Source organism: Actinoplanes sp. G11-F43 (genome assembly GCF_050589265.1).
Lineage (GTDB): Bacteria > Actinomycetota > Actinomycetes > Mycobacteriales > Micromonosporaceae > Actinoplanes.
Genome location: NZ_JBNZCE010000020.1, coordinates 1 through 57,671, shown reverse-complemented (window position 1 = coordinate 57,671; position 57,671 = coordinate 1). Strand labels below are relative to the sequence as shown.

Below are 57,671 nucleotides of genomic sequence, written 5' to 3'. Positions count from 1 at the left end.
ACCGCCGCCGAGAAGGATGTCGCCGAACGCATCGAGACGTGGTCGGCACGGCTCGACAAGTGGCAGCGGGACGCCGAGAAAGAGGTCCAGCGTCTCGACCTCAAACAACGCAGGGTCAGCATCGAGCAGGAACAGAAGCTCGTCGCCGAAATGAATCCGGACCGTCAGCTGGTACGCCCGCTGCTGGTCGTCACGCCGCTCACGGGAGTTCAGGCATGAGTTTTTCCGATGCGATCCTGGTCGGCGAGGGCTGGATCTCCGAGCACTACTTCACCACCGACGCCACCAAGGAGTCGTTCCAGGCCCGGGTGCTGGCCCGCCGCAAGGAGTGGGACGCGGAGACCACGCCCACCCCACGCAGCCGTTTCACCGAGGCCCGCCAGCAGCTCGAAGCCGACCTGGCCAAGCTGACCGAACTGGGCGATCTGGACGGCGACCTCAAGACCGCCGTCGCCTCCATCTACGACCGGATCCTCGGGGTCCTGGAACTCCGCGACCACGGTCTCTCCGTCACCGGCGACGGCCCGGTCCTGCGGATCTCCGCCCCCGGCATCACCGACCGCTCCCCGCTAGCTGTCGTGCTGGCCCAGCCGGTGAAGGGTGTCGAGGACGTCATCGCGAAGGACGGCCGCACCCTGGCCGAACCGGTGCGCCTGCACGAGGAGAGCGACGAACTGACCTCGGCGGCCCGCCTGGTCTCCGCCCTGTTCGTCGACGACGACGCCCCCGACCTGGTGCTGGTCCTGGCCGGCCGCTGGGCGGTCCTCACCGAGGCGGCCCGCTGGGCCGAGGGCCGCTACCTGGCCGTCGACCTCCAGCTGATCTGCGAACGCAACGACACCAAGCGCGGCGGCGAGATCGACCGCGCCCTGACCTGCCTGAGCGCGGCCTCGATCGCCCCCGACGCCGACGGCAACCTGTGGTGGACCGGCGTCCTCGAAGAGTCGATCAAACACACCGTCGGCGTCTCCAAGGACCTGCGCGACGGCGTCCGCCTCTCCATCGAGATCATCGCCAACGAGGTCGTGGCCCGCCGCCGCGCGAAAGGTTTGGAGCCGCTCCCCAGTTCCGAGGCCCAGCCGCTGGCGAAACAGTCCCTGCGATTCCTCTACCGCATTCTCTTCCTGTTGTACGCCGAAGCCTCCCCTGAGCTGAGCGTGCTCCCCGCCGGGGTCGGCGCCTACGACCAGGGTTACGGCCTCGACCGCCTCCGCGAACTCGTCCAGGTCGAGTTGGCCACCCCGCGCGCCCGCAACGGCACCCACCTCTACGAATCGCTGGGCGCCCTGTTCCGCCTGGTCGACAGGGGCCACCAGCCCGCCACTCGCCTCGATGACGACGAGGCGGTCTCGGCGGAGGGTCTCGAATTCAACCCGCTGCGCGCCGACCTGTTCAAACCGAGCGCCACCGCCCACATCGACGAGGTCGGTCTCGGTAACACAGCTCTCCAGGAGGTCCTGACCCACCTGCTGCTCAGCAAGGAGAAAAGAGGAAAGGACCGGGGCTTCATCTCGTACGGCGAACTGGGCATCAACCAGCTCGGCGCCGTCTACGAGGGCCTGATGTCGTACACCGGTTTCTTCGCCGAGACCGACCTGTACGAGGTGGCGAAAGGCGGCGACGGCAGCAAGGGCTCGTGGGTGGTCCCGGTCGAACGAGCCGACGGCATCGCCGAATCCGACTTCGTGCGGGTGGCCGACAAGGTGACCGGCGAGATGCGCCCGGTCCTGCACGAACAGGGTTCGTTCGTGTTCCGCCTGGCCGGCCGCGAACGCCAGCAGTCAGCCTCGTACTACACCCCCGAAGTCCTGACGAAGTTCACCGTGGGCCAGGCCCTCGAAGAGCTCCTGGACCAGAACGGCGAACGCACCAAGGCCGCCGACATCCTCTCGATGACCATCTGCGAGCCGGCCCTGGGTTCCGGGGCGTTCGCTATCGAGGCGGTCCGCCAGTTGGCCGAGCAGTACTTGAAACGCCGCCAGGAGGAACTCTCCTCCGAAGGCAAGCGCATCGACCCCGACGACTACCCGCGCGAGTTGCAGAAGGTCAAGGCCTATCTGGCCCTGCACAACGTCTACGGCGTCGACTTGAACGCCACAGCAGTGGAGTTGGCCGAAATCTCCCTGTGGCTGGACACCATGGTCGAGGGCCTGTCTGCCCCGTGGTTCGGCCTGCACCTACGTCGTGGCAACTCCCTGATCGGCGCCCGCCGAGCGGTCTACCGCCGAAGCCAGGTGACAGACAAGTCCTGGTTCGGCGCAGTCCCCACAGACGTCCCGTTGACCTCGCTGGTAGAGGACATCGACGCTGACCGGGTAGCCACCGACGGCATCCACCACTTCCTCCTGCCAGCCGACGGCTGGGGCTCAGCGGCAGACGCCAAGGAGGCGGCGGCCTTGGCCCCCGAGGCGGCAAAGCGCTTGAAGACTTGGCGAAGCTCCACCAAAACCAAGCCCACCAAACAAACAGTCGACGGGTACGTTGAACTTGCGAACCGCGTCGAATCCCTCTGGCAGATCGCCTACCGCCGCCTGACCATCGCCGAGCAGGAGATCCGCCGTTCCATCGCCGTGTGGGAGGCAGACGATCTACCCGCGGGCGGCGCGGTCACGCGCGAGGAGATCGAAAAGGCCCTGGCCGACGAGGAAGGCGCATACCGCCGCCTACGCCGAGCGATGGACGCGTGGACGGCCTTGTGGTTCTGGCCGCTGACGGACGCGTCGGCAAAGGTGAACGGCGAGGTGATCGCTCCACCGACAATCGCCCAGTGGATCGCCGGCCTGCAGGCTCTCCTGGGCCGCAACCCCGACCTGCGCAAACGCACCGCCCCAGGCCAAACCCTGATCTCCGCCATGGGTTGGGCCGAGCTGGGCGAAGCCGAAAAGATCGAAATCGGCTTCGCCGGAGCCAAACAACTCGAAACAGTCCTAGCCGAACACCCATGGCTGGTCGTCTGCGAACGAATCGCCCAGCGTCAGGGTTTCTTCCACTGGAACCTAGACTTCGCCACAGTCTTCGCCCGAGGCGGCTTCGACCTCCAGGCCGGCAATCCACCCTGGGTTCGCCCTCGCTCAGACGTGGACGCACTACTGGCAGAAGGCGACCCGTGGTGGCAGCTCGCGCTGAAACCAACTCAGTCCCAGGTAGCCACAAAGCGCGCCGCGACGCTGTCCCTACCAGGCATGACTGATTTGATCATTGACGGAACGGCCGAAGTGTTGTCGACGGCCTCGTACCTCGGAGCGCCGCCACAATTCCCACACCTCGCCGGGCTACAGCCCGACCTTTATCGCTGTTTCATGGAGGTGATGTGGCGACACGGGTCGAAGCGGGGCACCGTCGGAATGATCCATCTGAACTCTCACTTCACCGACGAGGGAGCCGGGCTTCTCCGATCCGAGCTGTATCTGCGCCTTCGTCGCCATTGGCATTTCGTCAACGTTTTGAGCCTTTTTGAGATCCAACACCAAAAGCACTATGGCATCACGGTTCACGCATCTCGGCAAGACAAACCCGCATTTATACAGGCAAGCTGGCTCTACCATCCCGACACGGCTACACGGTCTCTCGTACATGACGGATCCGGATCCCAGCCCGGCCTCAAGGACGACGACGGAAAATGGGATGTCCGCCCACACAATTCAAGGATCACGCATGTTAACGACGAGATCCTAAACGCCTGGCACGCCACCATGGAAGGCCCGGACGTTCCTATCCGGCAGACCCGGATGGTCTATGCCGTGAATAAATCGAATGCTGCGGTTCTTCTGAAGCTGTCGAAAGCACAGCGGATCGGCGAACTGGGGCTAAGATTCTCGCGAGGATGGGATGAAAGCATCGATCGCAAGAAGGGCTATTTCGAGTCGGAATGGGCGGTCCCCGCATCATGGGACGACGTAATCCTGCAAGGGCCGCATCTCTTCGTGGCGACGCCGCTCTACAAAAACCCGAACCCGACGCTACTTCATCACCAAGACTGGACGGCAACCGACTTTGAGCAGCTGCCGACCGATGCGATCCCCGCCACCGCGTACCAGCCCATCGGCGATCGCTACACATACGACTGCGCCTACACCGACTGGGGCGACGAGCAAGTTCCCAATCCGGCACGCGATCACTATCGAATGGCGTGGCGTGACATGGCTGCAAATCAAGGCGAACGAACGTTCATCCCGGCGCTCCTCCCTCCGGGACCGGCCCACGTTCATACTGTAAAAACAGCCGCGCTAATCACTGCACCGAAACGATTGGCGGAGATCGTCGGATTTTTCTCATCCCTGATTCACGACTATTCTATCCGAGTAGCTCCGAAATCAACCATATCCTCGTCGACGGTGAACCGACTTGCATTCGCGGAATCACCTCTAAGCCCTCAATTAGCACATCGCGCACTTCGCCTCAACTGCGTTACAAGCGCTTACGCCGATCTCTGGCAAGACTCCTTCATGATGGATTTCACCGAGGACGACTGGACCGGCGGAGCGGCACACAGGCAGCGGCAACCCCTGGGACTGGTCAAAAGGGAATGGACAGCTGGCACGCCACTACGGATCGCAGCGGATCGACGCCAGGCTCTAGTGGAGATCGACGCCTTAGTCGCACTTATCCTCAGCCTGACTGCCGACGAGCTGTGCTCAATTTATCGGACACAGTTCGCGGTGCTGCGCGGCTATGACCGCACCGTCTATTTCTATGACGCGAACGGGCGACTTGTTCCCTATTCAGTCCTTTCCACATGGCGCAAGAAGGGGGACGGGGTCACAACGGAGGAACGCACCTCGACCAATCCTGCCGGCTACACCTACACATATGAGCTGCCGTTTGTGACGTTTGATCGGGAAGCTGACATGCGACAGGCTTATGCGGTGTTCGAGCAGCGGCTTCGGGAGCGGTCGTGACTGAGCTTCTGCCTACCGTTCAAGCTGGGAACGTTCGGCACAGTCTCACCGACTACCTCACCACCACGTTTGCGCTTACCGATACTGATGCTCGGGATGGGCTGGACCAGTTCCTGTCTGACCCTGGGGACGGCATGTTTAAAGGGCCTTATGTTCGGCTCCGGCTGCCGTTTCAACCCGCTGCTGACGGATGGCGGGAGCACCTTGGGTGGCATGCGGGGTTTCCGCCCTATGGGCATCAAGCTGCTGCCTTTGCACGGCTGTCGACGCTGGGTGGGCGGCGGCCGGCGCCCACTCTCGTCACCACTGGCACCGGGTCCGGTAAGACTGAGGCGTTTCTCTATCCGATCCTTGACCACGTTCGGCGAGCACGGCTTGAAGGGGTTCGCGGGACCAAGGCGCTGATCCTCTACCCGATGAACGCTCTCGCCAACGACCAGGCGAAACGTCTCGCTCAGATGATCACGGGGCATGCGGAACTGGCGTCGATCACGGCTGCGCTCTACACCGGTGAGAAGGGCACCCCGAGGACCATGGTCAGCCAGGACGGGCTGATCACCGACAGGGGCATCATCCGGGATTCCGCGCCGGACATCCTGCTCACGAACTACAAGATGCTCGATCAACTGCTGCTGCGGCACGAGGACCAGAGCCTGTGGCAGCAGTCCGCGACCAGCTTGCAGTTCCTGGTGCTGGACGAGTTCCACACCTACGACGGCGCGCAGGGCACCGACGTCGCCATGCTGCTGCGCCGCCTCGGGCTGGCACTGAAAAGCCACTGGCGTGACGACGACCCGAACCTGACCAGCGAAGACCGCGAGCGACCATTGGGGCGGATCACCCCGGTCGCCACCTCCGCGACCCTCGGCGACAAGGGCGACCCGGGCGTGATGCTGGAGTTCGCGGAGACCGTTTTCGGGGAGTCGTTCCCGGCCGTAGCCGTGGTCACCGAGTCCCGGCAGGAACTCGCCGAGTGGGTGGGCGACGCGGACACGGTGGTGAACGAAGCCGGGTTCTCCCTGCCTGCCGATTTCCACGTCGCCGATCTCTGCGAACGGGTGCGGGCACTCGGAGCCGACCCCGACGGTGCGCTGTTGGCCCGTACCGTAATCAATTGGCTCTGGAACGGCTCTGAAACCGCCGACCCGGAACTGTTGCTGGCGTTATCGAAAGCGCACCCCCTGGTGCAGGAGCTGGCGTTCGAGACGCGGGACGCGGTCAGCATCGACGACTTGGTGCGGCGCATCGTGGGCCGGGACAGCCGGCGCACCACGTCAAGTGTCGCCGCCGGCGGTGTGGATGACGAATGGCGGCAGGCGATCTCGGCGATAGTCGCCATGCTGGGGCATGTTCGGGCGGTCGCCGGGCGGGGTGCGCTCTCCGTCGACGTGCACATGTGGGTGCGGGAACTGACCCGCATCGACCGGGCCGCTGACACGACCGCCCGATTCCGCTGGGGCGATGACGGCCCGCCGGTCGGTGGCGGTGACAGTGAGGACGTGCGCCCGTCGTTCCCGGCCGTCTACTGCCGGCATTGTGGCCGCTCCGGCTGGGGTGTGGCGCTGGCCCCGGTCGGCAGCAGCCTGGCCGTCAACGACGAGACGATCCGCCGTAACCACGCGTCGCGGGAGGGCCGGTTCCGGGCGCTGCTGTACGCGCCCGCCGAAGCCGGTGAGGGCCGGGCCGAGGGTTTGTCCTGGTTCTCGGTGCGCGGCCGGGAGCTGTTGAACGCCCCACCGCCGGATGACGATCCGGATCTGCGGGACGGCTGGATCCTGCCGGTTCTCACCACGTTCGGTAAGGACGCCGACGAGTCGGCCCGGGACGACGCCTGCCCCTCGTGTGCGCAGACGGACGGCATCCGCTTCCTGGGCAGCGCCATCGCGACTCTGCTGTCGGTGTCGCTGTCCACCCTGTTCAGTTCGGCTGCGCTGGATGTACGGGAGAAGAAGGCCCTGGTCTTCACCGACTCCGTGCAGGACGCCGCGCATCGCGCGGGTTTCGTGGAGGCCCGCTCGCACACCCTGACGTTGCGTGCGGCGCTGAACGCGGCGATCGCCCCCGGCTCGGTCACCCTGGACCGGCTGGTGGAGGAGGCGGTCCAGCGGACCAGTACCAACAAGTTCCAGCGTTACCTGCTGCTTCCCCCGGACTGTGCCGACCGGGAGTCGTTCCACGACTTCTGGAAGTCGGCCACGCTGCGTGGTGTCCCGGCCCGGGTGATGTCGCGGGTCCGCAAGCGCCTCGCACTGGATGTGGCGCTGGAGTTCGGCCTCAACTCCCGGATCGGTCGCACCCTGGAACTGACCGGCGCGGCGGCGGTCGAGGTGGAGGCCGGCACCCCTGCCCGGATGGCGGCAGCGGCCCGAGCCGTGCTGCACGGCTTCAATCTGCAGAACACCCTCTTCTCCGGCGGAGACGAGCCCGACGACAAGATGCTCGTGCAATGGGTGCGCGGCGTTCTGGACCGGATGCGGGCGCAGGGCGCGGTCGACCACCCGTGGTTCGTGACCTACCGCCAGGAGGACGGCCGCCGCTGGTCGATCTGGGGCGGCCGACCACGGGGTGAGGGCATGCCGGCGTTTCCCCGGGACCGCCCGGCTCCCGGATATCCACGGGTCGGCGGCTCGGCAGACCCGGTCAAGGACAGCAACCTCGACTCGGTGACGTCTGCGCAGTCCTGGTTCGCCAAGTGGACGGCACGGGTGCTCCCGGTCAGCGCCCCGGACGGTGGTCGGCTGGCCCGGCTGCTGCTGGACCGGCTGGTGCGGGACAACGTGCTCACCGCGACGACCAGCCAGTCCGGCGCGACCGTCTTCGCCATCCCCCCGTCGGCGGTCGTGGTCTCCCCCACCCGCCTCGACGATCTGCGGGCCGGTCGGCACATGCTGACCTGCGACACCTGCCGCTCCCTCACTCCGGGCAGCATCGCTGTGGTCGACCAGCTCGACGGCGCGCCCTGCATGGTGGTTCGCTGTGGTGGTCACCTGACGCGGGAGCGGTTGGACGACAACTTCTACCGGCGGTTGTACGCCTCGACGGACGCCCGCCGGATCGTCGCACGTGAGCACACCAGCCTGCTCGACGACGAGACCCGCCTGAAGTACGAGGAGGGTTTCAAGAGCGCCACCACGGAGCCCGATGTCCCGAACGTCCTGGTCGCCACGCCGACTCTGGAGATGGGTATCGACATCGGCGACCTGTCCGCCGTGCTCCTGTCATCCCTGCCCCGGACCGTCGCTTCCTACCTGCAGCGAGTCGGCCGGGCCGGCCGTCTGACCGGTAACGCGCTGAACCTGGCCTATCTGACCGGTCGTGGCGAGCAGTTGCCGAAACTCGGCGATCCGCTGTCGGTCATCAACGGCGAGGTCCGCCCGCCGGCCACCTATCTGCAGGCCGACGAGATCTTGCGCCGCCAGTTCACCGCCTCGCTGGTGGACGGCATGGCCCGGGATCCGCGGGCGAGGCATCCGGGCAGCGCGTCGAAGGCGATCGGTGCCAGCGAACCGGATTCGTTCCTCGGACAGGTGATCGCCCTCGCGGAGGCCGGCGGTGACGAGAGGGTAAGACGGTTCACGGACTCGCTCGGCGACCTGCCGGCTCCGGTCGTCGACGGACTTCAGTCCTGGGTACGCCCGGTCGCCGGTGCCGGAACGAGCCTGTTCGCCGCTCATGTCCACGCCGCGAGCCGTCGCTGGCAGGTCACCGTGGAGACGCTGAAGCTCCGGGAGGCCACGATCGGCAAGGTTCTGCCCGAACTGGAGGCGAAGGCGCAGTCGCCGGCCGCCACCGACGACGACAGGCGAGCGCTGCGGTCGGCGAAGGCGACCCTGTCGCTGACCCGTGGCCAGCTGTCGCATCTGCGCGGCGAGTACTGGATCGGTGTTCTGGAGGAGTACGGGCTGCTGCCCAACTACACGCTGCTCGACGACACCGTGACCCTCGATGTCGGGATCAGCTGGACCGACCCGGACACCAGCGACTTCCGCAGCGAGCACGCTCAGTTCCAGCGTGGTTCCTCGCAGGCGATCCGGGAGTTCGCGCCGGGGGCGACCTTCTACGCCCGCGGTTTCGAGATCGCCATCGACGCGATCGACCTGGGCATCGACGGAGAGTCGATCCGTCCGTGGGCGTTCTGCCCGGCCTGTGGTTTCGCCGCCGATCTGGCCGCCTCCGGTCAGGAGCAGCAGATCTCGTCCTGCCCGCGCTGCGGCGGTTCGGGGATCGCGGACACTGGTCAGCGCCTCGATGTGGTGGAGTTGTCGCATGTCTCGGCCGAGGTCCGGCGGGATGAGGTGATGATCTCCGATCGCCGGGATCAGCGGGACCGAATCGCGTTCCAGGTGATCACGGCGGCGGATGTCGACCCGGCGAACATCGGGCGGCAGTGGTTCGTCGAGGGTGCGGGACTGGGCTGCACCTATCTGCGGGCGATGGACCTGCGGTGGATCAACATCGGTGTGCCGGGGCACGGCGCGTCCCGGATCATCTCCGCCGATGAGCGGGCGGGCGCTTTGTTCCGGGTGTGCAGCGGCTGCGGCAAGCTGGACACCGACAGCGGGCGGAATCGTCCGCACGAGCACCGGGCCTGGTGCCGGTACCGCACGTCGGCCACCGAGAACACCGCGACGGTGGCTTTGTCCCGCACCCTGCGAACCCAGGGTCTGCTGGTACGCCTTCCGCACGCGATCACGCTCGGCGATGACTTCGCGGTGCCCAGCCTGGGTGCCGCACTGCTGCTCGGGTTGCGGGAGCAGATCGGCGGGAACCCGGATCACATCCGGATCGAGCACGTCGTCGACCCGACTCTCAGCGACGGCAGCGACAACCATGAGGCGCTGCTGCTGCACGACGTGGTTCCGGGTGGCACCGGTTATCTGGCCGACCTCGCCGTTCCGGCGCAGTTGCGGGAGCTGCTGACTCTCGCCTGGGAGCGGGTGCGGTCGTGTGAATGCCGCTACGAGGAACGACTGGCCTGTCACCGGTGCCTGCTGCCGTTCGCCCCGTACAACTCGATCAACCGGACGTCCCGCGCGTCCGCGGTGCGGCATCTGGCCCGATTGCTCGGGTTGGCGGAGGATGCCGAGAGCCCGGACGGACCGCCGTGGACCGTCACCGAGATCCCGCCCGTCGAGGATCCTGAGTCGCATCTGGAACAGCGGTTCCGCAAACTGCTCGTGGAGCGGCTGAAGGCGGTCGGTGCGGCCCTGACCGAGGTGCCCAAGGCCTGGGGCAACGCCCTGCGGTTCACCCTGCCGGGCACACCCCGCCAATGGACGCTGACTCCGCAGGTGAACTTGGAGAACTCCCGGCCGGATTTCGTCCTCGAGTGCAACGACACCTCGATCCCGACGGTGGCGATCTTCACCGACGGCCGTGCCTTCCACGCCGTGCCGGCCCGCAACCGGCTCGCCGACGACGCCGAGAAGCGGGAGATCCTGCGGGGTACGGGCCGGATCGTGCTCGCTGTCACGGCTCAGGACGTCGCCGACGCGGAACGGAAGACGACGAGGGATCCGGGGTGGTTCAACCCGCAGATGGTCACCAAGCTGATCAAGATGCCGCAGTTCCTGACCACGCCCAGCGCGTACGAAGGCCTCCGGTCCGGTCCTGTCGGCTGGCTGATGAACTGGGTGACGGACCCGAAACCGGCAGAGGTCCGCGTCGTCGCCAAGGCCGTTCCGATGTTCTTCTCCGGAAAGGGCGACAGGATCCGGTGCGCCGACGGCGTGTCCCTCGCGTCCGTCGGCCACGCCGCCCTGCTCTCCCAGGAGATCCCCACCGGCAGCCGGACCGTTCTCGTGCAGCGGTTCGGCGCACTCGCCGTCGCGGTCGAGGCGGCGAACAACGTCGTCGAGGTGGCGCTCGTCCTGGACGATCGTGACGCGGTGCTGGATTCCGCGCACGCGGATGTGTGGCGGCTGTGGTTGCAGCTCTCCAACGCGCTCGCGCTGCGCGACTGGCCGGCCGTCATCACCACCACCAGCCTCGTCGGTGCTCCTACCGTGCCACCGCCCACCGTGGGCGCCGGAGCGGAGGGCCTGCCCGAAGACCTGGATGCCGAATGGGCCGGCGCTTACGAATCGGCGGCACCCGGCCGGGAGCGAGCCTTCATCCGGGAACTGGCGAGTCATCACGGACTGGCCGCGCCGCACATCGGCGCGGAGGGACCACACGGCATCCCGCTCGACATCTCGTGGCCCGGTTACCGGATCGTGGTCGAGATTCAGGACATGCCCGACGAGGATCGTCATGATCTGCACGCTGCCGGTTGGCATGTCGTGAAGGCCGATTCGGACGCTGTTATCGCGGCCTTGGCCGCCACGGCGAACAATGCAGGAACCACTGACAGCGGGGAGCTGTGATGCCGACCATCATCATGACCAAGTGGCCCGTCAAACTGGACGGCTCGGTCCGGGCCAAGGCCATGTCCTTCCTGCAGAAACTGTCTGCCGACGACACCACCGCAGGGCTGCATGTGGAACCGATCAACAACTCGGTCGACCCCCGGGTTCGGACCGGCCGGGTCGACCAGTTCTGGCGGGCGGTGATGTTCCGGCTCGAAGGCCAGGGCGAGAGTCATTACGTGATCCACGGCGTATGGCCGCACGACGACGCGATCGCGGTCGCAAGCCGGGTGCGTCTCAAGGTCAACCCGATCAACGGCCTGCCGCAGATCGAGGAGACCGCCGTCCCGGTCGAGGTGACACCCCCGCCGGTCCCGAAACAGCCGGTGGAACCGCTGCTCACCAGGCTCGGCCGAACCCGTGCGGAGCTCGTGGACCGGCTCGGTGTCCCCGAGGACGTCGCCGATCTGGCGCTGGCCGCCGAGGACGACGACGCCCTGTTGGAACTGGCGCAACGGCACAACGGCTGGCTCGGTCTGTTGCTGGTCGACCTGGCCACTCCCGACTCGATCGATGAGATCGCCGACCGCCTGCAGCTGCAGGCGCCGAAGCAAACCGGTGATGACGACGAGGACCTGCTGCAGTCGTTGCGCCGGCCGGCCGCGCGGGCCCAGTTCGCGTTCATCGAGGGCCAGGAGGAGTTGCGCCGGGTCATCGAGGCCGACGACTTCCCCGCCTGGCGAATCTTCCTGCACCCCGAGCAGCGGCAGTACGTCGAGAAGCCGTACGGCGGGCCCTTCCGCCTCTCCGGCGGAGCCGGCACCGGTAAGACGGTGGTGCTGGTGCATCGCGCCCGGGCCCTCGCGACGCAGCGCAAGGACGCCCGGATCGTCCTGACCACCTTCACCACCAACCTGGCCGACTCGCTGCGGGACAATCTGGCGCTGCTGGACCCGATCGTCACCCAGTCGACCGCGATCGGGCAGCCCGGCGTCTACGTGGCCGGGGTCGACGCGCTGGCCGCGGCGGTCATCCGCTCCGCCGGGGCGGCGATCGCGAACGCCGTACTGCGGGTGCTCGGTGACACCCGGTCGGCGCCCACCTCCCGGACCTCGACCACCCGCTGGCGGGAGATCCTGGAATCATCGTCCGGTTCCCTTCCGCCGGAAATCGCCAACGAGACGTTCCTGAGCACCGAGTACTCCCTTGTCGTCCTGCCCAACCGGGTGACGAACGAGACCGAGTACCGGCGGGTCCGGCGTCCCGGCCGTGGCGTCGCGCTCGACCGCGCCAAACGCGACGCGGTGTGGGCGCTGATCGCGGCATACCGGGCGCAGAGCCGTCTGGACGGCACCCTGGACTTCGCGGAGGCCGCGGCGGTCGCCGCCGCGCACCTGGAGAGCACCGGCGGCCTGGCCGATCATGTGCTCGTCGACGAGGGCCAGGACCTGTCCCCCACGCACTGGCAGTTGCTGCGTGCCCTGGTCGCCGAAGGGCCGGACGATCTGTTCATCGCCGAGGACTCCCACCAGCGGATCTACGGCAACCGGACGGTTCTGGGCCGGTACGGCATCCGGATCGTCGGACGGTCCCGCCGGCTCACCCTCAACTACCGGACGACCGCGCAGAACCTGCGGTACGCGATGGCGATCCTCGACGGCGGGGCCTACGTCGATCTCGAGGACGAGGCGGAGGGCACCGGCTATCGGTCGGCGCGGTCCGGGCCGGAACCGATCGTGGAGGATGCCGGCTCTCTGGTCGCTGAACTCGACGCCATCGCCCGGCACGCCCGTGCCTGGCAGGAGCAGGAGACCAAGCCGGAGACCATCGCGGTGCTCGTACAGGACAAGTTCCAGCGTGAGCGGGTGGTGACCGCCCTCAACGAGCGTGGTGTCGCGGCGCGCGCGGTCGACCGGGAGGTGCCGGGCAAGGGCCGGGTGCTGGTCATGACGATGCATCGCGCGAAGGGCATGGAGTTCTCCAAGGTGGTACTCGCCGATGTCGGGTTCCAGTCGGCGGCCGAGAAGTCCCGGCTCGGCACCCTGGACGACGGGGAACGCCAGGACGCCGAACTGCGTGCCCGGTCGCTGGTCTACGTGGCTGCGACCCGTGCCCGTGACGAACTCGCCGTGGTACGCCGGAAGTAGCCGGTCTCAGCCGATGATCCGTTTTGACAGGTGCTGGCTGAGCAGCAGCATGTCCGGGTCGATCGGGCTGGCGGGATCTCCGGCCGCGTGGTCGGGGATCTCAGCCAGCACGGCGGCGTAGAGCCGTACAGGGCTGACGGTGCCCGCGGGCCGCAGGACTTCGGGAAGCGGCTCCAGCCCGGTGACGAATGGCCGCAGTCTCCGGTGCACCATCTCCGCACCGGCCGGACGGTCCTCCGGCCTCTTCGCCAGAAGATCAAGAACAAGACGTTCCAATTCAGCCGGTACGTCCGGACGTAGCGCACGCAACGGCGGTGGAGTGTCCTTGACCTGCTTCATCATCACCGAGAAGGACGTCGGCGCGTTGAAGACCCGCTCACCGGCGAGCATCTCGTGCAGTGTGCAACCCAGCGCGTACAGGTCGGTAGCCGCCTCGCTGACGCCCGCCTCCACCTGTTCCGGCGCCATGTAGGCGGGCGTTCCCAGCGATTGATGGGTGTGCGTGATGGTGGAGAAGTCGGCGAGAGTCGGCGCCACCGCGAGCCCGAAATCCAGAACCTTCACCGCGCCGTCGGGCTCCAGCATCAGATTGCTCGGCTTGAGGTCCCGGTGCACGAGCGAGGCGGCGTGCGCGGCCACCAGCACGGCGCAGACCTGCGCGGCGATCGCCGCCGCCCAGCCGATCGGCAGCGTCCCGTGCTCGGCCACCAGGTCGGCGACGCTGATGCCCTGCACACGCTGCATGACGAGGTAGGGCCGACCGTCGTGGACGCCGACGTCATAGACCGCGGGCACCCCGGGGTGTTCCAGCCGCGCGGTGATCCGGGACTCCCGGTCAAAGCGGCGCACCAGCCCTTCGTCATGAACGCCGTTCGGAAACCTGACGAACTTGACGACGACCTCTCTGTCGAGCCGAACGTCACGGCCGAGCCAGACATCGCCCATGCCACCTCGGGCCAAAGGTAGAGCTTCCAGCTCATAGCGACCGTCGACGAGCTTCACTGGCCCTCCCCATCCCGCACACCGCCAAGCCCTGATCCTCCATCAGGCAACCGGGCCGAGGCTAACGGGGTCGGCGTTCCCGCTCCATAGACGAGGCGACTTTCACCCTTGACTATAGTTGCTTTAGTTGCTTTAGTTGCTTTGACATCCACGACAACCCGAGGGAGCCCCCATGAAGAACATCGCGGTCCGGGATGAAACCTATGCACGACTCGAGTTCGCGGCTCGAGTGTTCGATGTTGATATCGCCGAGGTGGTGGCACGCCTTGTGGACAGTTCGTCCGCACAGATGAACGCCCCCACAGACGACTCGGCACCACCTGCAGCACAGCCGGACGAGATCGGAATACATGTCGTCTACCAGGGGAAACGGGTCACCGCAGTGTTCTACGAGTCAACCCGGCAGGTCCGGATCACCTCCGGGCCACTGAACGGCAACACCTACGGCTCGCCGAGCGCCGCCGCCATCGCCGTCGTCGAGATCGCCAATCCGGGCCGCACCAGTCCTCAGACGAACGGCCGCCTCTTCTGGACCATCGACTCGACCAATAAGCCCCTTCGATCGATCATGGGTCGCCGGTAACCGAAGACGGGCTCCGCAACCGGCTGGAGTCGACCACGAACGACAGCCCACCGCCCCGATGGACCGCGGTCCATCGGGGCCCGCCTTTTCGTGTCCTTCGGCTGTTGTTAATATATGCAACAGATCGTCTGTTGACATCGCCAACGCTTTTATGCAAAATCGAAGCGACGAACCTTCCCGTCCGCTCATAGTTCTCTGGCGGACGAGGTTCGTCGTTCGGATTGCCTGACGTAGGTGACGAGACATGCAAACCAGCCTGCGGGTGGCTCGGCGACGACTCGGCCGCGGCGGCATCTGGGGGTGTCATGAACGACGAAACGGCCCTGTTCCGCGAACTGGCGGACCGGGTCGCCGGGCAGCCGGCCGCCGGGCTCGTCCTGGCCGCCTTTCACAGCGACGACGCGCTGCACGCCGTATTGGCCGGCGCGGACGCCCCGAAACCACCGAACGACACGACCGAGACCGCCGACAGCGCGCCGGACGTCTTCCTCGAATCGATCCGGGTGGCCGGGTTCCGTGGAGTGGGGCCGGCCGTCACCCTCGAACTCAAGCCGCGCCCCGGCCTCACCCTCGTCATCGGCCGCAACGGGTCCGGCAAGTCCAGCTTCGCCGAGGCCGCCGAGCTCGCCCTCACCAACGACTCGATGCGCTGGTCGCAGCGCCCGGTCGTCTTCCGGGAGGGCTGGCGCAATCTGCACCACGACGGCGACACCGAGATCGCGGTCCGGCTGCGGCCCGGCGGCGACCGCCCGCCGGTGACCATCCAGCGCCACTGGGACCGCACTGCCACCAACCCGGACGACGCCGCCCTGCAACCCGACGAGCTACTGAACAAAATCGGTCTCTTCCGGCCGTTCCTCTCGGCCCGCGACCTGGAACGAGTGATCACCGCAAAACCTACGGAGCTGTACGACGCTCTCGCCCCGATCCTCGGCCTGGCCCCGCTCGCCGCCGCGGATGCTCGTCTCCAGGCCCGGCGCAAGCAGCGCGAAGATCGGGTCAAGGAGTCCAAGGCCGCCTTCGCCATCCTCCGGAAGGACCTGGCCGATGTCGACGACGACCGTGCCCGGCAGGCGCTGAAGGCCCTCGGCGCCCGTGTCACCAGCGCCGACCTGGACACACTCACCCAGCTCACGGAGACCGGACCGGACAGCGCCGACGCCGCGATCGTCGCCGCCGCGAGGCGACTGATCGACGGCGAGCTGCCGGATGTCGGGTCCGCTCTGCGGAAGCTGGCCGAGGCGCAGGAGGCTTCGGATCGGCTGGCCGGTGGCGCGTCAGCCGCCGCCGGGAACACCGCTGATCTGCTGCGGCGGGCGGTAGAACAGCACGCGGCGGAGGGCGACCAGCCGTGCCCGGTGTGCAGAACCGGTCGTCTCGACGACCCCTGGCGAGCCGCGGCGGAGGCCGAGATCGCCCGTCTGGAGGCCGCCGCCACCGAGTCACGGACGACGGCCCAGCGCCTGGATCACGCGACGAAGAGCGCAGATCAACTGCTTGATTTTGTACGCCGGGAGCTGGGTTCCGCCGCGACGGCCCTGGCCGGTGTGCTGCCTGAACCGGCGCAACGCATGTCCGAGACGGTTTCCGGCCTGCCACGAACGACCGCGGGGGTCGCGGCCGTTATCAGCGGGTGGCAGGAGCTGCTGACGGCGTACACGCAAATGGTGGAAAGCACGACCACGTGGCTGGTGCGCAGGCAGAACGTGTGGCGGGAGCCGGGTGCCGCCCTGCGCCGCTGGCTGGACGCCGCGGTGGTGGTGCGCGGTGAGGCCCCGGAACTCAGCCGGCTCGTCGCGGCGCGGGCCGCTCTGGGCAAGGCTGTCGACGCGATCCGGGCGGAGCGGCTGTCGGCGTTCGTCGGGCACTCAGAGCACATCTGGCGGCGGCTGCGGCAGGAGAGCAACGTCGAGCTGCGGCAGATGCGGATGGAGGGGACGAGTACACAGCGCCGGGTGCGGTTCCCGGTGACGGTGGACGGTTCGGAGGCGAACGCCCTCGCCGTGATGAGTCAGGGTGAGCTGCACGCGCTGGGGCTGTCGGTGTTCCTGCCGCGGGCGTGCGCGGACGCCAGCCCGTACCGGTTCGTGATCGTGGACGACCCGGTGCAGAGCATGGATCCGGCGAAGGTGGACGGGCTGGCCGAGGTGCTCGGCGAGATCGCCCGGAACCGGCAGGTGGTGGTGTTCACGCACGACGACCGGCTGCCGGAGGCGATCCGCAGGCTCGGGGTGGAGGCGACGGTCTGGGAGGTGAGCCGGCGGGCGCGTTCGCTGGTCGAGCTGCGGATGGCCGACGATCCGGCGGACCGTTATCTCGCCGACGCCTATGCGCTGGCCGCGGCGCAGACGTTGCCGGAGGAGGCGCGGCATCCGGTGGTGGCCGGGTTCTGCCGGTCCGCGATCGAGGCAGCGTCGATGGATGCCTACCGCGCGCGCCGGTACCGGGAGGGGGCCACGCACCGGCAGGTGGAGGAGAAGCTGGCGCCGGCGAACACCGTGCGGCAGCGGCTGACGCTCGCTCTGCTGGATGATCTCAAGCGTGGGGACGAGCTTTACGGTCACCTGAACGACACATACGGTAGCTGGGCGGCCGACACGCTGCGCGCGGTCGCCGAGGGCGCACACGGCGCCCGCCGGATGGCCATGCCGGCGTTGGTCCGTAACACCGACAACCTGCTGGAGAAGCTGCGATGAGCACCTATCTGGCCACCGCCGACCGGCTGCTGACCACCGCCGTGCCGGGCGCCCGGGGCACCTGGCCGCGGGCTTGCGCCTGGCTGTTGCGGCTGGAACTGGAGGCGGTGATGGACCGGTTCTGGGCGCGGGTGGGCCCGGAGATCGGCCGGACCCGCGCTCAGCGGCCCAAGCTGTTGCTGCTTTCCGCGTACGCCGGTGAGGAGTTGGCCCGCCGGGCCGGTTATCTGTGGTGGGCGCTGTCGCGGGCCGGGCACCACCACCGGTACGAGCTGGGTCTGACGGTCGGCGAACTGGTGCGGTTGCGTGCCGAACTGGTCGCGGTCGCCGAGCAGCTGATGCGGGCCGGGCACCCGTGAGCGAGTGGCAGCCGCCCCGGGAGGTGGCCACGGATCTCGTCTACCGGAGCCTGTTCACCTCCCCGGAGCCGGATCTACGAGAGCGGGCGGCGGAACTGTTCGCCGCCTGGGCCACCGGCAAGAACGTTCCGGTGGACGCGGGCACCCTGCTCGACGGCGGCTCCGCCGAGGCCGAGTCGGACGGCACCCGCCGGATCGCATCGGGCAGCGTCGGCGCTTACTCGGATCGAGCTGGTGGACAGCAGCTCGAAGCCGCGGTGTTCCGGCTGGAGGAGCACCCCGCGGACGGCAGCCGGTGGACGACCTCGCTACGGATTGCCGTTCCGCATCAGACCGGGCAGAAGGATACCGAGCAGCCCTGGGTCTGGCTGGATCTGGAGCATCGCCGGACGCCGGACACGGCTCCGGTGCGCCCGGGCAGCCCGCGCCTGATCCGGGATCTGCTCGCCGCGGTGGAGGGCGTGGACGCCTCGCTGCCGTTGACGGCCGAGGTCCTCACCATCACCGAGAGCCATGTCGGTGAGCTGTGCGGCTGGCTGTTCGACACCGGGCGCCGGGTGCCGGTGATCGTTTTCAGCCCGGATCCGCAGATGGCCGAGCAGCAGGAGCGGTTCGCGGCGAAGCTGGCGCGTGATGTCACCGGCGTGGCGGTGGTGGTGCGGTTGCGGGACGCGTCGGCGGCGGCGGCCTTCTCCCGCCGGGTCGGCCCACATCTGCACGTGTACGGCGGCGGCATGCGCACCTACCTGCCGGGGCTGGTGCCGAACGAGCCGTTCCCGCGGCGGCACCGGATCCTGTCCGCGGCGAGCATGCGCGCGCTCGGACAACGGTCGGCGAACGCCGTACGAGATCAGGTCCTGGCCCTGTCCACCCGCCGGGCGCAACCCGCGTCGTACGTCCTGGTCCGCCGGGCTCTGTCGCGGGGTTCCGCGGAGGTGGAACGCAACGCGCTGCAGGATCTGCTGCGCAAGTCCCAGCGTGAAGCCGCTGACGAGATCGCCATGCTGTACGCCGAGGTGGACGACCTGACCGCCCAACTGGCCGCGGAACAGGTGGCCCGGGAGCAGGTCGAGGATGTCCGTCTGCAGTGGGAGCTCGGCGAGATCGAGCTGAACGACCTGGAGCGGGACAACGACCGCCTGCAGGCCCGGGTCCGCTGGCTGGAATCGCAGTTGGCCACGCATCAGGTGCACGTCGCCGGCCAGGAGACACCGGACCGGATCGTCCCGCCCGGCCAGGTGGTCGAGGTCCTGGAACTGGCGGCGGCCCGGTTGCCGCACCTGGTGATCGGGCCGACGGCGGACGCGGCGGCCGGGCTGGACGTGCATCCGCAGGCGGAACGGTGGGCGCTCAAGGTGTGGCAGGCGCTCACCGCGCTGAACGCCTATGCCGCGGCGCGCGCGGCCGGCACTTGGAGGAACTCGTTCCTGGCGTGGTGTCAAGAACCGCCGTCGGGCGGCATCGCGGTGCCGGCGACCTGGGTGGCCCTGAGCGAGTCGGAGACGACCGGCACGACACCGAGGCTACGAGAGTCCCGGACGTTCCCGGTGCCGGCGGTAGTCGATCCGGCCCGGCGCGTCTTCATGCAGGCCCACGTCAAGATCCAGCAGGGCGGCTCCCCGTGCCCTCGCCTCCACTTCCACGACGACACCGGTGGCCGGACCGGCCAGGTCCACGTCGGCTACGTCGGCGACCACCTGCCGACCGCGAACTTCCGCTGATCCAGCCTGATCCGCCCGCGAGCACGAAGGGGACCACGCACCGATGACCTCGCTGAGCCACGACGAGGCTCCAGCCACCATCCGGTCCAGAACAGCCGCGCTCGCCGCCTACCTGCTGGCGGTCCGCGCACAGATGGAGAAGCCGTCGCGCACCGTGCCGACGACGGCGACCGTCTGGCAGCACCGGCTTCCCCTGCACGCGAAGTGCCGGATAGGTCCATACGGCGATGACGGCGCCTGGCTGAGCGTCGGCCGGCCGGTGCGACCACACCCGGTGGCCGTCCCGAACGGTGTGGCCGAGTCGCTCAGCGAGCGCCCCTCCGCGGAACGCGAGCCGCAGTTCCACGCGCCGTACGGCGTCACTCCAGAGCAGGCCGAACGACTCAAGGCCGACTTCGCGGACTGGCGCGAACGTACCTGGCGTCCCTGGGCCGCCGAGGCGAAACCCGTGATCGAGACCCGGCTGCTGCACGGACGGCTGCAGGACTTGCGCAGCCGGATCGACATGAACTCCGCCACTGAGGAACTGGTGTGGGGACACGGCATCGTCACCCTGGAGGTCGGCGCCGACCACGTGCGGTACCCGCTGGTCGTCACCCCGGTGGCCGTCGACTACGACCCCGATCAGGCGGTCGTCAGCGTCGCCCCGCAAGGCCCGGCCCGGTTGCAGATCGATCCGCTGGCCGGCATCGAGGACCAGAATCTGCGGCAGCTTCTCGCCCTGGCCGACAACGGCCTCGTGACCGTCGATCTCTGGGACGACCTGGAACGACGCGAGCTCTTCGAACGAGCGCTGCGCCGCCTGGGACACGACCCGGTGCTGCGCGCCGCCGGGGAACCGGCTGTCACCGGGCCACACATCCACGACACCAGCGTGCTCTTCATCCGTCCCAAACAGCGGATGCTGCGCCGGTTCATGGAATCGTTCCGGGACCGCCTGCTGAACGGGGACGCCGACGGTGTCGGCGCGCTGGCGTCGATCCTGGCCCATCAGCCGAGCCGGTTGCGGATGCCCGGCGACCAGCCGGAACGGTGGGCGCCGGTGGGCGGCCGGCTGCTCATGCCGCTGCCGACGAACGAGGCCCAGGAATCCATCGCACAGCGCCTGTCGCGCAACCGCAACGTCGCCGTGCAGGGTCCGCCCGGCACGGGCAAGACCCACACCATCCGCAATCTCATCTGCCATCTCATGGCGCACGGCAAACGGGTGCTGGTGGTGGCGCAGAAGGAGGATCCGCTGCGGGTCCTGCGCGACGGCCTGCCGGACGAGGTCAAGGCTCTGTGCCTGGCCGTGCTGGGCCGCTCCGCCGACCAGCTGACACAGTTGCAGCTCGCCGCCCGCGAACTGTCGGACCGGGCGGCCACCCTCGACCAGAACCGCGCGCAGCGGCACATCGACGCGCTGACCGCTCAACTGGAGGAGACCGAACGGGAACTGGGCCGCGCCCTCGGTTCGCTGCGGTCGATCGCCGAGAACGACGGGCGGACGTACCGGATCGACGGCGCGCTCCTCGGCCCGGCCGATGTCGGGCAGTGGCTGACGGCTCGCGAGGAGGCGTACGGGGACATCCCCGACGCCGTCCGCGACGACCTGCCGCCGCCGCTCGACGCCGGCGAGTTCGACCACCTGATCCGGCTGGCCACCACGCTGACCGGACCGGACCGGCGACAGGCACTGCGTGCGCTGCCGTCCGCCGCTGAGCTTCCCCAGGCCGGCACCGTCCGCCACGACCGGGCCCGGGTCACCGCCCTGGCAGCGGAGCTTCAGGCGCTGGCCGCTGAAGGCGTGCACCTGGACGCCGTACGCGACGCCGGAACGGCCGCCTTCGCCGAGCTGAGCCGCCGCCTGCACGACGCGGCTGAGCTGCTGCAGCGCCGTGAGGGCGCCTGGGTCGACCGGCTCGGCCGTCAACTCACCGACCCTCGATGGCAACAGGACTGGCAGCAGCACGTCGCCGCCTGTCAGGAGGCCCTGACACGGCTCTCCGCACTCGCCAACGATATCGGCGGGCACCGGGTGTCCGTACCGGAACCGCAATTGAGTCAGCCCCGGCAACTGCAGGCCGATCTGGCCGTGATCCGCCAGCGTTTCGCCGCCGGCAAGGGCGTGAGCCGTGTCTTCCAGAGTTCGCTGGCGCGCCTGGCCGGAGAATGCCAGGTCGACGGCGAACCGCTGCGAACCACCGACGACGTCGACGTGGTCGTCGCCCACGTGACCCGCCACCAGGTCCGCGCCCAGCTCGCCGGCCGATGGCAGGACTGGACCCAGTGGCTGGACATCCCCGCCACGGATCAGCAGGGTCTCCCGGAGATGTGGGCCGGCAGCCTGATCGACCAGGCCCGGATCGCGATGAGCTGGGACAGCCAGGAGTGGCCCGCCCTGTACGCCACCCTGCGCCGGATGCTGCCGCGGCTGGAACCTCGCGCGGACAGTGGGACCATGCGCGCAGTGGCCGGCCTGCTGAACCGTGCCACGGCGGTGTTCGAACACGACCGGCTGATCGAGGCGCACCAGGCGATCAGCGCCTATCTGCAACAGGGAATGGCCCAGGCGGACGCGAGTGACCTGTGGCGGGTGCTGGACCTGCACTGGCAGGACGAGGGCCTGACCGGTTGGGACGACCTCGGCGGGGAGATCCGGCGGCTGGCCGCGTTACGCCCCGACGCGCGAACCTTCGCCCAGCTCTTGGCCCGGCTGTCGGCCGTCACGCCGGCCTGGGCCGCACAGATCGACGCCGGTACGGCCGTGGCGCTGCACGGGACGGGCGCCGACTGCCTGTTCCGCTGGCGGTGGCGGCAGGCGCAGACGTGGTTCGACACCGTCGTCGGCGACCTCGACGCGGAACTCCTCGGCCGCCGAGTGGAGCGCTGCCGCGAACGCATCCGGCAGTCGACCCGCGAACTGGTGGTCGCGTCCGCGTGGCTGGCGGTCTCCCGCGCACTCGACGACCGCAAACGTGCCGCCCTCGCCGACTGGGCGACCTCGCTGCGGAAGATCGGCAAGGGGACCGGCAAGAAGGCCGCGCACTGGCAGGCCGAAGCGCAACGGCAGATGTCGGCGGCGGTCGACGCCGTCCCGGTCTGGGTCATGTCGATCGACCGGGCCATCGAGCAGTTCCCCGACGGCGCCCGGTTCGACGTCATCATCGTCGACGAGGCCTCGCAGGCGGACATGTTCTCGCTGCCCGTCCTCAGCCTGGCCGAACGTGCCGTCGTCGTCGGCGACGATCAGCAGATCGGGCCACAGCTCAGCTTCGTCGGCGACGTCCAGGGACTGATCGGGGCGCACCTCGACGACGTGCCTTCGGCGAATCAATTCGATCCCGAGGGCAGCCTGTACGACCACGCGGTACGGCGCTCGGAACGGATCCTGCTGACCGAGCACTTCCGGTGCGTACCGCAGATCATCGAGTTCTCCAGCATCAACTACTACGAGCACAAGATCGAACCATTGCGTACGGACCGGCCGGCCGGCATCGGTGAACCCGTGCGGACCGTATTCGTGAGTGAAGGGGTCCGCCAGCCGGTCGGCTCGTACTCGAGTGTCAACGTGGCCGAGGCGCAGGCGCTGATCACCCGGGTGGAGGAGATCGTCAAGGATCCGGCATACGACGGGAAGACGCTGGGCGTGATCAGCCTGCTCAGCACCAGCGATCAGGGCATGTACCTATTACACGAGCTGCGCAAACGGATCGGGGAGGACGAACTCGAACGACGCCGGCTGCGGGTCGGGGACTCGTACACGTTCCAGGGCGACGAGCGTGACGTCGTCCTGTTGTCGCTCGTCGCCTCCGCGAACGACGGCCGGATCGCGGCCTTCACCAAACGCGACTACCACCGCCGGGTGAACGTCGCCGCCTCCCGGGCACGCGACCAGCTCTGGGTCTTCCACTCGTTCCAGCCGCAGGACGTGCCCGCCGACGACGCCCGCGGCCGGCTCCTCACCTACTGCCAGAACATCGGAACCACCACCGATTCGTACGACGACCTGGAGAAACGCTGCGACAGCGACTTCGAGCGGGCGGTCCTCAAACGGATTCTGCTGCAGGGTTTCCGGCCCCTCCCCCAGTTCAAGATCGGCAGCTACCGCATCGACTTCGTCCTCCCGCTGGCCGACGGCCGCCGCCTGGCCATCGAGTGTGACGGCGACGCCTACCACGGCCCGGACCAGTGGGAGGCCGACATCCGGCGCCAGGCGCTGCTGGAGCGGGTCGGCAACTGCGTGTTCTTCCGCATCCGCGGCAGCGTCTTCAGCCGCGATCCGGAGCGAACCCTGGAACCGTTGTGGCAGCGCATCGATGACCTCGGCGGCGTCGCCCCTATCTCCGCTCCCGTTACCGTCCCCGCGGCCGCTGACACCGTACTGACCGAAGACACCGAACAGCCGATCCGCGACGAACGGGCGCCCGGCACGGCCGACGTCCCGGACGGCTGGCATTGAGGACTGCTCCTCGGCGATATCCATCGACTTCAGGTGCTCGCTCGTACGCAGGCAGAGCCGCCGCGCGATCCGCGCGGCGGCTTCGGCTACCGGGTCAGGCTCGGATTGAACTCGCCGGCCTCGCGGTCAGCCCGCGCCGTGACCGGGTCCACCAGGCCGTACCGGTGGCGGGTGACGCACGCCCGTCGCCCCCTCGGAAACCACCCGCACCAGCCGGCCGGCGGCCGGGAAGGTCTCCTTCGTGAGGTAGTGCGGGCGGTTTTTGCTCTCGTGGTGCATGCGGCCCACGTACTCGCCGATCAGACCCGGCGACATCGCCTGGAAATCGCCCATGCCGATCACCGCGACGAGGATGGTGACGTAGCCGGGCTCGTCGGCGCCGTGCAACAGCACGCCCGCCACCACCCCGATCGAGTAGAACGCGGCGATCGTGGTGGCCGCCAGGCCGCCCGTCGATCGCCAGTCGCAGCGGTCCGTCGTGGAAGGACTGCAGGCCGTCGATGGCGTAGTCGACCAGCTTGCCCGCGGTCCACCGGCTGGCGCCGGACCGGCGCTGTTCGTTGGGCGTACGGCAGAAGAACGGTGTGGAATCCGAACCAAAGAGAACAGGCCCGTGACGAAGCCCGGCCAACGAGCATCCGGTGACGCCGGCCTCGCCGTCGTCCTGGTGAGGCGACGTTCGGTAGGCCGGGAAAGCCGCATCAGGCGAACTCGATAAGCGGTGCCGCCCGCTACGGCTACCGCCGTTATGACGAATCTGCCGTCCACAGTGGCCGGAAAAGCCGACGGTTCGGGTGATCGGCGAACACAGCGATCCCCCGAACACGCTGGCTAAGCTGCCGGGCATGTCGATACCTTTTGATCTCTGGGGGCAGCGGGGCTGGGCCGGCATGGACGTGGCCGGCGAGTCGCACTACGTGAAGGAGATCCGCAGCCTGTTCGGCGCCGACCTCAAGAAGGACGATGCCGAACTGACGATCACGGTGCGACTGGTGCCCGACCCGAAGAACAGGTTCGACCGCAATGCCGTCGGCGTCTGGGCCGGAAGCCGACAGGTCGGTCATCTGCCGCGTGACGAAGCGGCCAGGTACGCCCCGGTACTCACCTCCATGATCGCCCAGGGATGGGAACCTCAGGTATCGGCACGGGTCTGGGCCTCGCAGTGGACCGGCTACGACGGCAGCACCGAGCTCAGTGCCTCCGTGCGACTGGATCTGGCCGAACCGCACATGCTGGTGCCCGCCAACACGCCACCGAAGACCCCGCACCGCATGCTGCCGGTCGGCGGCGCCATCCAGGTCACCGGAGAGGAACACCACCTCGACGCCCTCAGCCCCTGGCTGCGGCCCGAAGGCCAATGCTGGGTCCACGTCACCCTGCACGAGGTCACCGAGCAACTGGCCCGGAGCTCGCGCACTGTGGTGGAAGTCCGTATCGACGATGCCCGCGTGGGTCAGCTCACCCCCAAGATGAGCGGCGAAGTGCTACCCGCGATCCGTCACCTGGCCGACGACGGCCTGACCACCGGGACGCGGGCGATCGTCAAAGGCAACCGGATCAAAGCCGAGGTAGTGCTCTACGTGGCCCGTGCCCACGAACTACCCGACAGCTGGCTCACCGGATCATCCACCAGTACACCACCGGCGACACCAGCGGAGCGGATGGCACCGCAACCCGTGGTGATCCCCGCCGCGGCGTCCGCGCCGGCCGTCAGACAAACCCACGGTCCTATCCCCCCACCGCCCCAGGGCATCAGATTCACCGTCCCGCCGGGATGGCCGCAACCCCCGGCGGGCTGGTACCCGCCACCCGGCTGGCGCCCCGACCCGACCTGGCCGCTGGAACCCGACGACTGGCAATGGTGGGTCCCTTTCTGGGACCGGTAGTCCCAACAGCGCCGACGGCATCATCGACTTCAGGTGATCGCTCGTACGGCGCCGGAGCCCCCGCACGAATCGCGCGAGGGCTCCGGCTCTCACTACGTGAGCCCGACGGCGATGACTTCCATCGATGCCTTGTGCTCCTTGATCGCTTGCTCCGGATACCGTGGCTAGCTTGGCGACCTTGTCGATCAAGTCGGAACCACGGCTTTCAGACCGTGGTTACCGTCCCTCCGGTCGGCCGCGGGCCGGCTCCGGTCGCCGGGTGGCGTGCTGCGTTACTGTCGTCGCATGTCGGCTCCCGAACGTCGCCCGCCCCCGGGCCGCCCATTCCCATGAGTCCCGGCGGCACCGACGCGAGCCTGCTGGAGCTGGTGGTGGGCTTCTTCATCGCGGCCACGGTGATCACTGTGATCACGATGGTGGTGCGCCGCCGGAACGGCAGCCGGGATCTGCTGGGCGCACAGGTCCGTGAGATGCGGTCGCGGGCCGCCGCCGCGGCGTCGCCGGACGCGGACACCCGCGGGTGGGACGAGGCCGCCCGGATCGCCGACGCCCGGATCGCCGACGCCCGGATCGCTGACCCCCGGATCGTTGACGCCCGGATCGCTGACCCCTGGATCGCCGACCCCCGGATTCACGAAGCCGCCCCGCGCGCTCCCGGGCCTGACGGCGCGCCGGCCTCTGATGCGACCGCCGCGCCACTCGACCCGGGATCGCCGGATGTCGCTGTGGGGAGTCCGCCGGCTCAGGACCCCACCGCTCCCCCGGACGGGTGGCAGCCGGTGCCGGGTGGGACGGGTGACGCGATGGCCGACGCGTTCACCTGGTTGCGGATCGCGGCGCTTGTCGAGGCCGGGCAGCGGGAGCAGGCGATCGAGCTGATCAGCAGCACGATGGGTGTCTCGATGGAGGAGGCCGGGACGCTCGTCGACGGGCTGACCGACGCGGGCGGGGAGCAGCGCCCCGCCTGACGCCCCCCGGACATGCGCGCCACCGGACATGCGCGCCCCGGACACCCGCCCCGGCCGGGGAAGTGGACCCAGGGTGCGGGGAGCACCGCATTCGCCCGGCGGTCGCCGGGCGGTCCAGGGTCGTGCGGGCCTCGCGGGGACGGCGTCGAGCTTTTTCCGGGCGTACGAAATCTAAGAATTTGATCCGGCTTGTCGATCTTTCGGTCCGGACGGCGTGCGGACTGGGGAGTGATCATGGAGCGGTGGTTCGGAGTCGGGCGCAGTGTGGCCGCGGATCCCGCTGTAGCCGGGTCGAAAGCCTGCCGGGAGGCGGTCGGTGGGCGGCGGGCCGGGCTGCTCGTGGTGTTCGCGTCGCCGTCGCACGCCACGCCGGAGATGGCCGCGGCGGTGCACGCCGAAGCCGGCGGTGACGTGCTGATGATCGGCTGTTCGACGTCGGGTCAGTTCACCGCGGACGGGCACGGCGGCGGCGTCGTCGTCAACGCGCTCGGCGGCTGGTCGGCGGCGGTCCGGGCGGTGCCGCACACCGAGACCGGCCTGTACGAGGCGGGCATCGCCGCCGCGTCCTGCCTCGACGACGTGGCCGGTGAGCACAAGGTGGTGCTGCTGCTCGGCGACGGCCGCAGCAGTGACCAGCAGGAGATGGTGCGGGGCGCCTACACGGTGGCGGGGGCGGGGATTCCGCTGGTCGGCGGATGCGCCGGGGACGATGTCACCCAGACCGGGACGTACGCCTTCTTCAGCGACGGATCCGGCGTCCAGGTGCTGCCCAACGCGGTCCTCGGCGCCGCGCTGGCCGGGCCGTCCCCGTTCGGCATCGGCATCGAGCACGGCTGGCACAAGACCGGCGATCCGATGGTCGTCACCCGCAGCGAGTCGGGAACCATCTTCGAACTCGACGGCGAACCGGCCCTCGACATCTACCTGCGCCGCACCGGTGGAGACGCCTCGCTCGCGGACGATCCGGGCGCGTTCCTGAACCACGCCACCGTGCGCCCCCTCGGCCTGGCCCGCCGCAGCGGTGAGGACATCCGCATCATCTTCGCCGCCGACCCGGTCCAACGGTCCATCTCCGGACTGGCCGACACCCCGGAAGGCGCCATGGTCTGGTTCATGGAGGCCGACCGCGACGCGGTCGTCGACGCCACCGCCGCCGCCGCGTCCGCCGCCCTGTCCGCGGTTCCGTCACCGCTCGGCGTGCTGATCTTCGACTGCTGTGTACGCCCCCTCGCGCTCGGCGACGACGGCACCGGCCTGGCCGTGTCCCGGCTGCGGGAACGGCTCGGTGGGCTGCCGTACGGCGGCTTCTGGAGCAACGGTGAGATCGTCCGGCGGCCGCAGGCCAAGGGCATGCACCACCTGACCGTCGTCGCGCTCGCCGTCAGCTGATGCCCACCTGGTCGACGCTGCAGCTCACCGAGTTCTTCAGCGCCATCACCCGGGCCGGGTCGATCCCCAGCGCCGCCCGCCTCGCCGTCCAGCGCGCCGCCGAGGCCACCGACTCCGAGGTGGCCGCGGTGATCTGCGACGACCAGGTGGCCGCGTCGGTCGGGCTGGGCCGCGACCCCGCCCCGGCGGCCTTCGGCCAACTGCGGCCGGCCTACTTCGACACCGCCCACCACCTGGACCGCGACTCGGCCGACCGGCTGATCGTGGCCCGCGCCGACGAGCCGTTCAGCGCAGAGGAACGCCAGATGCTGCAGGGCATGGCCCGGGTGCTCGGGCTGGCGTTGCGCGGCCTGCGCACCCTGGAAGCCGAACGTGCCCTCCGGCAGGCCCTGGAACGCCGGGAACTCCTCCTGGAGACCCTTCTGCGGGTGCAACGTCAGGCCGGCCAGCGGACCCCGCTCGACCAGTCCCTGCACCTGATCACCGCCGGCGCGGCGGGCCTGCTGGAGGACGTCACGGTGGCCCTGCTGCTGCGCGGCACGGTGGCGTCGGTGAGCGGCCGCCCGTGCGACACCGCCGTGCTGTTCAACGCCACCCTGACCGCCCCGGTCCACATCGACGGCACCGAGGCGGGCGCCCTGGTGATGGTCGGCGGCCCCGCCGACGCGGAACAGCGGGACGTCCTCGCCGCCTTCGCCGAACAGGCCAGCCTCGCCCTCACCGGCGCGCACACCCTCGCCGCCGTGCACGAGGCCCGGCACGATCCGCTGACCCGCCTGCCGAACCGCTCCCTGTTCCTGCAACGCGTCGAGGAGACGGTCGCCGCCGACCGCCCGGCCGCCCTGCTCTACCTGGACCTGGACCTGTTCAAGCAGGTCAACGACACGCTCGGCCACGCGGCCGGCGACGAGTTGCTGCGCGCGGTCGCGGCCCGCCTGAAAGCCGCCGTCCGCGACACCGACATGGCGGCCCGCTTGGGCGGCGACGAGTTCGCGGTCCTCCTCGACCCCCTGCCCGACCCCACCCGTGCCCGCGAGACCGCGCAGCGGGTCATCGACTCGATCGACCGCCCGTACGACATCGCCGGCCGCACCGTCCGCACCCGCGCCAGCGTGGGCATCGCCTACAGCGGAGGCCGCTCCGCCGAACGCCTGCTGGAGGAGGCCGACCTGGCGATGTACCGCGCGAAGCGCGCGAGCAAGGGCACGTTCCAGGAGTTCGCCCTACCCCGGGCCGGCTGACCCGGAACGATGGGCGACTCTGCCCGCCGCAGAATCGCTGGGCCCTGGGAGCACGCCGGTGGCAGTCTCGTCGGTGTGACCGCGTTCGCGCTGCAGGCGCAGCCCACCGATGCCGGGGAATGGCTGGAGCTGGCCCGGCGGGCCGAGGCCGCCGGGTTCGGCACCCTGCAGGCCGCCGACCATCCGGGGGCCTGTGCCGCGCCCTATGTGGCGCTCGCCGCGGCCGCCGCGGTGACCAGCACGATCCGGCTCGGGTCGTACGTGTCGAACGCCGGCGTGCGGGAACCGCTCCTGCTCGCCGCGGACGTGGCCACCCTGGACGTGGTGTCCGGTGGGCGCGCCCACCTCGGGCTCGGCGCCGGGCACACCCCGGCCGAGTGGCTGGCCGTCGGGCGGGAGCGGCCGGACGTCGCCGGGCGGGTGGACCGCTGTCTGGCCGTCGCGGACGCGGTCCGGCGGCTGCTGGACGGGGAGACGGTCACCGTCGACGGCCCGCATCTGCGGATGTCCAGGGCGGTGCTGGAGAAGCCGCGGCCGGTTCAGGACCGGGTTCCGCTGCTGCTGGGGACGGCCAACACCCGGATGCTGCGGTGGGCTCGCGAGCACGCGGACGTGGTCGGCCTGACCGGTTTCGGCCGTACGCTTCCGGACGGGCACCGCCATGACGCCCGCTGGCGCCTCGATCAGATAGACGCGCAGGTGGATCTGGTGCGCGGCGGGCCGTCCCTGGAGGCGCTGGTCCAGATCATGGAGATCACCGACGACGCCGAGGCGGTCGCCGCCCCGCACGCCGAGGAGCTCGGTCTGTCCGTCGAGGAGCTGCTGGCGGTGCCGTTCGTGCTGATCGGGACGCCCGCCGAGATCCGGGCCGCGATCAAGGAGCATGAAGAACGGTGGGGCATCAGCCGGTACGCGGTACGAACGCCCGCCTTCGCCGCCGTCGAAGCCCTCGGGTTGCTCCGGCCGGACGGCACTGTTGAATCGGGGGCATGACCACCTCCCGGACCGCCGTCGCCGCCGCGAGTGTGACGGTGCTGTTGTGGGCGTCCGCCTTCGTCGGCATCCGCGCCGCGGCACCGTACTTCTCGCCGGGTTCGCTGGCCCTCGGGCGCCTGCTGGCCGGCGCCGCCACCCTGCTGATCTTTCTGGCCGTACGCCGTCAGGGCCTGCCACCACGGGCCGCCTGGCCGGGCATCGTGGTCTCCGGGGTGGTCTGGTTCGGCGTCTACATGGTCGCGCTGAACTGGGGTGAGCAGCTTGTCGACGCCGGCACCGCGGCGATGCTGGTGAACATCGGGCCGGCCATGATGGCCCTGCTGGCCGGGTGGCTGCTGCGTGAGGGGTTCCCGCCCCGGCTGCTGGCCGGGATCGGCGTCTCGTTCGCCGGGACGGTGATCGTCGGGTTCTCGATGTCCGGCGGCGGCCGCACGTCGCTTCTGGGAGTGGGGTTGTGCCTGGTCGCGGCGGTGACGTACGCCGCCGGGGTGGTGGCGCAGAAGCCGGCGCTGCGGCACGCGACCGCGTTGCAGGCGACCACGTTCGGCTGCCTGATCGGTGCGGTCGCGTGCCTGCCGTTCGCCGGGCAGCTGGCCGGCGATGTCGCCGCCGCCCCGTGGACGATCACCCTCACCGTCGTCTACCTGGGCGTCTTCCCGACCGCGATCGCGTTCACGACCTGGGCGTACGCACTGGCGCGGACGACGGCGGGGAAGATGGGCTCGACCACGTACGCCGTACCGGCAATCGTGGTCCTGATGTCCTGGATCGTCCTGGGTGAGATCCCCGGATGGCTGACTCTGATCGGTGGCGCCCTGTGCCTGGCGGGCGTCGCGGTGTCCCGAAGCCGCCCGGCGGCGGTCACAGCACCGTCGACCGCAGCGCCTCCAGCACCCCCGGGTAGAGCCGGCTCTTGATCGTCCGCAGTGTCGGCCCGGCCTTGCCCGCCTGCGCCTTGGCCAGCGACAACGCCGTCGGCAACACCTCGTCGGCGGGCACCGCCAGATCGACGATGTGACGTTCGGCGGCCTCGGCGCCTCCATAGCGACGCGCGGTGATCATCGCCTCGTGCGCGGTCTGCGGGGTGAGCCGAGCCTGGATGAGAGCGCTCATGCCGGGGGTGAACGGCAGGTCGATGTCCGCTTCCGGCAGGCACCAGAAGCCCCGGTCGGCGCGCATCACCCGCAGATCGTGGGCGAGCGAGAGCATGGCGCCGCCGGCGAACACATGCCCGGGGATGGCGGCGACCGTCACCAGGGGCAAGGTCAAGATCCGGGCGAGCAGACGATGGACGGAGTACGCGTACTCGGCACGCGATTCCGGATGTGTCATCAGCCAGTCGAGGTCGAGCCCGAGGCTGTAATGCTTGCCGGTGGCGGTGGTGACGAGTGCCTTCTTGGTGGCGTTCTCCACTTCGTCGAGCATCGTGCCGACGGCGGTGAGCCAGTCGGGGTGCATGCGGTTCTCGTCGTCGCCGAGGTCGAGGACGTGGACGTCGTCGTGCAGGGTGAGGGTCGGCATGGCGGGCCTCCTTGGCTACTCGTCGGTAACATAGCCGACCGGCCCCGGTTCGTCGATGACTGCGTGCACGGGCACAATGGGAGGGTTGGTTTGGCGGCGAGCCCCTCAGGAGGACACGGTGGCGCTTCAGGAACGGCCGGAGAAGTGCGTGGTGGCCGTCGACGGCCCGTCCGGATCGGGCAAGTCCACCGTCTCCCGGCGACTCGCCACCGCGGTCGACGGGGTCTACCTCGACACCGGCGCCATGTACCGGGCGATCACGTGGGCCGTACTCCAAGCGGGTGTCGACCTGAACGACCCGGACGCGATCGCCAAGATCGCCCTGGAGACCGAGCTGTCGATCGGCACCGATCCGTCCGCCCCGCACTTCGCCGCGAACGGCACCAACGTCGACGCCCCGATCCGCGGCCCCGAGGTCACCGGCGCGGTCTCCGCCGTCGCCGCCGTCCCCGCCGTCCGCAAGCACCTGGTCGCGCTCCAGCAGGCCATCATCGGCGGGCACCCGCGCATCATCGTCGAGGGCCGCGACATCGCGTCGGTCGTCGCCCCCGGCGCCGACCTGAAGGTCTACCTGACCGCCTCCGCCGCCGCCCGTGCCGCCCGCCGCAGCGCCGAGGACGCCACCGACGTCGCCGCCACCGAGGCCGACCTGGCCCGCCGCGACAAGCTCGACTCCAGCCGGGCTGTCGACCCGCTCAAGCAGGCGGGTGACGCCGTCGAGGTCGACACCACCGGCATGGGCATCGACGAGGTCGTCGCCCACCTCCTGCATCTGCTGAACAGCAAGGTAAGTAAGTGACTGAGCTTCCCGCCGGCCTCGATCTCAACGACTTCGAGGGCGGAACCGATTTGAGTTCCTATCAGGATTCGTCCGATTCGCCAGAATTTGTCGGCCCTGTTCCCGTCGTCGCCGTGGTCGGCCGCCCCAACGTGGGCAAATCGACCCTGGTGAACCGCATCATCGGCCGCCGCCAGGCAGTCGTCGAGGACAAACCGGGCGTGACCCGGGACCGGGTGCCGTACGACGCCCAGTGGAGCGGCCGCCGCTTCACCGTCGTCGACACCGGCGGCTGGGAACCGGACGCGAAAGACCGGGCGGCGGCCATCGCCAACCAGGCCGAGATCGCCGTACAGACCGCTGACGTGGTCGTCTTCGTCGTCGACGTCTCGGTCGGCGCCACCGACGTCGACGAGGCCGCCGTCAAGATGCTGCGCCGCAGCCACAAACCGGTGATCCTGGTCGCCAACAAGGCCGACAACCAGAACCTGGAGTTGGAGGCGGTCCACCTCTGGTCCCTGGGCCTGGGTGAACCCCACCCGATCTCGGCCCTGCACGGCCGCGGCTCCGGCGACCTGCTCGACGACATCCTCAACGCGCTCCCACCCACCCCGCCGGTGGTCGAGGGCGGCCCGCGCGGCCCCCGCCGGGTGGCCCTCGTCGGTCGCCCGAACGTGGGAAAGTCCAGCCTCCTCAACCGGGTCGCCAAGGAGGAGCGCGCCGTCGTCGACTCGGTCGCCGGCACCACCGTCGACCCGGTCGACAGCCTGGTCGAGATGGACGGCGAGGTCTGGCAGTTCGTCGACACGGCCGGCCTGCGCAAACGGGTCCACCAGGCCTCCGGTACGGAGTACTACGCCTCCCTGCGCACCGCCGGCGCCGTCGAAGCGGCCGAGGTGGCGGTGATCCTGCTGGACTCCGGCGAGGTCATCAGCGAACAGGACCAGCGGGTCATCACCCAGGTCATCGAAGCCGGCCGGGCCCTGGTCATCGCCTTCAACAAGTGGGACCTGGTCGACGCCGACCGCCGGTTCTACCTGGACAAGGAGATCGACCGCGACCTGAAACGGGTCACCTGGGCGGTCCGGGTCAACATCTCCGCCAAGACCGGCCGCGCCGTCGACAAGCTGGCCCCCGCCATCCGCCGCGCGCTGGCCTCCTGGGAGACCCGCGTCCCCACCGGCGCCCTCAACCAGTGGCTGACGGCGCTGACACAGGCCACCCCACACCCGGTCCGCGGCGGCCGGGCCCCCCGGGTCCTGTTCGCCACCCAGGCCGGCGTGGCCCCGCCCCGCTTCGTCCTGTTCACCACCGGTCCGTTCGACGCCGGGTACCTGCGCTTCATCGAACGCAAGCTCCGCGAGGAGTTCGGCTTCGAAGGCACCCCGATCGAGGTGACCGCCAAACCCCGCAAGAAGCTGGGGCCGGGGGGTCGCGGAAAAGCCCACGGGTGAGGTTGCTAGTCTTTAGGAGATGTCGCGCGGGGCTGAGGCTCCGGGCGGGATCGGGCTGTAGCGCAGCTTGGTAGCGCACTTGACTGGGGGTCAAGGGGTCGCAGGTTCAAATCCTGTCAGCCCGACCATTGAAAAGCCCTGACCAGCTTAATTGCTGGTCAGGGCTTTCCTTTTGCCCGTTCTGATATGAATCGTTCCCCGAAAACATGCAGGGGCGAGGCTCTACCTGCCCGACGGCATCGAGATCCGCAAACCCAAAATCGGCGACGCCACCGGCACGCGCTTCGGGATCTCCTTGACGCCCATCAGGCGATCGGCCGGGCGCCCGTGCTGCTGCGAGCCCGCTCGATGATCCGGCACAGCGACTCCTCGACGTACGGGACGAGGCCGTTGCGCCGTGGCCCCAGCCTGTTGACGAATCGAATGTGATCGTTAACATGGGGGAAATCGAACTGTTTCGATCCCCATCGGAACGGTTCTTCCCGCCGCGGCCCGGTTTCCCCGAACCTGGTCGCGCATCCCCAGCGGAGGCGATACCCCATGAGAATCCGCAAGCTGCTCGTCGCCGGGCTGGCCGGCGTCCTCGCCCTCACCTCGGGTGGGATCAGCGCCGCCCGCGCCGACGCCTACCCCGGGCCCGGCGTCGTCACCGGGTCCACCAACGTTCACGACCCCTCGATGATCAAGCGGCCCACCGGCGGCTACCTGCTCGCGCACACCGGTGACGGGATCACGCTCAAGACGTCCAGCGACCGGACCGCGTTCGCCGACGCCGGGCGGGCCTTCCCCAACGGGACGTCCTGGGCCAACGCCTACACCAACAACGGGGCCAACCTGTGGGCGCCGGACATCTCCTACCGTAACGGCAAGTACTGGCTGTACTACTCGGCCTCCACGTTCGGCTCCAGCAAGTCGGCGATCTTCCTGGCCACCAGCAGCACCGGGAACTCCGGCAGCTGGACGCACGTCGGGCGGGTGATCGAGTCGACCGCCTCCAGCAACTGGAACGCCATCGACCCGAACCTCACCGTCACGCCGGGTGGTGAGTGGTGGCTGTCGTTCGGGTCGTTCTGGTCCGGCATCAAGATGGTCAAGATCAATCCGTCGACGGGGCTGCGGGCCGACTCCACTCTGCACAACATCGCCGAGCGGTTCGTGAACAGCAAGTCGGTGGAGGCTCCGGTCATCCACTACCGGAACGGCTACTACTACCTGTTCATGTCGTTCGACTTCTGCTGCCGGGGCGCGTCCAGCACGTACCGGACGATGGTGGCGCGGTCGACGAGCATCACCGGGCCGTACCGGGATCGGGCCGGCACCCTGACCACGGCCGGCGGTGGCACCGAGATCCTGGCCGGGCATGACGCCATCCACGGGCCGGGGCATCCGGCGGTCTTCACCGACACCGATGCCGACGTGCTGGTCTACCACTACTACAACGCGTCGGGCACCGCGAAGCTCGGCATCAACCTGCTCGGATGGGACTCCTCAGCCTGGCCGTACGTCTACTGATTCCGGTCGTGNNNNCACGACGTAGTGTGCGTCTACGACAGGTCGATGTAGTCCAGTTCGGCGTACCCGGTGCCACCGGCGAAGTTCGGCGAGCCCTTGGCCAGCCGGATCATGTTCCAGCCGGCCCGCAGGTTGACCGTGGTGTTGACGGTCGCGCCGAACACACCCCACGACCCGGTGGCCGGATAGCTCACCGTCTGCCAGGCGCCGCCGTTGTACGCGAGACCGTGTGTGGCGGTGGCCCCGGTTCCGTTGGCGTACCCGATGGTCATCGTGTAGTCGCGCGCCGACGGCACGTTGACCAGGAAGTCCACGAAGGACTGATTGCGCGGGTTGGCCGAGCCGTCGATCTGCCCGACGAAGCCGCCGTTGGACGCCGAGCCGGAGGAGAACCGGTTGGCGTTGACCACGGTGGCGTTCTCCGCCTCGTACCGTTGCTGCCAGGTGGGCACTCCCGAGGCCGGGGTGACCAGCAGCTGGTAGGAGTCCCACGCGTGCATCCCGGTGACCGGGACGCTGATCGCCCCGCCGGACACCGGGTAGGTGCCGGACGACACCGCGATCGGCGCGCCCTGGTTGGTGAACCGCCCGGTGGTGCCGCTGCGCACGACGGTGGCCCGCACCTGGGAGCCGAGCGCGCCGAGCCCGGTGACCCGGACGGTGTTGTCGCCGCTGTCACCGCCGAAGACCACGTTCACGATCCGGCGGGTGCCGTCGTACGACGCGACCCCCTCCAGCCAGGAGCCGGGAACCGTGCGGACGATGTTGCCGGACTGGTCGCCGTACCACTTGTAGGTCCAGTACGAGCTGGTCGGCTGGTTGTTGTGCAGCAGCCCGTTGAGGGTGCCCGCCTCGTACCAGTAGGCGCGTTCCGCCGACCGGATCCCGTGCCGTTCGAAGACCGCCATGTAGTGCACCGCGACGCTGGGGATGTCCACCTGGGACGGTGACGCGTACTCGTTGATCGAGATGGGCCGGGGCGCGATGCCGAGTGACCGCTCGATCGCCCGGTAGTCATTGACGTGCGCCTCCACCTGCAGGTATTTGTCGTTCTCCAGCTCGTGCCAGACGATCACGTCGGGCAGGGTGCCGGTGTCCCGCGCGTTGGTGAGGAAGCTGACCATCCAGTCGTGGTTGTAGACCGAGTGGCTGGGCCCGACGATCGGGGTGATCGTGTCGAGGCCGCGGATCAGGCGGTGGGTGCGGGTCCAGCCGGCGTTGAACGTACCGGCGGCACTGGTGTTCCAGGTCCAGTCCGGTTCGTTCCACAACTCGTAACCGTCGACGTTGGTGGTGGTCGCGGCACTCAGCCGGGTGTTGACGATGGTGCGGACCTTGGACTCCCAGTCGGCCCAGCTGACCCAGCGGTACGGGAAGTCCTTGTAGATGTCCGGCAGCCGCCAGAACTGCTGGGCGCCGGCGCTTGTCACCTTGCCGGCGACGAGGGCGCCGTCGCAGCAGGGGGTGGTGGCGCCGTTGCCCAGCTGTTGCACGCCGGGCGGCGGCTGGGTGAGGTGGTTGAGCCGGAGCGGGTACAGCCGGTCCAGCGGCGGTTTGCTGCCGGTGTCGACGGCGTAGAGGCCACCGGCCGCGACGTGCGTGACCGGGCGGACGACGGTGCCGACGTCGACGGTGAGGGTGTTGCCGGCGGCCCGCACCGGGCTGGGGACGGCCAGCCCGGCGACGACCAGTAACAGAGCGGTGAGTCGGTATCGCACTGTTTCACCTCGATGGGGGTGATGGGGACGGTTAGTCCACCTGTGGCGCGAGGGGGATCCAGACCCGCATCGGTCCGGGTTCGCGGTTGGCCCACAGGAAGTAGGGAATGGCGGTGACGGTGTGCTGCACCGCCGTGGCCGCAGCCAGCGGAAAAGGACCATAAAGAGCGACATGCGAATTTGCCGGTACGCCCACCTGAACGCGGAGCGTGACCGGTGCCAGCCCGCTGTCGTGGTACGCGACGGAGATCGGCGCCGCCGGATCCAGCGCCAGGTCCTCGAAGAGCGCATCCGGCATGTCGACGTGTTCGAGGCAGTACACCAACGGTCCCCGGACCAGCGCGACAGTGCCCCGGACGGCGTCCACCCGCGGGTGCGCGGCGACCAGCCGGGCCGGCATCGCGAGGGTGAGGACCACCCGGTCGCCGGTGTGCCAGATCCGGTGCAGGCGCAGGTGACCGTTCTGGACCCGTACCACCGCGGGGGTGTCGTTGATCGTCAGGCGGACGTCGGAGCACCAGGCCGGCACCCGCAACGTCAGGGCCCACGGGGTGTCCGTCGTGGCCGTGACGGTGACGGTGACCTGCTCGTCCCACGGGTAACGGGTCTCCACCCGGACCGCCCTGTCCCCGGCGGTGAACTCCCCACTGCCGTAGAGGTGCAGCTGGAGGCCGTCCTCGTCACCGGTGGCGGCATAGGTGTGCAGCGACGCCATCAGCCGGGCCAGGTTGGGCGGGCAGCAGGCGCAGTCGTACCAGTCGAGGCGGTGGCCGCGCGCGTACTCGCCGCCGCCGTCGTGGCCGGTACGCCGTTGCAGCGGGGTGGAGTAGAAGAACGCGGTGCCGTCGGTGGCGGTGCTGGCGGCGATCGCGTTGTGCAGGACTCGTTCCATCTCGTCGGCGTACTTCACCTTCCCGGTGGCCAGCAGCAGGCGCCAGCCGAGCTGGAAACTGGCGATCGCGGCGCACGTCTCGGCGTAGGCGCGGTCCGGCGGCAGCTCGTACGCGTCGCCGTACGCCTCGTCCCGGTGCCGGGAGCCCTGGCCGCCGGTCAGGTAGGTGCGGGTGTCGAGCGCCGAGTCCCACAGTCGTTCGGTGACCGCCAGCAGCTCGGTGTCGCCGGTCTCCACCGCCACGTCGACCGCTCCGGCCAGCAGGTAGAGCTGCCGGACCACGTGCCCGGTCACCTCGTCGGCCGTACGCAGCGGGGTGTGGTCCTGGTAGTAGGCGGCGCCGAAGCGGCCCTCCCCCAGCGTGCCGTGGCCGCGGTTCTCGACGAAGCGGGCGGCCAGGTCGAGGTACGGGCGGTGGCCGGTGACCCGGTACAGCTCGGCCAGCGCGGTCTCGATCTCCGGGTGTCCGTCGACCTCGTTCGAGGACTCGTACCGGCGTACCAGAAGGTCGGCGAAGCGGCGGGCCACCGCGACGACCTGCTGGGCCACCGCATCGCCGGGCGCGGACCGGGCGGCGGCCACGGCCGCCTGGATCAGGTGGCCGGCGGTGTACATCTCGTGGCTGAAGTGCAGCTCGGTCCACCGCCGGTCCCGGGTGGCCGGCTCCTGGTAGAAGGAGACCAGGTAGCCGTCCGGGTCCTGGGCCTTCTCCAGCAGCGCGGCGGCCTCCTCGGCGAAGGCAGCCGAGGTGCCGGACCAGAACGCCGCCTCCAGGGTCTTGTGCACGTCGGTGTCGGCGAACCAGTAGCCCCGGTACTCCGCGTCGCTGTCACCGGTGACGCGCCGCAGGTTGGCCAGGTTGCCGTAGGTCTCGACCCGGGCCACACAGTGCGGCAGGGTGGCCGCGGTGTTGCGGGCCTGCCAGCCGCCGAGCAGGCCGTCCGGCGCGAGCCGCACCCGGTTCGCGGGCAGCGGCCGGAACCGGCCGATCGCCTGCGGGGTCGGCACGACGGGACCGTGGAGATCAGAGCTCATGGTGTTCCTCTAGTCCTTGACGGCGCCGGCGGTCACACCGGCGGCCACGTAACGCTGGGCCAGGATGAGCAGCAGCGTCGCGGGGATCGACGCGACCACGGCGGTTGCCATGATCGCGTTCCACTGCTGGTTGTTGTTGCCGATGTAGTGGTAGATGCCGAGGGTGATGGGCTGGGCGTCGCCGCCGCCGTCGAGGGTGGTGGCGAAGACGAAGTCGGACCACGCCCAGAGGAAGGCGAACAGGCTGACCGTGACGATCGCGTTGCGCGACACCGGCAGGATCACCGAGACGAAGGTGCGCCACCGGTTCGCGCCGTCGATCATCGCCGCGTTGATCAGCTCGTCCGGGATCCCGGACATGAACGCGGTGAAGATCAGCACGCCGAACGGGACCGCGATGGTGGAGTCGGCCAGGATCAGGCCGGGGATCGTGTTCAGCACGCCGAGCCGCAGGTAGACGGCGTAGAAGCCCATCGCCATGATGATTCCCGGGATCATCTGGGCGATCAGCAGCACGAAGCTGAGCACGCCACCGCCCTTCGGGCGCAGCTTGGCCAGGGCGTATCCGGCCGGTGCGGAGAGCGCGAGGGTCAGCGCCACGGTGCCCAGACCGATGATCAACGACGTTCCGAGGTACGGCAGCTGCTGGTCGAGGACCGCGCGGTAACCCTCCAGGGTCCCGTCGTACGGGAACAGGTGCGGTGGGTCGGCCCGCATGTTCGTGTCCTTGGTGAACGACACGTTGATCATCCAGTAGACCGGGAACAGCATCACCGCGGTGAAGAACAGGCCGAGCCCGGTCTTGGCGTACCGCCTGATCACGCGTTCAGCCTCCTCTGGAAGCGGATGTAGAGCAGGCCGAAGGCGAGCGCCATCAGGATCAGCAGGTTGCCGACCGCCGCGCCGGGGCCGAACTCGGGCAGCAGGCTGCCGAAGCTGTACTGGTAGGACCAGGTCGCGAAGGTGGTGGACGCGTTCACCGGCCCGCCCTTCGTCATGATCCAGATCAGGTCGAAGACCTTCAGGGTGTAGACCAGCCCGAGCAGCAGGGTGATCGCCGAGACCGGCCGCAGCAGCGGGAAGGTCACCCGCCAGAACCGCTGCCGGCCGTTCGCGCCGTCCAGGGCGGCCGCCTCGTACACCTCGGCCGGGATGGCCTGGAGTCCGCTGTAGAGCACCACCAGGTTGAACGGGATGCCGATCCAGATGTTCGCGATGATCACGCTGGTCAGCGCCCAGTCCGGGGAGGTCAGCCAGTTGACCGGCTCGGCGCCGAGCAGCCCGAGGAAGGCGTTGACGATGCCGGAGTCGCTGTTGAGCATCCACGCCCAGGTGGACGCGCTGACGATCAGCGGCAGCAGCCACGGGACCAGGAACAGCGCCCGCAGCGTCGCCGACAGCCGGAAACTCTGGGCGAAGAAGACCGCCAGCGCCAGCCCGATGGAGAACTGGAACGCGATGCTGACCACGGTGAACACCACCGTGTGCAGGAGCGCCGGCCCGAACGTGGCGTCGGCGAACACCTCGCGATAGTTGGCCAGCCCGGCGAACGGCGCGTCACCCTGGACGAACGAGCGGACGGTGTACTCCCGCAGGCTCAGGTCCAGGTTGCGGTAGAGCGGGTAGGCGTAGAAGGCGATCAGGTAGATCACGATCGGCGCGCAGAACGCCCACCCGGTCCAGTGACCCCGGCCCCGCCGGACCCGGGCGGCCTGCTCCCGGGTCCGGACGAGAGTGGAGACCTGCGTGGTCACTTGGTCGCCGCGGCGGCGGTGCTCTGCGCGGTCCTCAGCGCGTCCGCCGGGCCGGCCGACCCGCTGAGCGCGGCCTGGAACGCGGTCCACAGCGGCTGCGAGATCTTCGGGTACTTCGTGCCCAGGTCGTCACTGGTCCGGCCCTTGGCCGCCTTGACCGCCTCGACCCAGACGGCCAGCTCCTCGTTCTCGGCCACCTGTTTCTGCTGCACCGCGTCGGTGGCCGCGATGTAGGAGAGCGTGGTGTCCGTGGCGTAGGCGTTGTCCGCGCTGCTCAGGCAGGCGATCAGCTTCTCGGTGACGGCGTACCGGGCGGTCTCGGTCTGCACCGGCGCGGTGACGAACTCGCCACCGGTCGGTGCGGGCGCGGTGCCGCCGGCCTGGGACGGGATCGGGATGATGCCGTACTCGAAGCCGGTCTTCTTCGCGTTGGCCAGCTGCCAGGTGCCGTTCTCGCTGAACGCGAAGTCCCCGGCGGCGAACTCCTGCCAGCTGGTGGTCTGGGTGTTGTTCAGCACCGAGTTCGGCGCCAGCCCGTCCTTGAGCCACCCGGTCCACAGGTCCAGCGCGGCCACGCCCTGCGGCGAGTCGAGCTGGGTCAGGTTCGCGCCGGATCCCCAGAACCAGGGCAGGAACTGGAAGCTGCCCTCCTCGGTGCCGATCGCCGAGAAGGTGATGCCCTTCCTGCCGTTCTCCTTGACCTTGCGCAGCGCGCCGGTCAGCGACGCCCAGTCCTTGATCGCCGCCGGGTCGACCTTCGCGTCGTCCAGGATCTTCTTGTTGTAGTAGAGCGCGAGGGTGTTGGCGCCGATCGGGATGCCGTACGTCTTGCCACCGATCTGGCCGGCCGCCAGCAGGTTCGGCGAGACGGCGGTGGTGTCGACCTTCATCTCCTCGGTGGTGGTGAGCACCCCGGCGTCGGCCAGGGTGGAGACCACCGGGTTGTCCACGATCAGCACGTCCGGTGAGTCGGCCTGCTGCGCGGCGAGCAGAGCCTTGTTGGTCAGGTCGGTAGTGTCGTAGCCGGTCCGCTTGACCGTCACGCCGGCGTCGGTACCGCACGTGGTCAGCAGTTTCACCCAGTCCGACGAGTCGTCGAACTGCGGGTACGGGTCCCAGATCGTGTAGTCGCCGCTCGCGGCGGCGCCGTCTTCCTCCTGGGAGCAGCCGCTCAGCAGCAGACAGGCGGTGAGGGCGACCGCCGCCACCGCACGAAGGTTGGTCATATCGGGTTCCCCTTGTACCTGGGAGGGGTCGCGTCTTCGGGAGTGAGAAACGCAAGGAAATCGATTTCCTAGACGCTAAGTAGCGGCTTGCTCGCATGTCAAGACCAAGTTACGGTCGCATGAAGCGCCTCTTCGGATGCGCTGGGAAACTGGGGAGGAAACACTGAGCACCATGGATCGCGCGGTGACCATCAGCCAGGTGGCCGCGCTCGCGGGGGTCTCCACCGGCACGGCGTCCAAGGCACTCAACGGGCGCGGGGCGCTGCGGCCGGAGACCCGGCTGCGGGTCCAGCAGGCGGCCGAGCAACTCGGGTTCGTCGCCAACGCGGCGGCCCGGTCGCTGCAGACCGGCCGCACCTACACGGTCGGCATGATCACCACCGACAGCATCGGCCGGTTCAGCATCCCGCTGCTCATCGGCGCCGAGGACGCGCTCGGCGCCGGCCAGATGTCGATCTTCCTGTGCGACGCCCGGGACGACCCGATCCGCGAGCAGTACTACCTGCGTACGCTACTCAGCCGCAAGGTCGACGGGATCATCGTGACCGGCCGGCGCACCCAGGCGCGCGCCCCGATCGGGGTCGGCCTGCCGGTGCCGGTGGTCTACGCGTTCATCAGCTCGGCCGATCCGCGGGACTGTTCGGTGGTGCCGGACGAGGCGGACGGCTCCCGGCGCGCCATCCGGCACCTGCTGGCCACCGGGCGGCGCCGGATCGCCCACGTCACCGGGCCCGAACACCACCACTCGGCGACCGTGCGGGCCCGCGCCGCCGAGGACACCCTGGCCGCCGAGGGGCTGCGGCCGGCCGCACCCACCCTGTACGGCGAGTGGAGCGAGGCGTGGGGCCGGCAGGCCGCCGGAATCCTGCTCTCCACCGGCGCCGACGTCGACGCGGTGTCGTGCGGCAGCGACCAGATCGCCCGGGGCCTGGCCGAGGCGCTCACCAAGGCCGGCCGGGACATCCCGCGGGACGTGGCGCTTGTCGGCTTCGACAACTGGGACGTCATGGTGGAGGGCTGCCAGCCGCCGCTGACCAGCATCGACATGGATCTGGAAGGGATCGGCCGGACCGCCGCCGAGCAGTTGCTGGCGGCGATCAACGGCTCCCCCACACACGGCCAGCACGCCCGCCCCTGCCGCCTGATCCCCCGCGCCTCCACAGCCGTCTGACCCAGCCGGCGCTCGAATCGTGTGGTCACTTGCGGCGCGGATCGCGCCGCAAGTGACCACACGGGGGCCGGCCCGGCCTGCGGCAAACGATTTCCTTGGAAGCATTGACGGGGGTCGCTGAGGTTCGTAACCTACCGGAAATCCCTCGTTGACAGAGCGCTCTCGCGCTCTTTTGTTAACGCTCGCATCACGCTTTGGAGCGATGCATGAGAGCCTGGAAGATCCCCCTGACCGCAGCGCTGCTGATCGCCGCGACCCCGGCCGTGCCCGCCCTCGCCGACGCCGTGCCCGCCCCGGTCCTCGCCTGGGAGTTCGACGGTGACACCGGCGCCGGCGGGGTGATCACCGACAGTTCCGGCAACGGGCTGAACGGCACCCTGGTCAACGGCGCCACCGCCACCCTCACCGACGGCGTGCTGACCCTGCCCGGCGGCGGCCCGGCCTCGAACGGCGCCTACGTCACCGTCCCCCGCGGCGCCCTGGAGGGCCGCACCGAGCTCACCGTCTCCACCCGGGTCCGGTGGGACGGCGTCACCGCGCCCTGGCAGTGGATCTACGCGCTGGGCAAGGACACCAACCGGTACCTGTTCACCACCCCGTACAACGGGGACGGGCGTCTGCGGACCGCCGCGACCGACGCCGGCGGCGGGGCCGAGACCCAGGTCACCGGTCATGCCGCGCTGCCCGCGAACGAGTGGCGCACGATCACCGTCACGTTCGGCGGCGGGCGGCTGACCACGTACCTCGACGGGGTCCCGGTGGCCTCGTCGGCGACCACCCTGACCGCCGCCGGCCTCCTGGACTCCGGGACCACCTCGGCGGGTTTCCTGGGCCGCTCGTTCTACCCGGATCCGCTCTTCGACGGCGCGATCGACGCCTTCCGGATCTACGGCAGCGCGCTGACCGCCGCCCAGGTCGCCGAGGAGTCCGGGGTCACCCCGCCGGCCGTCACCGGACTGACCGCGACCACCTTCGACGTGCGGACCACGATCGGGACCGCGCCGGCGCTGCCGCCGGCGATCCGGGGGACCTTCACCGACGGGTACGACCGGGACGTCCCGGTCGCCTGGACACCGGTGGACCCGTCCCGGTACGCGCAACGCGGCACGTTCACCGTGTCCGGCACCGCCGCGGACCGCCCGGTGACCGCCACCGTCACGGTGATCCGCGAGGGTGAGCTGACCATCGACCTGGGCCGCAGCACCGGAGCGTTCCACGGCGGCGCGTCCGGCACCCTCTACGGCCTCTACGGTGACGGGCTGCCGACCAGCAACCTGATCGAGGGCATGAACCTGCGCACCGTGTCGACCAAGGCGCAGGACGGGCCGCAGCATCCCGGCGCGGACGCCCTGGAGGTGGTGAAGCCGCTGGCCGACGCGACCGGCGGGGACGTCTACGTCTACATGACCGACATCCACCGCGGCTTCCCCTACCAGTGGCCGGGCAGCACGCCGGAGGAGAAGATCGGCCTCTTCCAGGAGAAGATCGCCAAGCAGGTGGATCAGGTCGCGACCCTGGACGCCGAATACCGCGACCGGATCGTCTTCGTGCCGTTCAACGAGCCCGAGGGCAACATGTACGGCACCGGCGAGTGGAGTTACAACCGGGTGAGCTGGCTCAGCGACCCCGGCGACTACTTCCGGGCCTGGGACGAGGTCTACGCGCTCATCAAGGGGCGGATTCCGGGGGCGCGGATCGCCGGGCCCAACACCAGCATCCTGTTCGACCAGGTCAAGGGGTTCCTGGAGCACACCGTCGAGGCCGGGACGGTACCCGACGTGATCACCTGGCACGAGCTGAGCCACCCGGAGGCGGTGCGCGAGAGCGTCGCGAAGTACCGCGCCTGGGAGTCGGAGATCATCGGGCGGGAACTGCCGATCAACATCAACGAGTACGCGTTCAACTACCACACCTCGGTCCCCGGTCAGATGATCCAGTGGATCTCGGCGATCGAGGAGTCCAAGGTCGACGCGGACATCGCGTACTGGAACATCGACGGCAACCTGTCCGACTCGGCGGTCCAGGCGAACCGGGGCAACGGGCAGTGGTGGCTGTTCAACGCCTACGGGCAGATGACCGGGGACACCGTGGCGGTGACACCGCCGTTCCCGGGGCGCAACTACTCGCTGCAGGGGGTCGCCACCCTCGACCGGAGCCGGAAGCAGGCGCGGGCCGTCTTCGGCGGCTCGGACGGCGCCGGGTACATCCGGTTCACGAACGTGCCCCGCTATCTCGGTGGCAGTGTGCACGCGTGGATCCGGGAGATCCCGTGGACCGGGCAGATCGGTGACTCGGCGCAGCCGCGGCTGATCGCCGAGAAGAACATGCGCGTGGTGAACGGCGAGGTGGTGTTCGAGTTCGGCGAGCTGAACGAGGCTTCGGCGTACGAGATCGTGCTCGGTCCCGCCGTCAAGGAGACCGTGGGCCGGAGCCCGGCGCTGTGGCAGGGGTCGTTCGAGGCCGAGGACGCGAAGTACACCGGCGGCGGCTACAGCCGCAACGGGCCGGAGGGGTCCCCGCAGGACGTGTCGAAGTTCTACACGTCGGGGCGGTACAACGTCGGCGGGCTGCGCACCGGCAGTGACGGCGTCCTCGACTTCACCGTCGACGTGCCCCGCGACGGCGTCTACGACCTGAGCGTCTTCGCCAACTCGCTGAACACCTTCGACCCGGTCCGGGAACAGGGCCCGACCAACGTGTTCCTGCGCGTCGACGGGGCCTCCGAGCAGGAGATCTTCCTGCCGCTCGGCTACAAGTGGGTGGTCTGGGACCACACCGGCACGACGGTACGGCTGACGAAGGGCACGCACACCATCTCCCTGGCCGCCCGCAGCCTGGACGGCACGAAGGCCACCAAGGGTGACGCGATCGTCGACCGGATCACCCTGGAACTGCCGAACCCGGCCGCCGCCACCGACGTCTACGAGGCCGAGCTGGCCACCCTGACCGGTGCGAAGGCCGTCCCCGGCGGCGCCGAACTGGGCCGCGGGGGCAGCGCCACGTTCTGGGTCTACGCCGAACACGACGCGCCCGCCCTCGTCGACGCGGTCGGCCGGGACGTGACGGTCACCGTCAACGGCATCAGGGCGGGCCGCACCGTCTCCCTGTCCGGCGGCGTCAACAAGATCGTGGTGTCCGGCCGGTCGGCCCGGTCGGCGATCGACCGGCTCACCGTCCGGCAGAACACCGGAACCCTGCCCGCGGTCTCCCACGAGGCCGAGTCGGCACGGCTCGCCGGCACCGCCACGGTCACCGCGAAGTCGCTGGCCAGCGGCGGTTCGGCGGTCACCGGGGTGGGCGGTGAACCGGGCAACGCCAACACGCTGACCTTCGACGTGCCGGTGGCGAAGGCCGGGACGTACGCCATGCGGGTCCGCTACTCCAACCCGGAACAGGCGGTCGCCACCCACTACAACCCGGATCCACTGGCCCGGCACGCCGACATCACGGTCAACGGCGGCACGGCGAAGCGGGTGCTGTTCCCGCACAGCTTCCATGACAACAACTTCTGGGAGCTGACCGTGCCGGTGACCCTGAAGCGGGGCGCGAACACCATCACGTTCCGTTCGGAGGAGCTGCCGAACTTCGACGGCGTCACCTACGCCTCCGACGACTGGCCGGAGGTGGTGCTCCGCTCGAAGTACGCGCCGGTCATCGACCGGATCACGGTCGCGCCGTTCAGCCGCTGACCCGGTGAGGACGGCCCCGGTCATCGCCGGGGCCGTCCCCGGTGGGCGGCCGGATTCGAACCGGCGTCCTCCGCCGTGACGGGCGGCGCGACGACCTCTGCGCTACTTACCTGACCAGGGAGGTGAGGTGGCCGGAATCGAACCGGCGTCCTCCGGCTCCGCACAGGCGGTGCGCGACCACTGCGCTACGGCCCACCCGGGGGTGAGGGCGGCCGGAATCGAACCGGCGTCCTCCGCCTTTGCAGGGCGGCGCGACGACCACTGCGCTACGGCCCCCACCCGTCGGGGATCATAGCGACCGGGATCAGTGGGCCAGGAGCACGGGGATCAGGGCCAGCACGGCGGGCACGGTCTGCACGTAGAGGATGCGGCGGCTGGCGGTGAGCGCCCCGACCACACCCGCGACGGCCACGCAGATCAGGAAGAAGACGATCGCGCCGAAACCGCCGCCGAGCAGGCCCCAGATCAGGCCGGCGGCCAGGAACCCGTTGTAGAGGCCCTGGTTGAGGCCGAGGACGCGGGTCTGCTCGGCGAACTCCGGCGTCAGGTTGAACGCCTTGCGCCCCTGCGGCTTGGTCCACAGGAACATCTCCAGGACCGCGATGTACACGTGGATGAGTGCCACGAGCGCGGCCAGGACGTTCCCGATGATCATCATGTCGGGAGACTACAGCCCGTAGGTCTTCCCGATGATGTCGCGCTGGATCTCGCTGGTGCCGCCGTAGACGGTGGAGACCAGAGTCGCCCGGACATGCCGCTCCATGTCGTATTCGGTGGCATAACCGTAACCACCCATCATCTGCATCCCGTCCAGCGCCACCCGCCGGGCCACCTCGGTGACCTTGAGCTTGACCATCGAACTCTCCCGGGGCAGCACCCTGCCGGGATCACGGTCGGTCAGGGTGGCCACCCGGTGCACCAGCAGACGGCAGCACTCGATCTCGGTGGCCAGGTCGGCGACCCGGTGCCGCAGCGCCTGGAAGCTGCCGACCGGACGGCCGAACTGCTTGCGCTGCGTGATGAAGTCCAGGGCGTCGTCGAAGGCCCGCTGGGCGGTGCCGAGCATCAGCGCGGCGAGGATGAGCCGCTCCACGTTGAGACCGGCCATCAACTGCTGCCAGCCCTTGTCGACGGTGCCGACGACAGCGTCCGCCGGGAGGCGTACATCGGTGAGGTAGAGGTCGTTGACCTCCTTGCCGCCCATCGTCTCGATGCCGTTGATCCGCAGCCCGGGAGTGTCCGCCGGGACCAGCAGCATGGTCAGGCCGTGGTGGTCGCCGGCGCTGCCCGAGGTGCGCGCCACCAGCAGGACGGCGTCGGCCAGGTGGGCGTTGGAACACCACGTCTTCTGCCCGTTCACCACCCAGCCGTCGCCGTCGCGGACCGCCCGGCAGGAGAGGTTGGCGACGTCCGAACCGGCCTCCGGCTCGCTCATCGCGATGGCGAACACCCGGCCGGTGACCAGGCCACCGAGGACCGCCTTGCGCTGCTCCGCACTGCCCGAGCGCTGCACCGCGGCGGCCACGATGGCGCTGGTGGTGAAGCCGCCGACCGGAGCCTGGCCGTAGCCGACCCGCTCCAGGAACAGGCAGGTGTCGACCATGCCGGCGCCGGAGCCGCCGTACTCCTCCGGGACGGTGACGCCGAGCCAGCCCAGGTCCGCCATCTTGCGGTAGAGACCCGGATGGTGCGGGCTGTCGCCACGCTGCTCGCGGGTGCCGGCCTCGCGGCGGCAGAAGTCGTCGACGGCCTCGGTGAACGCCTTCTGTTCGTCGCTGAGATCGATACTCATTTCGACACTCTCCGAATGTTGTCGCAGGTGAGACACCATGTTGACAGCGACCGTAACATATCAAATATCAAATCTTGGAGGACCGTCATGGGGACAGCCACGGACGCCGTCGCAGCCGCCGTCGACCAGGCCCGGCCGGCCGCCACCTGGTGGGGCGGGCTCGGCTACCGGGAGCGCCGCACCCACCTGCTGGCCTGGAAACGGCACATCGCCCGGCGCGTCGACGAGCTGGCCGCACTGATCGCCACCGAGACCCGCAAGTCACCGGACGACGCCGCGCTCGAGGTGATGCTCGCGGTCGAGCATCTGGACTGGGCGGCCCGCAACGCGGCGAAGGTGCTGGGCCGCCGCCGGGTCCCGGCCGGGATGCTGGCGGCCAACCACGCGGCCACCCTGGAATACCTGCCGCTCGGTGTGGTCGGGGTGATCGGGCCGTGGAACTATCCGGTCTACACCCCGCTCGGCTCGGTCTCCTACGCGCTCGCGGCCGGCAACGCGGTGGTGTTCAAACCCAGCGAGCACACCCCGGAGACCGGGGCCTGGCTGGCCACCGCCTGGTCCGAGGCGGTGCCCGGGGCGCCGGTGCTGCAGGCCGTGCTCGGCGACGGGACGATCGGGGCGGCGCTGGTCTGGTCCGGAGTCGACAAGATCGCCTTCACCGGGTCGGCGGCCACCGCCCGCAAGGTGATGGCCACCTGCGCGGAGACCCTCACCCCGCTGGTCGTCGAGGGTGGTGGCAAGGACGCGATGATCGTCGCCGCCGACGCCGATCTGGACGCGGCGGCACGGGCGGCCGCCTTCGGCGGATTCGGCAACGCCGGGCAGACCTGCGCCGGGGTGGAGCGGGTCTACGTGGTCCGGCCGGTGTACGAGGACTTCCTCAACCGGCTGAGCGCACTCGCCGTCGGATCGTTCGAGATGACCACCCCCGAGCAGCCGTCGATCGTGCGCGCCCATGTCGAGGACGCGATCGGGCGCGGGGGCCGGGCCATCGTCGGCGGGGCCGGGTCGGTCGGCGCCGGCACGGTCGAGCCGGTGATCCTCGCCGACGTCCCGGAGGACAGCATCGCGGTCACCGAGGAGACCTTCGGGCCGACCCTGGTGGTCAACCCGGTGGACAGCGTCGACGAGGCGATCACCAGGAGCAACGCCTCCAAGTACGGGCTGGCCGCCTCGATCTTCTCCCGGGACTCGCACGGGGCGCTGCGCACCGCCCGCCGGTTGCGGGCCGGGGCCGCCTCGATCAACGCGGTGCTGGGGTTCGCGGGTGTGCCGTCACTGCCCTTCGGTGGCCTGGGTGACTCGGGTTTCGGCAGAATCCACGGGGCCGATGGGCTTCGCGAGTTCTCCCGGGCGCAGTCGGTGACCCGGCAGCGGTTCGGCCCGCCGATGGATCTGATGCGGCTGGACCGCGACCCGCACACGATGCGGCGGGCCCTCAAGTTGTTCCGGATGCGCCACGGCCGCTGACCCGAGTGCCACCTTACGGCTCGATTCGCACCGCAACGCGGCACACGGGCACACCGTGCCGCAAAACGGCCCGGAACGCACCGCAACGCGGCACACGGGCTCGCAGTGCCGCAAAACGGTCCGGAACGCGCCGCAACGCGGCACACGGGCTGGCCGTGCCGCGCGGCGGTGCGGAACGGCCGCGAGGCGGCACGCGGGCGGCGTGGGTCAGGCGTCCCAGATGCCCAGGTCGTCCAGGTGCTTGACCAGGCGTTCCGCGCCGTCGGTGAAGTGCCTGGTCATCGCGGCCCGGGAGGTCTCGGCGTCACCCGCCGCGAACGCCGCGAGCAGCGCCTCGTGGTCGGCGCGCATGTTGTCCCGCCAGCCGGGATCGGCCGAGTAGACGCGGGCGGGGGTGTAGCGGGTGGCGGTGTGCAGGAACCAGCTGAGTTTGCGGGACCGGGCCATCCGGTTGACCGCCCGGTGGAACTCGAACTCGCTCGTCTCCACATCGGCCGCCCGCCGCGCCCGCGCCACCTTGCTGTGCGCCACCCGCAGTTCGTCGAGCTGGGCCGCGGTGATCGCCTGGGCCACCCGGGCGGCCAGCTCACCGGCGATGTCGCCCTGGAGCTGGAAGACGTCGAGGATGTCCTGCCGGGAGAGCGGGGCCACCACGTACCCCTTGCGGGGTTCGAGTTCCACCATGTCCTCGCCGCGCAGGGTGAGCAGCGCCTCCCGGACCGGGGTGATGCTGACGCCGAGGCCGGCGGCCACCTCTTCGAGCCGGATGCGGGCGCCGGGGCGCAGCTCGCCGGACATGATCCGGGCGCGCAGGGCGCCGGCTACCTCCTCGGAGAGCATTGCCCCCACCTCTCGCTTTATCGGCCGTCACCGTATCAAATATCAAAAAAGAGGAGGGGTGACGAATGCGCCTGGCAACGACGCTCATGTATTCGGGTGATCCACGGGAGGCCGCCGACCAGGTGGCCGGATGGGAGCGGGCCGGCCTCGACGTGGTGTGGGTGGCCGAGGCCTACGGCTTCGACGCACCGACGATCATGGGGTATCTGGCCGCCCGGACCGAGACGGTGCTGATCGGCTCGGCGATCCTGCCGATCTATTCGCGTACCCCGGCGCTGATCGCGCAGACCGCGGCCGGGCTGGACGCGGTCTCCGGCGGGCGGGCGATCCTCGGGCTGGGCGCGTCCGGGCCGCAGGTGGTCGAGGGCTGGCACGGGGTGGCGTACGACAAGCCGATCGGCCGGACCCGGGAGATCATCGACATCTGCCGCCGGGTGTGGCGCCGCGAGGTGATCACCCAGGACGGGCTCTACCGGCTGCCGCTCCCGGACGGCCTGGGCAAACCCCTGAAGATCCTGACCCATCCGGTACGCGATGACATCCCGGTCTACGTGGCCGCCCTCGGTGCGGCCAACGTCCGGATGACGGCCGAGGTGGCCGACGGGTGGATCCCCTTCCTGTACGTCCCGGAGCGCGCGTCCGCCGTCTGGGGCGAGGCCCTGGCCGAGGGCGGGCGCAGGCGGGAGCGCGAGCCGCTGGAGATCGTGGCCGGCGGGCCGGTCGCGATCGGCGACGACGTGACGCATCTGCGCGACCTGGCCCGGCCGACGATCGCGCTGTACGTGGGCGGGATGGGCGCGAAGGGCCGCAACTTCTACCACGACGTGGTGAGCCGCTACGGGTTCGAGGCGGAGGCCGACCGGATCCAGGAGCTGTACCTGGCCGGGCACAAGAAGGAGGCCGCCGCCGCGGTCCCGGACGAGCTGCTGGAGCTGGGCAGCCTGATCGGGCCGGAGGGGTACGTGCGGGACCGGATCGCGGCGTTCCGGGAGTCCGGGGTGACCGTGCTGAACGTGACGCCGCTGGATCCCGATCCGCTGCGGCTGCTGTCCCGGATGAAGGAGCTGATCAGCTGAGATGGGCCGTTACGACCTGCGGGACCGGATCGCGGCGCTCGACCCGGAACGCGACCACCTGGAGATCTATCAGCTCTCGTCGGGGCGGGAGTTCCCCTGGGACTACACCCGGGCGCTGGAGTTCGCGCTGTTCCGGACCTACTGCGTGCCCAGCATCTCGAAGCTGCTGGCGGCCACCGGGGAGTTCCGGGAGCGGCCGCAGCGGCGATATGACGACACCGCCCTGCTGATGGCCGAGATGGCGGCGCACGGCTACGACTCGGCGCGGGGACGGGAGGCGCTGAAGGTGGTCAACCGGGCGCACGGCCGGTACGCGATCAGCAACGACGACATGTTGTACGTGTTGAGCACGTTCATCTACGACCCGATCGACTGGATCAGCCGATATGGATGGCGGCCGCTGCATCCGCATGAGTTGACGGCTGCCTTCCACTACTACCGGGCGGTCGGGCACCGGATGGGGATCAAGGAGATACCGGAGACGTACGATCAATTCCTCGCTTTCAAGGACGCGTACGAAATCCGGCACTTCGTCTTCTCGTCGACGAACCGTGAGATCGGCACCTACACCGTCGACCTGTTCGCCGGATGGTTTCCGCGCTTTCTCCGGCCCGCCGTGCGGCTCGGCGTGCGCGGCATGCTCGACGAGCGGATGCTGACCGCGTTCGGTTTCGCGCCGACCCCGCGCTGGGTCGGCGCCCTGGCCGCATTTTCGCTGCGGGCCCGCGCTCGCGCGCTGCGATTCTTCCCACCACGCCGCGAATCGGTCCTGGCCCACCCCAAACGGAACCACACCTATCCGGGCTACCCGGCCGGCTATCAGCCCTCCGACCTGGGCGCACCCCCGCCGCCGGCGGATCTGCCGGCCGAGCACCTGCGGTCATCACGTCAGGTTCAGGGGAATATTGACATGCCCTGATGCATTGCCGAACGTCGATCCCTGGGGGTTTGCTGTGAGCACCTTTCCCCAGACCCCGGAGGTCGTTCATGAGACGGCGTTCCCTCGCGGTGCTGGCCGCGGTCGCGCTGAGCGTGACCGCGGCGGTGTCCGCGTCATCCCCCGCCGGAGCCGGGGCCGCCCCCGACCCGGCCGCCGAGTACGAGGTCCTCGACATCCGCACGATCGCGCAGCGCAACGCCATCCAGCGCACCGGCGCGGCGATCGACAGCATCGAGCACTCGGTCGCGCACATCACCGCCACCGGCGCCGAGGTCAGCAAGCTGCGCAAACTCGGCTTCACCGTGGAATCGCCGATGACCACGATGGCGTTCCCGCCGGCCGACGCGGCCTACCACGACTACGCCGAGACGATCGCCGAGATCAACGCGACGGTGGCCGCCTACCCGGCGATCGCGAGCAAGCGGGTGATCGGCAAGTCGTACGAGGGCCGGGACATCGTGGCCGTCAAGATCTCGGACAACGTCGGCACCGACGAGAACGAACCCGAGGTCCTGTACGACGCCAACCACCACGCCCGTGAACACCTGACCGCCGAGCAGGCGCTCTACCTGATCGGGCAGTTCACCAAGACGTACGCCACCGACACCCGGGTCAGGAACGTCGTCGACACCCGGGAGATCTGGGTCATCCCGATGGTGAACCCGGACGGCGTCGAATACGACATCGCCACCGGCAGCTACCGGTCGTGGCGCAAGAACCGGCAGCCCAACAGCGGCTCCAGCTACGTCGGCACCGACCTGAACCGCAACTACGGCTACAACTGGGGCTGCTGCGGCGGATCCTCCGGCAGCACCTCTTCGGCCACGTACCGCGGGCCCTCGGCCTTCTCCTCGCCGGAGACCAGGGTGATCCGGGACTTCGTGAACAGCCGGGTGGTCGGCGGCGTGCAGCAGATCAAGGCCGCGATCGACTTCCACTCGTACTCGAAGCTGGTGCTCTGGCCCTACGGCCACACCACCGCGAACACCGCGACCGGCATGAACGCCGACCAGTACAACACGTTCGCCACGCTCGGCCGGCAGATGGCGGCCACCAACGGATACACGCCCCAGCAGTCCAGCGACCTCTACATCACCGACGGTGACTCGCTCGACTGGCTGTGGGGCGTGCACAAGATCTTCGCCTTCACCTTCGAGCTCTACCCGGGCAGCGCGTCCGGCGGCGGCTTCTACCCGCCGGCCAGCGTCATCCCCACCGAGACGGCCCGCAACCGGACGGCGGCGCTGATGCTCGCCGAGGCGGCGGACTGCCCGTACAAGGTGATCAACAAGCAGTCCACCTACTGCTAGTAGTCCAGGAAGGGCGCCTTCCACGCGGCGAACCGCTCGCCCCACTCGGCCTGCGCGGCCTCGACGATCTCCCCGGGAGCGTCGGTGGCCGCCAGGCCGAACGTGGCGCCCAGCCAGGTCACGAACTCCTCGTGGGCGTTGCTGCGCTCGGCGCCCTCGGGCCGGTAGAAGTAGACCTCCTCGTGGTCCACGCTCGGCTCGGTGTCGTAGGTGAGCAGCCGCAGCAGGTCCCGCAGATCCGAGGCGATCACGTGCTCGCCGCCCTCGTCCCCGAACACCACCACCGGCAGGGTGGCCAGGTCGTCGCGGTCGTCGGCACGCCAGAACGCGTAGAACGAGCCGCCGCCGGTCGCGGTGGCGAACGGGATCAGCCGGGACAGGAAGTCCGGATCCTTCGACCAGCCGGCCTCCAGACCGGACGTGTCGTTGAAGTCGTCGAGGCCGAAACACTCGGAGTAGCCGCCGTAACCGGCACGGTCCTGGAATTCCTGGAGAAGCCGCAGCTCAGGGATGGTCACCCGTCCACGATATAAGCCACCCGGGATGTTTATATCTATCAACATCGATGTCATGCTCGGTGCACCCCAGATCTGAGGAGAGAACCGAGATGCGCAGTTGGCGAACCCTTCTGGCGATACTGGCCGCGGCGGTCACCGCGGTCACCATGTCACCGGCCCCCGCAGCCGCCGACCCGGTCGGCCCGTTCGTCGTCGGCGGCAGCCGCGCCGCGCTGGGTGAGTTCCCGTTCATGGTCCGCCTGTCGATGGGCTGCGGCGGCGCCCTCTACAGCCCGACACTCGTGCTCACCGCCGGCCACTGCGTCAGCGGCACCGGCACCAACACCTCGATCACCGCCACCTTCGGCGCCATCGACCTGCAGTCGACCAGCCGGGTCACCCGCCGGTCCAACTACGTCTACCGGGCGCCCGGCTACAACAGCACCGGCGACGACTGGGCGCTGATCCGCCTGGCCAGCCCGGTCAGCGGCGCCAACATCGGCACCCTGCCGATCGTGACGTCCACCGCGTACGACTCGGGCACCTTCACCATCGCCGGCTGGGGCGCCAACCGGGAGAACGGGGCGCAGCAGCGCTACCTGCTCAAGGCCACGGTGCCGTTCGTCAGCGACACCACCTGCAACTCCGCCAGCATGTACGCGGGCCGGGTCAACGCCGCCCGGGAGATCTGCGCCGGCTTCACCGCCGGTGGCGTCGACACCTGCCAGGGTGACTCCGGCGGCCCGATGTTCCGCCAGGGCGCCTCCGGCTGGGTCCAGGTCGGCATCGTCAGCTGGGGCGACGGATGCGCCCGGCCCAACAAGCCCGGCGTGTACACCCAGGTCAGCTACTTCTCCGCGGCGATCCGCTCGGCGGCCACCTCACTCGGCGGCTGACGCTCTTTATGTGTTCGAGATGATCACCCCGGCCGGTCCGGGGTGATCATCTTTGTCATGGACCTCGAAGAGCGCATCCGCAACCTGCTCGCCACCCAGAACATGTGCGTGCTGTCCACCACCGACCCCGACGGCGCCCCACACGCCACCCCGGTGCGCTACTTCTCCACCGGCCTCACCCTGATCTTCACGTCCCTCGGCAGCTCCCCGAAGATCCGCAACCTGCGCGCCGACCCACGGATCTCCGTCGGCGTCTTCGCCCCGCTGACCACCCCGGAGAGCAGCCGCGGCGCCCAGTACTTCGGCACCGCCCGGATCCTGTCCCCCGGCGACGACGGCTTCGGCACCTACTGGCCGACGGTGACCGCCCGCATCGACGAAGCCGAACGCACCCGCTTCCTGGCCGACCCGGCCCGCTGCGTCCTCGGAGTGGTCACCCCGTCCCGCATCGTCTACACCGACCACTGGGTGTCCCGCACCCGGCAGACCCTCACCCTCTGAGCAGCCGCTCCCGCACCTCCATCAGGGCGAAACCCAGGAGATTCAAACCCCGCCAGCGGTACGGGTCCCCGGCGCGCTCGTCATCACGGGTCAGCCCGATGCCCCAGATCCGGTCCATCGGGCTCGCCTCGACGAGCACCCGCCCACCGGTCCCGGTCAGATAGCCCGCCAGCACCGGATCGGCCCCGAACTTCGCCAGATTCCCGTCCACCACGATCGCGATCCGGTGCTCATCCCACACCCGCTGATCAAACCCGGCCACCCGCCCACCGAGCTTCTTCGCCTCATGCGGATGCCCAGCGGCGAGGATCCGCCCCGCCATCACGTCATCCCCGAACAGCACCGCCTTACGCCACATCATGTAGTGCTCAGCGGTCGCGAACTCCACCCCATCCACACTGAACGGGGACGGGAACCACTGGCTCAGGCAGCCGGCCCCCGGCTCGCCGTCCTTACCGGGCTGGTGCCCCCAGAAGAACAGGAACTTGACCTTCCCCCCGCCCTTGACCGCAGCCTTGAGCCCATCGACGTCCCGAATCCCCGCATCCATGGCCGCGAGTCTGCCTGTTCGCCCCCCTCCCCCGCCGACCATTTCCGCTTCCCCACGAACGCGGTCGCAGCCCATCAACCAGCGACCGGCCCTACGCCGGTACGGCATCCCACCAGGCCGAACCCTCGCCGCCGCAACAACATCCCACCAAGCCGGAGCCTCGCCGCCGCAGCAAAATCCCGACAGGCCGGAGCCTCGCTGCCGCAACAACATCCCGACAGGCCGGAGACCGGCCACCGAATCCAACAGCCACCCCGCAGAATCACAGAACGAGACCCCGGCTCAGCAGGGCCTCTGCAAGATAGAGGTATGACCGGATGATCGGTTTTGGTGTAGTCACGCCGGTATCGGGCGGTACGTAGAAGAGCGCGGCCT

The 57,671-nt window shown here is 69.3% G+C and carries 38 protein-coding genes, 3 tRNA genes and 1 pseudogene (1 of these 42 running past the window's edge); 27 read left to right on the top strand and 15 right to left on the bottom strand.

Annotation, left to right across the window (positions count from 1 at the left end; genetic code table 11):
* The 4 genes in view from ACQ0O7_RS24325 to ACQ0O7_RS24310 are tightly spaced (each overlapping or abutting the next) and all read left to right on the top strand, a layout consistent with a single transcriptional unit that may run on beyond the window.
* Nucleotides 1-219, top strand: partial view of a helicase-related protein gene (locus ACQ0O7_RS24325; protein WP_430784554.1) — the final stretch only. The gene continues 2,649 nt to the left of window position 1, outside the view; only the last 219 of its 2,868 coding nucleotides appear in the window; its start codon lies off the left edge, out of view; the stop codon is at nucleotides 217-219.
* The gene (locus tag ACQ0O7_RS24320) at nucleotides 216-4,898 is read left to right on the top strand and encodes a class I SAM-dependent DNA methyltransferase (RefSeq protein WP_430784552.1); all 4,683 of its coding nucleotides are present in this window, start codon (nucleotides 216-218) and stop codon (nucleotides 4,896-4,898) included. The genes ACQ0O7_RS24325 and ACQ0O7_RS24320 overlap by 4 nt, the downstream gene beginning before the upstream one ends.
* Nucleotides 4,895-11,263 carry a DEAD/DEAH box helicase gene (locus ACQ0O7_RS24315; protein ID WP_430784551.1) on the top strand — a complete coding sequence of 2,123 codons (6,369 nt, stop codon included), beginning with the start codon at nucleotides 4,895-4,897 and terminating at the stop codon, nucleotides 11,261-11,263. The genes ACQ0O7_RS24320 and ACQ0O7_RS24315 overlap by 4 nt, the downstream gene beginning before the upstream one ends.
* Complete coding sequence (locus ACQ0O7_RS24310; protein ID WP_430784549.1) at nucleotides 11,263-13,392, top strand: UvrD-helicase domain-containing protein; 2,130 nt, start codon at nucleotides 11,263-11,265, stop codon at nucleotides 13,390-13,392. Before ACQ0O7_RS24315 ends, ACQ0O7_RS24310 begins: the two co-directional genes overlap by 1 nt.
* Nucleotides 13,393-13,398: 6 nt before the next feature.
* Here ACQ0O7_RS24310 and ACQ0O7_RS24305 read toward each other — a convergent pair whose 3' ends face one another.
* On the bottom strand, nucleotides 13,399-14,394 hold the full coding sequence (locus tag ACQ0O7_RS24305) for a serine/threonine-protein kinase (RefSeq protein WP_430784547.1): 996 nt from the start codon (nucleotides 14,392-14,394) through the stop codon (nucleotides 13,399-13,401).
* Between the two features lie 172 nt (nucleotides 14,395-14,566).
* On the opposite strand from ACQ0O7_RS24305, the gene ACQ0O7_RS24300 reads away from it, so the two are divergent.
* The 5 genes from ACQ0O7_RS24300 to ACQ0O7_RS24280 all read left to right on the top strand — a co-directional run bounded on the left by ACQ0O7_RS24300 (nucleotide 14,567) and on the right by ACQ0O7_RS24280 (nucleotide 24,194).
* Nucleotides 14,567-14,977 carry a hypothetical protein gene (locus ACQ0O7_RS24300; RefSeq protein WP_430784545.1) on the top strand — a complete coding sequence of 137 codons (411 nt, stop codon included), beginning with the start codon at nucleotides 14,567-14,569 and terminating at the stop codon, nucleotides 14,975-14,977.
* Nucleotides 14,978-15,282: 305 nt separating this feature from the next.
* Nucleotides 15,283-17,673: an AAA family ATPase gene (locus ACQ0O7_RS24295; protein ID WP_430784543.1), complete on the top strand. Its 2,391-nt coding sequence runs from the start codon at nucleotides 15,283-15,285 to the stop codon at nucleotides 17,671-17,673.
* Nucleotides 17,670-18,032 (top strand): hypothetical protein, encoded by a 363-nt coding sequence (locus tag ACQ0O7_RS24290; RefSeq protein WP_430784541.1) that lies wholly within the window; start codon nucleotides 17,670-17,672, stop codon nucleotides 18,030-18,032. Before ACQ0O7_RS24295 ends, ACQ0O7_RS24290 begins: the two co-directional genes overlap by 4 nt.
* Entirely contained in the window at nucleotides 18,029-19,753 is a 1,725-nt protein-coding gene (locus ACQ0O7_RS24285; RefSeq protein WP_430784539.1) for a hypothetical protein, read from the top strand. The genes ACQ0O7_RS24290 and ACQ0O7_RS24285 overlap by 4 nt, the downstream gene beginning before the upstream one ends.
* A 43-nt stretch (nucleotides 19,754-19,796) precedes the next feature.
* Nucleotides 19,797-24,194 carry an AAA domain-containing protein gene (locus ACQ0O7_RS24280; RefSeq protein ID WP_430784537.1) on the top strand — a complete coding sequence of 1,466 codons (4,398 nt, stop codon included), beginning with the start codon at nucleotides 19,797-19,799 and terminating at the stop codon, nucleotides 24,192-24,194.
* 126 nt (nucleotides 24,195-24,320) lie between these two features.
* Here ACQ0O7_RS24280 and ACQ0O7_RS24275 read toward each other — a convergent pair whose 3' ends face one another.
* On the bottom strand, nucleotides 24,321-24,596 hold the full coding sequence (locus ACQ0O7_RS24275; RefSeq protein ID WP_430784535.1) for a hypothetical protein: 276 nt from the start codon (nucleotides 24,594-24,596) through the stop codon (nucleotides 24,321-24,323).
* Between the two features lie 443 nt (nucleotides 24,597-25,039).
* On the opposite strand from ACQ0O7_RS24275, the gene ACQ0O7_RS24270 reads away from it, so the two are divergent.
* The 6 genes from ACQ0O7_RS24270 to ACQ0O7_RS24245 all read left to right on the top strand — a co-directional run bounded on the left by ACQ0O7_RS24270 (nucleotide 25,040) and on the right by ACQ0O7_RS24245 (nucleotide 31,591).
* Nucleotides 25,040-26,080 carry an HIRAN domain-containing protein gene (locus ACQ0O7_RS24270; protein WP_430784533.1) on the top strand — a complete coding sequence of 347 codons (1,041 nt, stop codon included), beginning with the start codon at nucleotides 25,040-25,042 and terminating at the stop codon, nucleotides 26,078-26,080.
* A gap of 329 nt (nucleotides 26,081-26,409) precedes the next feature.
* Nucleotides 26,410-27,048: a hypothetical protein gene (locus ACQ0O7_RS24265; RefSeq protein WP_430784531.1), complete on the top strand. Its 639-nt coding sequence runs from the start codon at nucleotides 26,410-26,412 to the stop codon at nucleotides 27,046-27,048.
* 234 nt (nucleotides 27,049-27,282) lie between these two features.
* Nucleotides 27,283-28,437 carry an FIST signal transduction protein gene (locus ACQ0O7_RS24260; RefSeq protein ID WP_430784529.1) on the top strand — a complete coding sequence of 385 codons (1,155 nt, stop codon included), beginning with the start codon at nucleotides 27,283-27,285 and terminating at the stop codon, nucleotides 28,435-28,437.
* Nucleotides 28,437-29,678: a diguanylate cyclase domain-containing protein gene (locus ACQ0O7_RS24255; protein ID WP_430784527.1), complete on the top strand. Its 1,242-nt coding sequence runs from the start codon at nucleotides 28,437-28,439 to the stop codon at nucleotides 29,676-29,678. Before ACQ0O7_RS24260 ends, ACQ0O7_RS24255 begins: the two co-directional genes overlap by 1 nt.
* 75 nt (nucleotides 29,679-29,753) lie before the next feature.
* Complete coding sequence (locus ACQ0O7_RS24250; protein ID WP_430784525.1) at nucleotides 29,754-30,671, top strand: LLM class flavin-dependent oxidoreductase; 918 nt, start codon at nucleotides 29,754-29,756, stop codon at nucleotides 30,669-30,671.
* Nucleotides 30,668-31,591: a DMT family transporter gene (locus ACQ0O7_RS24245; RefSeq protein ID WP_430784523.1), complete on the top strand. Its 924-nt coding sequence runs from the start codon at nucleotides 30,668-30,670 to the stop codon at nucleotides 31,589-31,591. Before ACQ0O7_RS24250 ends, ACQ0O7_RS24245 begins: the two co-directional genes overlap by 4 nt.
* On the opposite strand, the gene ACQ0O7_RS24240 is transcribed toward ACQ0O7_RS24245, so the two are convergent.
* The gene (locus ACQ0O7_RS24240) at nucleotides 31,536-32,195 is read right to left on the bottom strand and encodes an enoyl-CoA hydratase-related protein (RefSeq protein ID WP_430784521.1); all 660 of its coding nucleotides are present in this window, start codon (nucleotides 32,193-32,195) and stop codon (nucleotides 31,536-31,538) included. The two genes, ACQ0O7_RS24245 and ACQ0O7_RS24240, sit on opposite strands and share 56 nt — an antisense overlap.
* 118 nt (nucleotides 32,196-32,313) lie before the next feature.
* On the opposite strand from ACQ0O7_RS24240, the gene cmk reads away from it, so the two are divergent.
* The 4 genes from cmk (at nucleotide 32,314) to ACQ0O7_RS24220 (ending at nucleotide 35,939) form a co-directional block, all read left to right on the top strand.
* Nucleotides 32,314-32,994, top strand: coding sequence for a (d)CMP kinase (gene cmk, locus ACQ0O7_RS24235; protein WP_430784519.1), 681 nt, complete (start codon nucleotides 32,314-32,316; stop codon nucleotides 32,992-32,994).
* A 50-nt stretch (nucleotides 32,995-33,044) separates the two neighbouring features.
* The gene (gene der, locus ACQ0O7_RS24230; RefSeq protein WP_430784743.1) at nucleotides 33,045-34,427 is read left to right on the top strand and encodes a ribosome biogenesis GTPase Der; all 1,383 of its coding nucleotides are present in this window, start codon (nucleotides 33,045-33,047) and stop codon (nucleotides 34,425-34,427) included.
* A 51-nt stretch (nucleotides 34,428-34,478) separates the two neighbouring features.
* Nucleotides 34,479-34,555 (top strand) — tRNA-Pro (locus ACQ0O7_RS24225).
* Between the two features lie 412 nt (nucleotides 34,556-34,967).
* Nucleotides 34,968-35,939, top strand: a complete 972-nt coding sequence (locus tag ACQ0O7_RS24220) for an arabinan endo-1,5-alpha-L-arabinosidase (RefSeq protein WP_430784517.1) — start codon at nucleotides 34,968-34,970, stop codon at nucleotides 35,937-35,939.
* A gap of 32 nt (nucleotides 35,940-35,971) precedes the next feature.
* Here the strand turns inward: ACQ0O7_RS24220 and ACQ0O7_RS24215 are convergent, their stop codons facing one another.
* The 5 genes from ACQ0O7_RS24215 to ACQ0O7_RS24195 are packed head-to-tail and all read right to left on the bottom strand — an operon-like array spanning nucleotide 35,972 to nucleotide 42,564.
* Nucleotides 35,972-37,657, bottom strand: a complete 1,686-nt coding sequence (locus ACQ0O7_RS24215) for a CBM35 domain-containing protein (protein ID WP_430784515.1) — start codon at nucleotides 37,655-37,657, stop codon at nucleotides 35,972-35,974.
* 31 nt (nucleotides 37,658-37,688) lie between these two features.
* Nucleotides 37,689-39,584 (bottom strand): glycoside hydrolase family 127 protein, encoded by a 1,896-nt coding sequence (locus ACQ0O7_RS24210; RefSeq protein WP_430784513.1) that lies wholly within the window; start codon nucleotides 39,582-39,584, stop codon nucleotides 37,689-37,691.
* 9 nt (nucleotides 39,585-39,593) lie between these two features.
* Nucleotides 39,594-40,403 carry a carbohydrate ABC transporter permease gene (locus ACQ0O7_RS24205; protein WP_430784741.1) on the bottom strand — a complete coding sequence of 270 codons (810 nt, stop codon included), beginning with the start codon at nucleotides 40,401-40,403 and terminating at the stop codon, nucleotides 39,594-39,596.
* Complete coding sequence (locus tag ACQ0O7_RS24200) at nucleotides 40,403-41,338, bottom strand: carbohydrate ABC transporter permease (protein ID WP_430784511.1); 936 nt, start codon at nucleotides 41,336-41,338, stop codon at nucleotides 40,403-40,405. Before ACQ0O7_RS24200 ends, ACQ0O7_RS24205 begins: the two co-directional genes overlap by 1 nt.
* Nucleotides 41,335-42,564 (bottom strand): sugar ABC transporter substrate-binding protein, encoded by a 1,230-nt coding sequence (locus tag ACQ0O7_RS24195; protein WP_430784509.1) that lies wholly within the window; start codon nucleotides 42,562-42,564, stop codon nucleotides 41,335-41,337. The genes ACQ0O7_RS24200 and ACQ0O7_RS24195 overlap by 4 nt, the downstream gene beginning before the upstream one ends.
* A 172-nt stretch (nucleotides 42,565-42,736) precedes the next feature.
* Between ACQ0O7_RS24195 and ACQ0O7_RS24190 the strand changes: the two genes are divergently transcribed.
* Nucleotides 42,737-43,735, top strand: a complete 999-nt coding sequence (locus ACQ0O7_RS24190; RefSeq protein WP_430784507.1) for a LacI family DNA-binding transcriptional regulator — start codon at nucleotides 42,737-42,739, stop codon at nucleotides 43,733-43,735.
* A gap of 206 nt (nucleotides 43,736-43,941) precedes the next feature.
* Nucleotides 43,942-47,424: a LamG-like jellyroll fold domain-containing protein gene (locus ACQ0O7_RS24185; RefSeq protein ID WP_430784505.1), complete on the top strand. Its 3,483-nt coding sequence runs from the start codon at nucleotides 43,942-43,944 to the stop codon at nucleotides 47,422-47,424.
* Nucleotides 47,425-47,463: 39 nt separating this feature from the next.
* Here the strand turns inward: ACQ0O7_RS24185 and ACQ0O7_RS24180 are convergent.
* The 4 genes from ACQ0O7_RS24180 to ACQ0O7_RS24165 form a co-directional block, all read right to left on the bottom strand.
* Nucleotides 47,464-47,540 (bottom strand) — tRNA-OTHER (locus ACQ0O7_RS24180).
* Between the two features lie 87 nt (nucleotides 47,541-47,627).
* A tRNA-Cys gene (locus tag ACQ0O7_RS24175) sits at nucleotides 47,628-47,701 on the bottom strand.
* A 27-nt stretch (nucleotides 47,702-47,728) separates the two neighbouring features.
* Complete coding sequence (locus ACQ0O7_RS24170) at nucleotides 47,729-48,082, bottom strand: DUF1304 domain-containing protein (protein ID WP_430784503.1); 354 nt, start codon at nucleotides 48,080-48,082, stop codon at nucleotides 47,729-47,731.
* Nucleotides 48,083-48,091: 9 nt separating this feature from the next.
* Entirely contained in the window at nucleotides 48,092-49,216 is a 1,125-nt protein-coding gene (locus tag ACQ0O7_RS24165) for an acyl-CoA dehydrogenase family protein (RefSeq protein WP_430784501.1), read from the bottom strand.
* Nucleotides 49,217-49,303: 87 nt separating this feature from the next.
* Between ACQ0O7_RS24165 and ACQ0O7_RS24160 the strand changes: the two genes are divergently transcribed.
* On the top strand, nucleotides 49,304-50,686 hold the full coding sequence (locus ACQ0O7_RS24160; protein ID WP_430784499.1) for an aldehyde dehydrogenase family protein: 1,383 nt from the start codon (nucleotides 49,304-49,306) through the stop codon (nucleotides 50,684-50,686).
* A 207-nt stretch (nucleotides 50,687-50,893) separates the two neighbouring features.
* Here ACQ0O7_RS24160 and ACQ0O7_RS24155 read toward each other — a convergent pair whose 3' ends face one another.
* A complete protein-coding gene (locus tag ACQ0O7_RS24155; protein WP_430784497.1) occupies nucleotides 50,894-51,526 on the bottom strand; it encodes a GntR family transcriptional regulator in 633 nt (210 codons plus the stop codon).
* A 65-nt stretch (nucleotides 51,527-51,591) separates the two neighbouring features.
* On the opposite strand from ACQ0O7_RS24155, the gene ACQ0O7_RS24150 reads away from it, so the two are divergent.
* The 3 genes and pseudogenes from ACQ0O7_RS24150 to ACQ0O7_RS24140 all read left to right on the top strand — a co-directional run.
* The gene (locus ACQ0O7_RS24150) at nucleotides 51,592-52,602 is read left to right on the top strand and encodes an LLM class F420-dependent oxidoreductase (protein WP_430784495.1); all 1,011 of its coding nucleotides are present in this window, start codon (nucleotides 51,592-51,594) and stop codon (nucleotides 52,600-52,602) included.
* Between the two features lies 1 nt (nucleotide 52,603).
* A complete protein-coding gene (locus ACQ0O7_RS24145; protein WP_430784493.1) occupies nucleotides 52,604-53,521 on the top strand; it encodes an oxygenase MpaB family protein in 918 nt (305 codons plus the stop codon).
* Between the two features lie 68 nt (nucleotides 53,522-53,589).
* Nucleotides 53,590-54,849 (top strand): annotated as a pseudogene (locus tag ACQ0O7_RS24140) (M14 family metallopeptidase); the annotation flags it as partial.
* On the opposite strand, the gene ACQ0O7_RS24135 reads toward ACQ0O7_RS24140, so the two are convergent.
* Nucleotides 54,849-55,370: a hypothetical protein gene (locus ACQ0O7_RS24135; protein WP_430784491.1), complete on the bottom strand. Its 522-nt coding sequence runs from the start codon at nucleotides 55,368-55,370 to the stop codon at nucleotides 54,849-54,851. The pseudogene ACQ0O7_RS24140 and the gene ACQ0O7_RS24135 sit on opposite strands and share 1 nt — an antisense overlap.
* 89 nt (nucleotides 55,371-55,459) lie before the next feature.
* On the opposite strand from ACQ0O7_RS24135, the gene ACQ0O7_RS24130 reads away from it, so the two are divergent.
* On the top strand, nucleotides 55,460-56,245 hold the full coding sequence (locus ACQ0O7_RS24130; RefSeq protein ID WP_430784489.1) for a S1 family peptidase: 786 nt from the start codon (nucleotides 55,460-55,462) through the stop codon (nucleotides 56,243-56,245).
* 57 nt (nucleotides 56,246-56,302) lie between these two features.
* Nucleotides 56,303-56,746 carry a pyridoxamine 5'-phosphate oxidase family protein gene (locus ACQ0O7_RS24125; RefSeq protein WP_430784487.1) on the top strand — a complete coding sequence of 148 codons (444 nt, stop codon included), beginning with the start codon at nucleotides 56,303-56,305 and terminating at the stop codon, nucleotides 56,744-56,746.
* Here the strand turns inward: ACQ0O7_RS24125 and ACQ0O7_RS24120 are convergent.
* Complete coding sequence (locus tag ACQ0O7_RS24120; protein ID WP_430784485.1) at nucleotides 56,736-57,296, bottom strand: NADAR family protein; 561 nt, start codon at nucleotides 57,294-57,296, stop codon at nucleotides 56,736-56,738. The genes ACQ0O7_RS24125 and ACQ0O7_RS24120 overlap by 11 nt on opposite strands.
* Between the last annotated feature and the right edge of the window lie 375 nt (nucleotides 57,297-57,671).

Coding starts and splice junctions, on each gene's coding strand:
- ACQ0O7_RS24320 (WP_430784552.1), top strand. CDS start 216: ATGAGTTTTTCCGATGCGATCCTGGTCGGCGAGGGCTGGATCTCCGAG.
- ACQ0O7_RS24310 (WP_430784549.1), top strand. CDS start 11,263: ATGCCGACCATCATCATGACCAAGTGGCCCGTCAAACTGGACGGCTCG.
- ACQ0O7_RS24300 (WP_430784545.1), top strand. CDS start 14,567: ATGAAGAACATCGCGGTCCGGGATGAAACCTATGCACGACTCGAGTTC.
- ACQ0O7_RS24295 (WP_430784543.1), top strand. CDS start 15,283: ATGAACGACGAAACGGCCCTGTTCCGCGAACTGGCGGACCGGGTCGCC.
- ACQ0O7_RS24290 (WP_430784541.1), top strand. CDS start 17,670: ATGAGCACCTATCTGGCCACCGCCGACCGGCTGCTGACCACCGCCGTG.
- ACQ0O7_RS24280 (WP_430784537.1), top strand. CDS start 19,797: ATGACCTCGCTGAGCCACGACGAGGCTCCAGCCACCATCCGGTCCAGA.
- ACQ0O7_RS24270 (WP_430784533.1), top strand. CDS start 25,040: ATGTCGATACCTTTTGATCTCTGGGGGCAGCGGGGCTGGGCCGGCATG.
- ACQ0O7_RS24265 (WP_430784531.1), top strand. CDS start 26,410: ATGAGTCCCGGCGGCACCGACGCGAGCCTGCTGGAGCTGGTGGTGGGC.
- ACQ0O7_RS24260 (WP_430784529.1), top strand. CDS start 27,283: ATGGAGCGGTGGTTCGGAGTCGGGCGCAGTGTGGCCGCGGATCCCGCT.
- ACQ0O7_RS24255 (WP_430784527.1), top strand. CDS start 28,437: ATGCCCACCTGGTCGACGCTGCAGCTCACCGAGTTCTTCAGCGCCATC.
- ACQ0O7_RS24245 (WP_430784523.1), top strand. CDS start 30,668: ATGACCACCTCCCGGACCGCCGTCGCCGCCGCGAGTGTGACGGTGCTG.
- ACQ0O7_RS24240 (WP_430784521.1), bottom strand. CDS start 32,195: ATGCCGACCCTCACCCTGCACGACGACGTCCACGTCCTCGACCTCGGC.
- ACQ0O7_RS24220 (WP_430784517.1), top strand. CDS start 34,968: ATGAGAATCCGCAAGCTGCTCGTCGCCGGGCTGGCCGGCGTCCTCGCC.
- ACQ0O7_RS24210 (WP_430784513.1), bottom strand. CDS start 39,584: ATGAGCTCTGATCTCCACGGTCCCGTCGTGCCGACCCCGCAGGCGATC.
- ACQ0O7_RS24195 (WP_430784509.1), bottom strand. CDS start 42,564: ATGACCAACCTTCGTGCGGTGGCGGCGGTCGCCCTCACCGCCTGTCTG.
- ACQ0O7_RS24190 (WP_430784507.1), top strand. CDS start 42,737: ATGGATCGCGCGGTGACCATCAGCCAGGTGGCCGCGCTCGCGGGGGTC.
- ACQ0O7_RS24185 (WP_430784505.1), top strand. CDS start 43,942: ATGAGAGCCTGGAAGATCCCCCTGACCGCAGCGCTGCTGATCGCCGCG.
- ACQ0O7_RS24170 (WP_430784503.1), bottom strand. CDS start 48,082: ATGATGATCATCGGGAACGTCCTGGCCGCGCTCGTGGCACTCATCCAC.
- ACQ0O7_RS24165 (WP_430784501.1), bottom strand. CDS start 49,216: ATGAGTATCGATCTCAGCGACGAACAGAAGGCGTTCACCGAGGCCGTC.
- ACQ0O7_RS24160 (WP_430784499.1), top strand. CDS start 49,304: ATGGGGACAGCCACGGACGCCGTCGCAGCCGCCGTCGACCAGGCCCGG.
- ACQ0O7_RS24155 (WP_430784497.1), bottom strand. CDS start 51,526: ATGCTCTCCGAGGAGGTAGCCGGCGCCCTGCGCGCCCGGATCATGTCC.
- ACQ0O7_RS24150 (WP_430784495.1), top strand. CDS start 51,592: ATGCGCCTGGCAACGACGCTCATGTATTCGGGTGATCCACGGGAGGCC.
- ACQ0O7_RS24145 (WP_430784493.1), top strand. CDS start 52,604: ATGGGCCGTTACGACCTGCGGGACCGGATCGCGGCGCTCGACCCGGAA.
- ACQ0O7_RS24130 (WP_430784489.1), top strand. CDS start 55,460: ATGCGCAGTTGGCGAACCCTTCTGGCGATACTGGCCGCGGCGGTCACC.
- ACQ0O7_RS24125 (WP_430784487.1), top strand. CDS start 56,303: ATGGACCTCGAAGAGCGCATCCGCAACCTGCTCGCCACCCAGAACATG.
- ACQ0O7_RS24120 (WP_430784485.1), bottom strand. CDS start 57,296: ATGGATGCGGGGATTCGGGACGTCGATGGGCTCAAGGCTGCGGTCAAG.